Annotated in this window: 57 protein-coding genes and 1 other RNA gene (1 of these 58 cut by a window edge); 31 read left to right on the forward strand and 27 right to left on the reverse strand. The window is 66.2% G+C overall.

Going from position 1 to position 54,451, the window contains the following annotated elements; all coding sequences use genetic code 11:
• The 7 genes from KDH83_RS01590 to KDH83_RS01620 all read right to left on the reverse strand — a co-directional run.
• Positions 1 to 217: the start of a branched-chain amino acid ABC transporter permease gene (locus KDH83_RS01590; RefSeq protein WP_212312366.1), read on the reverse strand. The gene continues 686 nt to the left of window position 1, outside the view; 217 of the gene's 903 nt are visible here — the first part of the coding sequence; the start codon lies at positions 215 to 217; its stop codon lies beyond the left edge, outside the window.
• Between the two features lie 109 nt (positions 218 to 326).
• Entirely contained in the window at positions 327 to 1,532 is a 1,206-nt protein-coding gene (locus KDH83_RS01595) for an ABC transporter substrate-binding protein (RefSeq protein WP_212312367.1), read from the reverse strand.
• Between the two features lie 56 nt (positions 1,533 to 1,588).
• Positions 1,589 to 2,299: an ABC transporter ATP-binding protein gene (locus KDH83_RS01600; protein ID WP_212312368.1), complete on the reverse strand. Its 711-nt coding sequence runs from the start codon at positions 2,297 to 2,299 to the stop codon at positions 1,589 to 1,591.
• Positions 2,292 to 3,047: an ABC transporter ATP-binding protein gene (locus tag KDH83_RS01605; protein ID WP_212312426.1), complete on the reverse strand. Its 756-nt coding sequence runs from the start codon at positions 3,045 to 3,047 to the stop codon at positions 2,292 to 2,294. Before KDH83_RS01605 ends, KDH83_RS01600 begins: the two co-directional genes overlap by 8 nt.
• Positions 3,048 to 3,123: 76 nt before the next feature.
• Positions 3,124 to 4,035, reverse strand: coding sequence for a dihydrodipicolinate synthase family protein (locus KDH83_RS01610; RefSeq protein ID WP_212312369.1), 912 nt, complete (start codon positions 4,033 to 4,035; stop codon positions 3,124 to 3,126).
• Positions 4,036 to 4,247: 212 nt separating this feature from the next.
• On the reverse strand, positions 4,248 to 5,135 hold the full coding sequence (locus tag KDH83_RS01615) for an alpha/beta fold hydrolase (RefSeq protein WP_212312370.1): 888 nt from the start codon (positions 5,133 to 5,135) through the stop codon (positions 4,248 to 4,250).
• Between the two features lie 115 nt (positions 5,136 to 5,250).
• On the reverse strand, positions 5,251 to 6,138 hold the full coding sequence (locus KDH83_RS01620; RefSeq protein ID WP_212312371.1) for a LysR family transcriptional regulator: 888 nt from the start codon (positions 6,136 to 6,138) through the stop codon (positions 5,251 to 5,253).
• A 93-nt stretch (positions 6,139 to 6,231) separates the two neighbouring features.
• Between KDH83_RS01620 and KDH83_RS01625 the strand changes: the two genes are divergently transcribed.
• Positions 6,232 to 6,636 carry a CidA/LrgA family protein gene (locus tag KDH83_RS01625; RefSeq protein WP_212312372.1) on the forward strand — a complete coding sequence of 135 codons (405 nt, stop codon included), beginning with the start codon at positions 6,232 to 6,234 and terminating at the stop codon, positions 6,634 to 6,636.
• Entirely contained in the window at positions 6,626 to 7,321 is a 696-nt protein-coding gene (locus KDH83_RS01630) for an LrgB family protein (protein WP_212312373.1), read from the forward strand. Before KDH83_RS01625 ends, KDH83_RS01630 begins: the two co-directional genes overlap by 11 nt.
• Before the next feature lie 6 nt (positions 7,322 to 7,327).
• Here the strand turns inward: KDH83_RS01630 and KDH83_RS01635 are convergent, their stop codons facing one another.
• Positions 7,328 to 7,972 (reverse strand): LysE family translocator, encoded by a 645-nt coding sequence (locus KDH83_RS01635; protein WP_212312374.1) that lies wholly within the window; start codon positions 7,970 to 7,972, stop codon positions 7,328 to 7,330.
• A 175-nt stretch (positions 7,973 to 8,147) separates the two neighbouring features.
• Between KDH83_RS01635 and KDH83_RS01640 the strand changes: the two genes are divergently transcribed.
• The 4 genes from KDH83_RS01640 (at position 8,148) to fusA (ending at position 12,925) form a co-directional block, all read left to right on the forward strand.
• Entirely contained in the window at positions 8,148 to 9,626 is a 1,479-nt protein-coding gene (locus tag KDH83_RS01640; protein ID WP_249204754.1) for a PLP-dependent aminotransferase family protein, read from the forward strand.
• Between the two features lie 10 nt (positions 9,627 to 9,636).
• Positions 9,637 to 9,981, forward strand: coding sequence for a TIGR01244 family sulfur transferase (locus KDH83_RS01645; RefSeq protein ID WP_212312375.1), 345 nt, complete (start codon positions 9,637 to 9,639; stop codon positions 9,979 to 9,981).
• 90 nt (positions 9,982 to 10,071) lie between these two features.
• A complete protein-coding gene (locus KDH83_RS01650) occupies positions 10,072 to 10,536 on the forward strand; it encodes a universal stress protein (RefSeq protein ID WP_103272441.1) in 465 nt (154 codons plus the stop codon).
• Positions 10,537 to 10,813: 277 nt separating this feature from the next.
• Positions 10,814 to 12,925, forward strand: a complete 2,112-nt coding sequence (gene fusA / locus KDH83_RS01655; protein WP_212312376.1) for an elongation factor G — start codon at positions 10,814 to 10,816, stop codon at positions 12,923 to 12,925.
• A 16-nt stretch (positions 12,926 to 12,941) separates the two neighbouring features.
• Here the strand turns inward: fusA and KDH83_RS01660 are convergent, their stop codons facing one another.
• Positions 12,942 to 13,841: a DMT family transporter gene (locus KDH83_RS01660; RefSeq protein WP_212312378.1), complete on the reverse strand. Its 900-nt coding sequence runs from the start codon at positions 13,839 to 13,841 to the stop codon at positions 12,942 to 12,944.
• Positions 13,842 to 14,141: 300 nt separating this feature from the next.
• On the opposite strand from KDH83_RS01660, the gene KDH83_RS01665 reads away from it, so the two are divergent.
• Positions 14,142 to 14,612: an Lrp/AsnC family transcriptional regulator gene (locus KDH83_RS01665; protein ID WP_212312380.1), complete on the forward strand. Its 471-nt coding sequence runs from the start codon at positions 14,142 to 14,144 to the stop codon at positions 14,610 to 14,612.
• A gap of 39 nt (positions 14,613 to 14,651) precedes the next feature.
• Here KDH83_RS01665 and KDH83_RS01670 read toward each other — a convergent pair whose 3' ends face one another.
• Positions 14,652 to 15,467: an alpha/beta hydrolase gene (locus KDH83_RS01670; RefSeq protein WP_212312382.1), complete on the reverse strand. Its 816-nt coding sequence runs from the start codon at positions 15,465 to 15,467 to the stop codon at positions 14,652 to 14,654.
• Positions 15,468 to 15,632: 165 nt separating this feature from the next.
• Here KDH83_RS01670 and KDH83_RS01675 point away from each other — a divergent pair, with 165 nt between their 5' ends.
• The gene (locus KDH83_RS01675; RefSeq protein ID WP_212312384.1) at positions 15,633 to 16,130 is read left to right on the forward strand and encodes a YbaK/EbsC family protein; all 498 of its coding nucleotides are present in this window, start codon (positions 15,633 to 15,635) and stop codon (positions 16,128 to 16,130) included.
• Positions 16,131 to 16,158: 28 nt separating this feature from the next.
• On the opposite strand, the gene KDH83_RS01680 is transcribed toward KDH83_RS01675, so the two are convergent.
• The 10 genes from KDH83_RS01680 to KDH83_RS01725 all read right to left on the reverse strand — a co-directional run bounded on the left by KDH83_RS01680 (position 16,159) and on the right by KDH83_RS01725 (position 25,134).
• Positions 16,159 to 16,968, reverse strand: a complete 810-nt coding sequence (locus KDH83_RS01680) for an ABC transporter ATP-binding protein (RefSeq protein ID WP_249204755.1) — start codon at positions 16,966 to 16,968, stop codon at positions 16,159 to 16,161.
• Complete coding sequence (locus KDH83_RS01685) at positions 16,965 to 18,008, reverse strand: iron ABC transporter permease (protein WP_212312386.1); 1,044 nt, start codon at positions 18,006 to 18,008, stop codon at positions 16,965 to 16,967. The genes KDH83_RS01680 and KDH83_RS01685 overlap by 4 nt, the downstream gene beginning before the upstream one ends.
• Positions 18,008 to 18,697, reverse strand: a complete 690-nt coding sequence (ybgF, locus tag KDH83_RS01690; RefSeq protein WP_212312388.1) for a tol-pal system protein YbgF — start codon at positions 18,695 to 18,697, stop codon at positions 18,008 to 18,010. Before ybgF ends, KDH83_RS01685 begins: the two co-directional genes overlap by 1 nt.
• An 85-nt stretch (positions 18,698 to 18,782) precedes the next feature.
• Positions 18,783 to 19,280 carry a peptidoglycan-associated lipoprotein Pal gene (pal, locus tag KDH83_RS01695; RefSeq protein ID WP_212312389.1) on the reverse strand — a complete coding sequence of 166 codons (498 nt, stop codon included), beginning with the start codon at positions 19,278 to 19,280 and terminating at the stop codon, positions 18,783 to 18,785.
• Between the two features lie 31 nt (positions 19,281 to 19,311).
• Positions 19,312 to 20,631: a Tol-Pal system beta propeller repeat protein TolB gene (gene tolB, locus KDH83_RS01700; RefSeq protein WP_212312390.1), complete on the reverse strand. Its 1,320-nt coding sequence runs from the start codon at positions 20,629 to 20,631 to the stop codon at positions 19,312 to 19,314.
• Between the two features lie 20 nt (positions 20,632 to 20,651).
• Positions 20,652 to 21,740, reverse strand: a complete 1,089-nt coding sequence (gene tolA, locus KDH83_RS01705) for a cell envelope integrity protein TolA (protein WP_212312391.1) — start codon at positions 21,738 to 21,740, stop codon at positions 20,652 to 20,654.
• Between the two features lie 39 nt (positions 21,741 to 21,779).
• Positions 21,780 to 22,238, reverse strand: coding sequence for an ExbD/TolR family protein (locus tag KDH83_RS01710; RefSeq protein WP_006388741.1), 459 nt, complete (start codon positions 22,236 to 22,238; stop codon positions 21,780 to 21,782).
• A complete protein-coding gene (gene tolQ / locus KDH83_RS01715; RefSeq protein ID WP_103272452.1) occupies positions 22,238 to 22,921 on the reverse strand; it encodes a protein TolQ in 684 nt (227 codons plus the stop codon). The genes KDH83_RS01710 and tolQ overlap by 1 nt, the downstream gene beginning before the upstream one ends.
• 2 nt (positions 22,922 to 22,923) lie before the next feature.
• Positions 22,924 to 23,346, reverse strand: a complete 423-nt coding sequence (gene ybgC / locus KDH83_RS01720) for a tol-pal system-associated acyl-CoA thioesterase (RefSeq protein WP_103272453.1) — start codon at positions 23,344 to 23,346, stop codon at positions 22,924 to 22,926.
• Positions 23,347 to 23,403: 57 nt separating this feature from the next.
• Positions 23,404 to 25,134, reverse strand: a complete 1,731-nt coding sequence (locus tag KDH83_RS01725) for a proline--tRNA ligase (RefSeq protein ID WP_212312392.1) — start codon at positions 25,132 to 25,134, stop codon at positions 23,404 to 23,406.
• Between the two features lie 65 nt (positions 25,135 to 25,199).
• Here KDH83_RS01725 and KDH83_RS01730 point away from each other — a divergent pair, with 65 nt between their 5' ends.
• The 14 genes from KDH83_RS01730 to KDH83_RS01795 all read left to right on the forward strand — a co-directional run bounded on the left by KDH83_RS01730 (position 25,200) and on the right by KDH83_RS01795 (position 38,887).
• Positions 25,200 to 25,772: an RNA pyrophosphohydrolase gene (locus KDH83_RS01730; RefSeq protein ID WP_103272455.1), complete on the forward strand. Its 573-nt coding sequence runs from the start codon at positions 25,200 to 25,202 to the stop codon at positions 25,770 to 25,772.
• Positions 25,753 to 26,442, forward strand: coding sequence for a response regulator (locus KDH83_RS01735; protein WP_103272456.1), 690 nt, complete (start codon positions 25,753 to 25,755; stop codon positions 26,440 to 26,442). The genes KDH83_RS01730 and KDH83_RS01735 overlap by 20 nt, the downstream gene beginning before the upstream one ends.
• Positions 26,443 to 26,614: 172 nt before the next feature.
• Entirely contained in the window at positions 26,615 to 27,679 is a 1,065-nt protein-coding gene (locus KDH83_RS01740) for an extracellular solute-binding protein (protein ID WP_212312393.1), read from the forward strand.
• A 74-nt stretch (positions 27,680 to 27,753) separates the two neighbouring features.
• Complete coding sequence (locus tag KDH83_RS01745) at positions 27,754 to 28,887, forward strand: ABC transporter ATP-binding protein (RefSeq protein ID WP_249204756.1); 1,134 nt, start codon at positions 27,754 to 27,756, stop codon at positions 28,885 to 28,887.
• Positions 28,884 to 29,762 (forward strand): ABC transporter permease, encoded by an 879-nt coding sequence (locus KDH83_RS01750; RefSeq protein WP_212312395.1) that lies wholly within the window; start codon positions 28,884 to 28,886, stop codon positions 29,760 to 29,762. Before KDH83_RS01745 ends, KDH83_RS01750 begins: the two co-directional genes overlap by 4 nt.
• 14 nt (positions 29,763 to 29,776) lie before the next feature.
• Positions 29,777 to 30,568, forward strand: a complete 792-nt coding sequence (locus KDH83_RS01755; protein ID WP_212312397.1) for an ABC transporter permease — start codon at positions 29,777 to 29,779, stop codon at positions 30,566 to 30,568.
• Positions 30,569 to 30,609: 41 nt separating this feature from the next.
• Entirely contained in the window at positions 30,610 to 31,344 is a 735-nt protein-coding gene (locus tag KDH83_RS01760; RefSeq protein ID WP_212312399.1) for an aldolase/citrate lyase family protein, read from the forward strand.
• Positions 31,345 to 31,376: 32 nt separating this feature from the next.
• A complete protein-coding gene (locus tag KDH83_RS01765; protein WP_212312401.1) occupies positions 31,377 to 32,198 on the forward strand; it encodes a carbon-nitrogen hydrolase family protein in 822 nt (273 codons plus the stop codon).
• Positions 32,199 to 32,208: 10 nt separating this feature from the next.
• Positions 32,209 to 32,883 carry an RraA family protein gene (locus KDH83_RS01770; RefSeq protein WP_249204757.1) on the forward strand — a complete coding sequence of 225 codons (675 nt, stop codon included), beginning with the start codon at positions 32,209 to 32,211 and terminating at the stop codon, positions 32,881 to 32,883.
• Between the two features lie 125 nt (positions 32,884 to 33,008).
• Complete coding sequence (locus KDH83_RS01775) at positions 33,009 to 33,956, forward strand: LysR family transcriptional regulator (RefSeq protein WP_212312403.1); 948 nt, start codon at positions 33,009 to 33,011, stop codon at positions 33,954 to 33,956.
• Between the two features lie 166 nt (positions 33,957 to 34,122).
• Positions 34,123 to 35,628, forward strand: coding sequence for a sensor histidine kinase (locus tag KDH83_RS01780; protein ID WP_212312433.1), 1,506 nt, complete (start codon positions 34,123 to 34,125; stop codon positions 35,626 to 35,628).
• 200 nt (positions 35,629 to 35,828) lie between these two features.
• Positions 35,829 to 36,308 (forward strand): tripartite tricarboxylate transporter TctB family protein, encoded by a 480-nt coding sequence (locus KDH83_RS01785; RefSeq protein ID WP_212312405.1) that lies wholly within the window; start codon positions 35,829 to 35,831, stop codon positions 36,306 to 36,308.
• Positions 36,309 to 36,314: 6 nt separating this feature from the next.
• Positions 36,315 to 37,838: a tripartite tricarboxylate transporter permease gene (locus tag KDH83_RS01790; RefSeq protein ID WP_212312407.1), complete on the forward strand. Its 1,524-nt coding sequence runs from the start codon at positions 36,315 to 36,317 to the stop codon at positions 37,836 to 37,838.
• Positions 37,839 to 37,957: 119 nt separating this feature from the next.
• On the forward strand, positions 37,958 to 38,887 hold the full coding sequence (locus KDH83_RS01795) for a glyoxylate/hydroxypyruvate reductase A (protein ID WP_212312409.1): 930 nt from the start codon (positions 37,958 to 37,960) through the stop codon (positions 38,885 to 38,887).
• A 123-nt stretch (positions 38,888 to 39,010) separates the two neighbouring features.
• On the opposite strand, the gene KDH83_RS01800 is transcribed toward KDH83_RS01795, so the two are convergent.
• Positions 39,011 to 39,952 (reverse strand): LysR family transcriptional regulator, encoded by a 942-nt coding sequence (locus tag KDH83_RS01800; RefSeq protein ID WP_103272467.1) that lies wholly within the window; start codon positions 39,950 to 39,952, stop codon positions 39,011 to 39,013.
• 204 nt (positions 39,953 to 40,156) lie between these two features.
• Here KDH83_RS01800 and KDH83_RS01805 point away from each other — a divergent pair, with 204 nt between their 5' ends.
• Positions 40,157 to 40,789 (forward strand): NAD(P)H-dependent oxidoreductase, encoded by a 633-nt coding sequence (locus KDH83_RS01805; RefSeq protein WP_212312411.1) that lies wholly within the window; start codon positions 40,157 to 40,159, stop codon positions 40,787 to 40,789.
• 112 nt (positions 40,790 to 40,901) lie between these two features.
• Here the strand turns inward: KDH83_RS01805 and KDH83_RS01810 are convergent, their stop codons facing one another.
• The 4 genes from KDH83_RS01810 to KDH83_RS01825 form a co-directional block, all read right to left on the reverse strand.
• Positions 40,902 to 41,807: an NAD(P)-dependent oxidoreductase gene (locus KDH83_RS01810; RefSeq protein ID WP_212312412.1), complete on the reverse strand. Its 906-nt coding sequence runs from the start codon at positions 41,805 to 41,807 to the stop codon at positions 40,902 to 40,904.
• Positions 41,808 to 41,859: 52 nt separating this feature from the next.
• Positions 41,860 to 43,464: a gamma-glutamyltransferase family protein gene (locus KDH83_RS01815; RefSeq protein ID WP_212312413.1), complete on the reverse strand. Its 1,605-nt coding sequence runs from the start codon at positions 43,462 to 43,464 to the stop codon at positions 41,860 to 41,862.
• Between the two features lie 181 nt (positions 43,465 to 43,645).
• Entirely contained in the window at positions 43,646 to 45,151 is a 1,506-nt protein-coding gene (locus tag KDH83_RS01820) for a tripartite tricarboxylate transporter permease (RefSeq protein WP_212312414.1), read from the reverse strand.
• Positions 45,152 to 45,164: 13 nt separating this feature from the next.
• Entirely contained in the window at positions 45,165 to 45,629 is a 465-nt protein-coding gene (locus KDH83_RS01825) for a tripartite tricarboxylate transporter TctB family protein (RefSeq protein WP_103272472.1), read from the reverse strand.
• A 497-nt stretch (positions 45,630 to 46,126) separates the two neighbouring features.
• Here KDH83_RS01825 and KDH83_RS01830 point away from each other — a divergent pair, with 497 nt between their 5' ends.
• The 4 genes from KDH83_RS01830 (at position 46,127) to KDH83_RS01845 (ending at position 47,947) form a co-directional block, all read left to right on the forward strand.
• The gene (locus KDH83_RS01830) at positions 46,127 to 46,573 is read left to right on the forward strand and encodes a hypothetical protein (RefSeq protein WP_212312415.1); all 447 of its coding nucleotides are present in this window, start codon (positions 46,127 to 46,129) and stop codon (positions 46,571 to 46,573) included.
• Positions 46,573 to 46,884: a cell division protein ZapA gene (locus KDH83_RS01835; RefSeq protein ID WP_103272474.1), complete on the forward strand. Its 312-nt coding sequence runs from the start codon at positions 46,573 to 46,575 to the stop codon at positions 46,882 to 46,884. The genes KDH83_RS01830 and KDH83_RS01835 overlap by 1 nt, the downstream gene beginning before the upstream one ends.
• Positions 46,885 to 46,924: 40 nt before the next feature.
• Positions 46,925 to 47,109, forward strand: a non-coding RNA gene (ssrS, locus tag KDH83_RS01840) — 6S RNA.
• A 73-nt stretch (positions 47,110 to 47,182) separates the two neighbouring features.
• Positions 47,183 to 47,947 carry an SIMPL domain-containing protein gene (locus tag KDH83_RS01845; protein ID WP_212312416.1) on the forward strand — a complete coding sequence of 255 codons (765 nt, stop codon included), beginning with the start codon at positions 47,183 to 47,185 and terminating at the stop codon, positions 47,945 to 47,947.
• Here KDH83_RS01845 and lgt read toward each other — a convergent pair.
• Positions 47,922 to 48,710, reverse strand: a complete 789-nt coding sequence (gene lgt / locus KDH83_RS01850) for a prolipoprotein diacylglyceryl transferase (protein ID WP_103272476.1) — start codon at positions 48,708 to 48,710, stop codon at positions 47,922 to 47,924. The genes KDH83_RS01845 and lgt overlap by 26 nt on opposite strands.
• 126 nt (positions 48,711 to 48,836) lie before the next feature.
• Between lgt and ilvD the strand changes: the two genes are divergently transcribed.
• The 3 genes from ilvD (at position 48,837) to msrA (ending at position 51,477) form a co-directional block, all read left to right on the forward strand.
• Positions 48,837 to 50,522: a dihydroxy-acid dehydratase gene (ilvD, locus tag KDH83_RS01855; protein WP_212312417.1), complete on the forward strand. Its 1,686-nt coding sequence runs from the start codon at positions 48,837 to 48,839 to the stop codon at positions 50,520 to 50,522.
• A complete protein-coding gene (locus KDH83_RS01860) occupies positions 50,506 to 50,844 on the forward strand; it encodes a c-type cytochrome (protein ID WP_212312419.1) in 339 nt (112 codons plus the stop codon). Before ilvD ends, KDH83_RS01860 begins: the two co-directional genes overlap by 17 nt.
• A gap of 78 nt (positions 50,845 to 50,922) precedes the next feature.
• Positions 50,923 to 51,477, forward strand: coding sequence for a peptide-methionine (S)-S-oxide reductase MsrA (msrA, locus tag KDH83_RS01865; RefSeq protein WP_212312421.1), 555 nt, complete (start codon positions 50,923 to 50,925; stop codon positions 51,475 to 51,477).
• A 113-nt stretch (positions 51,478 to 51,590) separates the two neighbouring features.
• Here msrA and hppD read toward each other — a convergent pair whose 3' ends face one another.
• Positions 51,591 to 52,703, reverse strand: a complete 1,113-nt coding sequence (gene hppD / locus KDH83_RS01870; RefSeq protein ID WP_212312423.1) for a 4-hydroxyphenylpyruvate dioxygenase — start codon at positions 52,701 to 52,703, stop codon at positions 51,591 to 51,593.
• A gap of 156 nt (positions 52,704 to 52,859) precedes the next feature.
• Here hppD and KDH83_RS01875 point away from each other — a divergent pair, with 156 nt between their 5' ends.
• Complete coding sequence (locus KDH83_RS01875) at positions 52,860 to 53,336, forward strand: Lrp/AsnC family transcriptional regulator (protein WP_103272480.1); 477 nt, start codon at positions 52,860 to 52,862, stop codon at positions 53,334 to 53,336.
• The last annotated feature ends 1,115 nt before the right edge of the window (positions 53,337 to 54,451 follow it).

A 54,451-nucleotide genomic window follows, 5' to 3' on the forward strand; every position in this document is an offset into this window, starting at 1 on the left:
TGACCTGCATGTCGGGCCCGAGCAACTGCGGCAGCTGGGTGAAGCCGATCCAGGCCAGGAAGGCGGCCATCATGAACTGGGCGCCGTGCGTGAAATTGACGATATTGAGCAGGCCGAAGATGATGGCCAGCCCCATGCTGAGGATGGCGTAGAAGCAGCCATTGATCAGCCCCACCAGCAGTTGGGCGAGCAGGGCGGGAAGCGAAATGTCGAACATGGTAGGCGGCAGGTGGGCGCGCGATGCGTCGGTTTCCGGAAGGACGCCCCGCGCGACGGGCGCGGGGCGGAACGGCGGGCGCGGGCCGGGCGGCGGCGCGCCGGCGTCGCTACGACTTGTTCAGCGGGCAGGCGGCCTGGGGCTTGGGGAACACCTCTTCGCCCTTGAGCACCGCCTTGACGTTGTAGTAGTCCCACGGCGCCTTGGATTCCTTGGGCGTCTTGACCTGGAGCAGCAGCATGTCGTGCACCAGGGCGCCGTCGGCGCGCAGCTTGCCATTGCGGATCACGGCGTCGTTGATGGTCATCTCGCGCAGCTTGGCCATGACGGCGGGCGCGCTGTCGGTGCCGGCCGCCTCGACCGCCTTCAGGTACGACAGCGTGGCCGAGTACACGCCGGCCTGCGAGGCCGTGGGCATCTTCTTGGCCTTCTCATAGAACTTCTTGGCCCAGGCGCGCGAAGCGTCGTCGTAGTCCCAGTAGAAGGCCTCGGTCAGGTACATGCCTTGCGCCTTGGCCAGCCCCATGCTGTGCACGTCGGAGATATAGGTCAGCAGCGGCGCGACGATCTGTTTCTTGTTGATGCCGAATTCGTTGGCCTGCTTGACCGCGTTGACCGTGTCGTTGCCGGCGTTGGCCAGCGCGATCACGTCGGCCTTGGACGCCTGGGCCTTGAGCAGGAAGGACGAGAAGTCGTTGCCGGGGAAGGGGTGGCGCGACACGCCCACGACCTTGCCGCCGTTTTCCTGGATGACCTCGGTGGCGTCCTTTTCCAGCGAGTGGCCGAAGGTGTAGTCGGCGGTGATGAAGTACCAGCTCTGCTTGCCTTCCTTCACCAGCGCGCGCGCCGTGCCGGCCGCCAGCGCGTAGGTGTTGGTGGTCCATTGAGCGTTCAGCGGCGAGCACTTCTCGCCCAGGATGGCGGTGGACAGTCCCGCCGAAGGCATGGTGACCCGGTTCTTCTGCCGTGCGATCTCCATCACCGCCAGCGCGGTGGACGCGGTGGGGAAGTCGGTGATCATGTCGACCTTGCCCTGGTCGAACCATTCCCGGGCCAGGTTGGCGGCCACGTCGGGCTTGTTCTGGTGGTCCGCCGCCACGACCTCGATCGGCTTGCCCAGCACCTTGTTGCCCATTTCCTCGGCCGCCATGCGGGCGGCGATCACGGAGCCGTTGCCCGCCAGATCGGAATACACGCCGGACAGGTCGGTCAGCACGCCGATCTTGACCAGGTCGTCGCTGATGGCGCTCTGGGCATGGGCGGCGCCCGCCAGGCCCAGGGTGAGCAAGGCTGCTGCGATTCGATTCAGTTTCATCTGACTACGCTCCGTATAGGAATTGGGGACTGCGGTCGGAAGGAAAGCGGGGAACATCAAATGCCGAGCAGGGCGTTGAGCCGGTCCTGCGAGTGCTGCACTTCGGCGCGCTCGATCACCGCGGCCACCTGGCCGTGTTCGATCACGTAGTGGCGATCGGCCAGGTGCTGGGCGAAGCGGAAGTTCTGTTCGACCAGCACGGTGGTGTAGCCGCGCTCTTTCAGTTGCCGGATCACGCGGCCCAGCGATTGCACGATGACGGGCGCCAGGCCTTCGGTGATTTCGTCGAGCAGCAGCAGGCGGGCGCCGGTGCGCAGGATGCGAGCCATGGCCAGCATCTGCTGCTCGCCGCCGGACAGGCGCGTGCCCTGGCTCTGGGCGCGCTCCTTCAGGTTCGGGAACATCTGGTAGATGTCCTGCACCGACATGCCGTCCGGCCCCACCGTGGGCAGCAGCATGAGGTTTTCCTCGGCGCTGAGCGAGGCATAGATGCCGCGCTCCTCGGGGCAGTAGCCGATGCCGCGCCGGGCGATCTTGTGCGGCGGCAGGCCCACGGTTTCCTGGCCCTGCACCTTGATCGAGCCGCTGCGCCGGCCCACCAGTCCCAGGATGGACTTCAGGGTCGAACTGCGCCCGGCGCCGTTGCGGCCGAGCAGCGTCACGCATTCGCCGGGTTTCACATCGAGGTCGATGCCGTGCAGGATGTGCGATTCGCCGTACCAGGCGTGCAGGTCGCGGATTTCCAGCATGCTGGCCGCCTCATTCATCTTCGGCTCCCATGTAGGCGACGCGCACCGCCGGGTCGGCCGAGACTTGTGCGTAGGAACCTTCGGCCAGGATCTCGCCCCGTTGCAGCACGGTGATGGTGTCGCAGATGTCCGCCACCACTTTCATGTTGTGCTCCACCATCAGGATGCTGCGGCCGGTCGACACCTGCTTGATCAGGTGCTTGACGCGGTCCACGTCCTCGTGGCCCATGCCCTGGGTCGGCTCGTCCAGCAACAGCAGCTCGGGTTCCAGCGCCAGCGTGGTGGCGATTTCCAGCGTGCGCTTGCGGCCATAGGGCAGGTCGCCGGCCGCCACGTCCAGGTGCGTGCGCAGGCCCACCTGATTCAGCAGTTCCTCGACGCGGGCGTGCAGCCGGTCCAGCGTGCTTTCCGAGCGCCAGAAGCAATAGTCCACGCCCAGTTTCCGTTGCAACGCCACGCGCACGTTCTCGCGCACGGACAGTTGCGGGAACACTGCGGAAATCTGGAACGAGCGCACGATGCCGCGGCGGGCGGTCTGGGCGGGGCGCTCCTGCGTGATGTCGATGCCGTCGTACAGGATCTCGCCGCGCGTGGGGACGTGGAACTTGGTGAGCAGGTTGAAGACCGTGGTCTTGCCGGCACCGTTGGGTCCGATCAGCGCGTGGATGGCGCCGCGCCGCACCGAGAGATTGACGTCGTTGACGGCCACGAACCCGCGGAATTCCTTGGTCAGGCCCCGGGTCTGAAGGATGATGTCGCTTTGCATGGTGTCCAGGATGCGGGCGGGACGGCCGCCGCGACGCGCTGGCGCGTCGTCACGGCGGATCAAGGGACGGCGGGGTCTACTTGGATTGGTACTGCGCGGGCCGCTTGGCCAGCGCCGCCTGGATGATGGCGGCGCAGCGCTCGCGTTCCGCGCCCACCAGGGGCAGCCGGGGGCGGCGCACGTGGTCGTTGCCCACGCCGGCCAGCGTTTCGGCCAGCTTGATGTTCTGCACCAGCTTGGTGGAGACGTCCAGGTGCAGCAGCGGCGTGAACCATTGGTACAGCGCCAGCGCTTCCTGCCATTTGCCGGCCTTCATCAGTTCATACAGGGACACGGTCTCGCGCGGGAATGCCGTGACCAGGCCGGCCAGCAGGCCGTCGGCGCCCAGGGCCAGCGCCTCGAATGACAGATCGTCCACGCCGATGAAGAGCTGGTAGCGGTTGCCCAGCGCATTGCGCAGATCGGTGATGCGGCGGATGTCGTCGCTGCTTTCCTTGATGGCCACCAGCCATTCGCAATCGGCCAGTTCGGCCATGTGCTCGGGCTTGAGGTCCACGCGGTAGGCCACGGGGTTGTTGTAGATCATGCAGGGCTTGCGCGCCGCTTCAGCCATGGTGCGGATGCTCTGCATGGCCTCGCGCGCATCGGCCACGTAGATGAGCGAAGGCATCAGCATGAAACCGTCCACGCCCAGCGCCACCGCTTCCTTGATGAAGCGCAGCGCTTCGCGGGTGCTGGTCTCGGATACATTGGCCAGCACCGGGATCCGGCCCGCGCTGGCTTCGAGCGCGCAGCGCGTCACCGCCAGCTTTTCCTCCAGCGTCAGGGTGCTGGCCTCTCCCAGGGAACCGCAGGTCACCAGCCCATGCACGCCGTTGTCGATCAGGAAGCCGAAGTGCTTGCGCATCGCGTCGAAGTCGAGCGTTTCGTCGGCGTGGAATTTACTCGTTACGGCAGGAAACACGCCCTGCCAGCGCACGTTGCCCAACTTGATTCTCCTCGGAATGCCGGTGCCTCAATGGCGAGGTTTCGGACTGGAGGCAAGTCTAATATTCGACAAATATATTTAGTAGATATTTTTATTGAGGAGTTTCCCGAGGCGGGCTTACCCGAGGCGGGCTAACCCGAGGCGGGCTTACCCGAGGCGGGTTTTCCCGGAACGTGCGTGGAAGGAAAAGTGGCCAGCCGCGCGGGCGGCGGCTAGCCCTGCTTGCGGCCGTAGGCCCGCGAGGCGTCGCGCATGAAGGCGCCCACCGCCGTTTCGTACTGCGCGCCGCTGCGGAACGCGCCCGAATGCGAAGCGCCTTCGATCTTCACCAGCCGCTTCAGGCCGGGCGTGACGTTGTGGGCCGCCTCGTACAGTTGATCGCTCATGGTGTGTGGCACCACGCGGTCGGCGGTGCCATGCATGAACAGCATGGGCGTGCGCATCAGCGCCACCTTCTCGATTGAATCGAAGGGCTGCGTGATCAGCAGGCTGGCGCCGGGCAGCTTGCCCCATTTCATCGTCGCCAGCATCGCGCCGATGCTGGTGAAGCTGGATTCGACGATCAGGCCGGCGAACGGCGGCTGGTTGGGCCGGGACGCCAGGTCGATGGCGATGGCGCCGCCCAGGCTGTGCCCGTAGATGAAACGGCGCGACGGGTCGGGCTGGCGCCGGGCCAGCTCCCGCAAGCCGGCGACGGCGTCCTGTTGCGCGGTGGTCTCGGATGGCAGGCGCGGCGTGGACGCGCCGAAACCGCGATAGTCGATCGCCAGCACCGAATAGCCCATGCGGGTCCAGCCCTCGATGCGGAAGGCGGCGCCGTTCAGGCTCCAGCGCGCGCCGTGCAGGTAGAGCACCGTAGGTGCGTCGGCGCGCGGACTTTGCCAGTACCAGGCGCGCACGCGTTCGCCGCTGCCGACATCCAGGTCGAAGACCTCGGTGCCGGCGGCAGGTTCGCGCCACCAGGTCTGGGGCTGGGGTTCGGGCGCGAAGATCCTTTGCCGTTGCCAGGCGTCGAGCTGTGTGCAGCCGACGACGCTGGCGGTGGCGAGCACGGCGACGCCGATCAGGCGGCGGAAGGCGGGGCGGGACAAGGCGGGCATGTTTGGTATGACGGTTGGGCGCCAAGGGTGGTTCCCCAGGGCGCCGGAAGGGCGGCTAGAGCATACCCCGGGCGCGCACGGGCTCGGCGCGCGCCTGGTGTCCAAATGTACTTGCCTACTGCGTGATTGGACGCGGATCGCGCGTCAGCGCCAGCCAGGCCTGCGCCGCGTGCGACAGATAGCCGCCGCGGCGCCAGACCTGCACCATTTCCCAATCGGTGCCGGGATCGCGCAACGGCACGCGGCTGACGCCGGCGTGGGTTTCCTCGTCGGCCTTGATGCGCGGCAGGAAGGCCACGCCCAGGCCGGCGGCGACCAGGGCGACGATGAAGTCGGTCTGCCCGCTGCGCGCCGCGACGGTGGGCGTGAAGCCTGCCCGCTGGCAGGCATCCTGGATGATGCGGTTCAACGCGAAACCCGTCTCGAACAGGATGAAGGGCGTGTCGCGCAGCTCGACGAGGCCGACCGCGGCCGCGCGGGCGCGCGGATGATCGGCCGGCATCAGCGCGATCAGCGGTTCGCGCGCCACCGGCTGCCAATCGAAGTTGTCGGGCACCGGACGCAGCGTGGCGGCCAGTTCGATCTCGCCCGCCATCACCATCTCTTCCAGCCGCCGGCTGCCGTGTTCCACCAGGCTGATTTCGATGCGCGGATAGCGGCTGCGAAAGCGCGCGAACAAGGGCGCGAACAGCGAGCTGCTGCCCAGCCGGGGCAGGCCCAGGCGCAGCACGCCGCGCTGCAGGCCGCGCAGCGCATCCAGCTCGGCGCGCAGATCGTCGCGTTCCGCCAACATCGACAAGGCGCGTCGATAGACGATTTCGCCGGCCTCGGTCAGCCGGGGCGGGTAGACCTGGCGGTCCAGCAATGGCATGCCAAGCTCGTCTTCCAGCTGCTTGATCGCCTTGCTGACCGTGGGTTGCGTGGCGTGGATGGTCTTGGCGGCCTGGGAAAAGCCGCCCTGGCGGACAACCTCGACCAGGGCGCGCAAGGGGCGCAATTCCATGGGTATTCCTAAATAGAATTCTATGCATTCATCGAATTCATTTTATCTATGTGTCCGGCGGGCGTAAAACGAAAGGGCCGTAGGAATCCTCATATGTTCTTGTCCCGTCGTCTTCTATACGCGCGCATCGCCCTGCGCCGCAGCCGCCTGCTGCAAATCGGGCTTTTGATCCTGTTTTCCCTGCTTGGCCAGGTGCTGGCCGGCTGGTCCGGCCTGCCGCTGCCCGGCGGCGTCATCGGCCTGGGCCTGGTGCTGGCCTTGCTGGCTTCGCGCTTGCTGCGCGCCAGCAACCTGCAGCGCGGCGCCAGCCTGCTGCTGGGCGAGATGCTGCTGTTCTTCGTGCCGGCGGTGATGTCGCTGCTGGATCACCGCGAATTCATCGGCATGCTGGGCCTGAAGCTGTTGCTGGTGATCGTGCTGGGCACCGCCCTGGTCATGGCGGGCACGGCGATCACCATCGAGCTGTGCCATCGCTGGATGAACCGCCATGCGTCCTGAATTCCATCTGGTGTTCTGGCCGGCGGCCACGGTGCTGGCTTATGTTTGCGCGCGGTTGTCGTACCGGCGCCATGCGCGCTGGTGGACGTCGGCGCTGGTGCTGGCGCCGGCGCTGCTGCTGGCACTGGCCTTGGCGCTGCACACGGGATATCGGGAATACATGGCGGGATCGCATTGGCTCACCGCCATGCTCGGTCCGGTGATCGTGGCCTTCGCCCTGCCGCTGTACCAGCAGCGCGCGCTGATCCGCCGTTACTGGCCGGTGCTGACCGCCGGGGTGGCCGTGGGCAGCATCATCGCCGGCGTCAGCGCCTGGCTGCTGGGCGGCATGCTGGATTTGCCGGCGGATCTGCGGCTGAGCCTGCTGCCGCGCTCGGTCGCCACGCCGTTCGCGATGACGGTGTCATCGCATGTGGGCGGCGTGCCGGATCTGACCGCCGTGTTCGTGATCGTGACCGGCGTGGCCGGCGCGGCGATCGGGCAGCTGGTGCGCGGCTGGCTGCCGCTGCGTTCCGCGCTGGCGCGCGGCGCGTTGTTCGGCATGGGCGCGCACGGCGCGGGAACCGCGAAGGCCCGCGAGCTGGCGGCCGAGGAGGGCGCGGTCGCGGGCCTGGTGATGGTGATGGCGGGCCTGTTCAACGTGCTGGTCACGCCGGCCGTGGTGGCCGGCCTGCTGGCCCACTGACGGGTTTCAGCGCAGCAGGTCCAGCGCGATTGGATACAGCGAGGCCACCAGCAGCAGCGCCATGCCGACGTTGAAGGCGCGGATCGCGGCGGGCTTGTGCAAGACGCGGCGCAGCGCGGTGCCGAAGGTGACCCAGACGCCGACGCTGGGCAGGTTGACCAGCCCGCAGACCACGGTGGCGATGACCAGATTGGCGAAGAAGCTGGCCTGCGGCGTGTAGGTCGCGATGATGCCCACCGCCATGACCCAGGCCTTGGGATTGACCCACTGGAACGCGGCGGCCTGCAGGAAGGTCATGGGCCTGGCGCGGCTGACGCCGTCCTTCATCTCGCCGGCATTGGCGATCTTCCAGGCCAGGTACAGCAGATAGGCCGCGCCGGCGTACTTCAGCACGGTGTACAGCGAAGGAACCTGCTGGAACACCGAGCCCAGGCCGATGCCGACCAGGAACACCATCAGCGTGAAGCCGATGCTCACGCCGAGCAGGTGCGGAATGGTGCGGCGGAAGCCGAAATTCAGCCCGGACGTGGCCAGCATCACGTTGTTGGGTCCGGGCGTGATCGAGCTGACCAGCGCGAACAGGGCCAACGGGCCGAGCAGCGACAGGGAGGTGAGGGGCACGTCGGCCCAGCTGGCGGGGATCAAACTCATGTTGCGGTCCTTATGGGTGCCCGGCATTCGCTTACGGAAATGTCTGCGCGATGGGGCGAGCCGCCGGACGCGCACTTGCGGGTCGGCGGCATTGCTGTCACTCTACGCATAGTCATCGGTACAGTACCGGTACACTTTGGCAACTCACTTTATCAACTGGCCTGGTGGTAATCCCATGACAGTCGCTCCCGCCACGTCTTCAACCCTGCCCTGGCAGCCCGTGCGCCAGGCCGATGCCACGTTGGTGGCGCAGTTGGCCGAGGGCTTGGCCCGCCGTATCGACGAACAGGGCCTGCGCCCCGGCACCCGCCTGCCATCCATCCGCAAGATGGCCGAGCAATCCGGCGTCAGCCGCTTCACCGTGGTGGAAGCATACGACCGGTTGGTCGCTCGCGGGCTGGTGCAGTCGCGGCGCGGGGCGGGCTTTTTCGTGCGCGCCCGCAGCGGCCCCCTGGCCGCCGCCGCGCCCGCGCCTGCCAATACCCTGGCCGCGCCGGCCAGGGTGGACGTGGCCTGGCTGCTGCGCAGCATGTTCCGCGAGACGTCCGCCCACGGCATGCCGGGCGGCGCCGGCCTGCTGCCGCCGGACTGGCTGGATCCCGAAATGGTGGCGGGCGCCGTGCGCGCGGTGGGCAGGTCGGTGCGCGGCCAGCTCGTGTCCTACGGCCACCCGCAGGGCTTCCTGCCGCTGCGCCAGCAGATCGCCGCATCGCTGCAGAGCGAGGGCGTGCCCGCCCATCCCGAACGCAATCTGCTGACCACCAACGGCGTCACGCACGCGCTGGACCTGATCGCGCGGCACCTGGTCAAGCCCGGCGATACCGTGCTGGTCGAGGATCCCGCGTGGTTCCTGATTTTCGGCCGGCTGGCGGCGTTTGGCGCCCGGTTGATCGGCGTGCCGCGCGGACCGGACGGTCCGGACACGGCGCTGCTGGAACAGCTGGCCGCCGAGCACAAGCCCAAGCTCTTCATCATCAACAGCGCGGTCCACAATCCCACGGGCCATACGCTGTCGGCCGGCATCGCCTACGACATCCTGCGCATCGCGGAACGTCACGATTTCCTGGTGGTCGAGGACGATACCTACGGCGATCTGCATCCGGGCGGCGCCATGAAGCTGGCCGTGCTGGACCGGCTGCGGCGCGTGATCCTGGTGAGCGGCTATTCCAAGATGCTGGCCGCCAGCCTGCGGGTGGGCTACGTGGCGGCGCACCCCGACATCCTGCAGAAGCTGGCGGACCTGAAGATGCTGGCCGGGTTGACCTCGCCGGAGCTGGGCGAGCGGGTCATCCACCGCGTGCTGATGGAAGGCCAATACCGCCGCCACGCCGAGCGCGTCCGCGCCCGGGTCGACGAGGCCCGCCGGCGCTGCGTGCAAGGGCTGACGGCGCTGGGTCTGACCGTGCCGCGCGAACCGCATGCCGGCATGTTCGTGTGGGCCGACTGCGGACGCGACAGCGAGGTGCTGGCGCGCGAGGCGGCCGACCAGGGCCTGCTGCTGGCGCCGGGCACGCTGTTCTCGCCGTCGCAGGCGCCGTCCGCCATGGTGCGTTTTTCCGTCACGATGGTGGACCACAATGACATCTGGGCCAAGCTGGAAAAACTCTTCACGCCCGGCCTCTCCTGCAATAATAATGGGCAGCACTCCACCTGAAGGAACCGCCATGTCCGCACCGATCAAGCCCCTTACCGAGAACTTCGCCGTCGCGCCGCAGCTGGGCCCCGACGACATGGCCGACGTGGCCGCCGCCGGCTACAAGAGCGTCATCATCAACCGTCCGGATTTCGAGGGCGGTCCCGACCAGCCCACGGCCGCGGACGTGTCCAAGGCCGCTCTGGCCGCGGGCCTGCAGATCGAATACCAGCCGGTCGTCGGCAGCGCCATGACGATCGCCGACGTGCAGCGTTTCGCCGAGCTGCTGCATACCTTGCCCGGCCCGGTGCTGGCCTACTGCCGCACGGGCACCCGGTGCACCAATCTTTACGCCGCCGCCCAGCAGCTGGCTTGATCGGCGTCAAGGGCGCCAGGTTCGCTTGATGCGAACCTGGCGGGTTTTTCCGGTAGCATGGAGACTGTCCTCAAACCAGGAGCAGGCAAGATGTTCAAGAAGATCCTGATTCCCACCGACGGTTCGCCGCTGTCCGCGCAGGCCGCCAACGCGGGTATTTCGTTCGCGCGCTCCGTGGGCGCCGAAGTCGTTGCCCTGTACGTGACCCAGCCCTTCGCGGCCACCATCGGCTTTGACGGCATGGCGGCTGCCTATGCCATCACCGACGAAGACTACGAGAAGGCCTCGGCCGAGCAGGCCGACAAGTACCTGAAGCAGATCACCGATCGCGCCGACACCGCCGGCGTGAAGTCCGAGTCGCGCGCCGTGTCCAACTTCAACGTGGCCGATGGCATCGTCCAGGCCGCCGCCGACCAGGGCTGCGACCTGATCTTCATCGGTAGCCACGGCCGCAGCGGCCTGTCGCGCCTGCTGCTGGGCAGCGTCACCGCCAAGGTGCTGTCGCTGGCCAGCACCGCCGTGCTGGTGTATCGCGTCAAGGAAGACAAGAAGTAAGCGCGCGGGCGGCTTCAGCCGTCCGTCAGTGCGCCGCCCGTGCGGGCATCAAGCCCCTCCCACCGGAGGGGCTTTTGCTTGGCCGCGCGTTTCGTCCGCCCCGTGCAGCGTTCCTGTTGCTTTCCCTCTTGCAGCCTGACGCGCCGCGCGTAATATTGGCGATGCAAGTGCGGGCGCGCCGTACGCAACGCATCTGGCCGCGGCTACGCGCCCGCCGCGGCAACGCCCGGTCGGGCTTGCCGTCTTCGCCCATCTGCACACAGCAAGGGAAGAGGCCATGACTCGCAAGACGCGCATCGAGCTTTACCGCAATATCGGCATCAGCGCCCATATCGACGCGGGCAAGACGACCACCACCGAGCGCATCCTCTTCTACACCGGCATCACCCACAAGATCGGCGAGGTGCACGACGGCGCCGCCGTGATGGACTGGATGGAGCAGGAACAGGAGCGCGGCATCACGATCACGTCGGCCGCCACCACCGCGTTCTGGAAGGGCATGGCCGGCAACTATCCCGAGCACCGCATCAACATCATCGACACGCCGGGACACGTGGACTTCACCATCGAGGTCGAGCGCTCCATGCGCGTGCTGGACGGCGCCGTCATGGTGTACGACTCCGTCGGCGGCGTGCAGCCGCAGTCCGAGACGGTCTGGCGCCAGGCCAACAAGTACAAGGTGCCGCGGCTGGCCTTCGTCAACAAGATGGACCGCGTGGGCGCGGATTTCCTGCGCGTGCAGCGCCAGATCGTCGAGCGCCTGAAAGGCGACGCCGTGCCGATCCAGCTGCCCGTGGGCGCCGAGGATCACTTCGAGGGCGTGATCGACCTGGTCAAGATGAAGGCCATCATCTGGGATGATGCCAGCCAGGGCGTGCGCTTCGAGTACCGCGACATTCCGGCGAACATGCAGGCCGAGGCCGAGTCCTGGCGCGAGAAGATGGTCGAGAAGGCGGCCGAGGCCAACGAGACGCTGCTGGAGAAGTACCTGTCCGGCGAGGCCTTGACCGAAGAGGAAATCAAGCAGGGCCTGCGCGCCCGCACCGTGGCCAACGAGATCGTGCCCATGCTGTGCGGCAGCGCCTTCAAGAACAAGGGCGTGCAGGCCATGCTGGACGCGGTGATCGACTACCTGCCGTCGCCGGTGGACGTGCCGGCGATCATGGGCCACGACGAGCGCGACCGCGAGATCGAGCGCCATCCGACCGACAAGGAACCGTTCTCGGCCCTGGCCTTCAAGATCATGACCGACCCGTTCGTCGGCCAGCTGGTGTTCTTCCGCGCGTATTCCGGCGTGGTGAAGTCGGGCGACTCCGTCTACATCCCCGGCAAGGAAAGGAAGGAGAGGCTGGGCCGCATCCTGCAGATGCACGCCAACGAGCGGCGCGAGATCACCGAGGTCTATGCCGGCGACATCGCGGCGGCGGTAGGCGTGAAGGACGTCACCACCGGCGATACGCTCAGCGACCCGGCGCACGTCATCATCCTGGAACGCATGGTGTTCCCCGAGCCCGTGATCTCGCAGGCGGTGGAGCCCAAGACCAAGGCCGACCAGGAAAAGATGGGCATCGCGCTGGGCCGGCTGGCGCAGGAGGATCCGTCGTTCCGCGTGCGCACCGACGAAGAGTCGGGGCAGACGATCATCTCCGGCATGGGCGAGCTGCACCTGGAGATCCTGGTGGACCGGATGAAGCGCGAGTTCGGCGTGGAGGCGACCGTGGGCAAGCCGCAGGTGGCCTACCGCGAGACCATCCGCAAGACCTGCGACGAGGTCGAGGGCAAGTTCGTCAAGCAGTCGGGCGGCCGTGGCCAGTATGGCCATGTGGTGTTGAAGCTGGAGCCGCAGGAACCGGGCAAAGGCTACGAGTTCGTCGACGCGATCAAGGGCGGCGTGGTGCCGCGAGAGTTCATCCCCGCGGTGGACAAGGGCATCCGCGAATCGCTCAACGCCGGCGTGCTGGCAGGTTATCCGGTGGTGGATGTGAAGGCGACGCTGTTCTTTGGCTCGTACCACGACGTGGACTCGAACGAAAACGCCTTCCGCATGGCCGCGTCCATGGCGTTCAAGGAAGGCATGCGGCGCGCCGATCCGGTGCTGCTGGAGCCGATGATGCAGGTCGAGGTGGAAACGCCAGAGGATTTCACCGGCAACGTCATGGGCGACCTGTCCTCGCGCCGGGGCATGGTGCAGGGCATGGAAGACATCGCGGGCGGCGGCGGCAAGCTGGTGCGGGCCGAGGTGCCGCTGGCCGAGATGTTCGGCTACTCCACGTCCCTGCGTTCGCTGACGCAGGGACGGGCCACCTACACCATGGAGTTCAAGCACTACGCCGAGGCGCCGCGCCAGGTGATGCAGGAAGTCATCGCGGCCAAGGGCGGCGGCCGCTGATCGCGTCGCGGGCGGATCAGGCCGGGGCGGCGGCGGCTGCCGTCCGGCCGCGCCCGCGCAGCGATGCCAGGCGCACGCCCAGCAGGATCATCACGAAGCCGTAGGCGTGGAACAGCTGCGGCGCTTCGTCCAGCAGCGGCCAGGCCAGCAGCGCCGCGTAGACCGGCACCAGGAACATCGACAGCCCCGCCGTGGCCGGGCCGGCCTGGCTGATCAGCCGGCCGTACACGTAGTACGCGCCCAGGCTGGGCACGACGGCCAGGAACAGCAGCGTGGCGGCCAGGCGCGGATCGCTCCAGGCCGGCGCGGCGCCGGTCAGCGTTTCAACGGCGGCGAAGGGCGCCAGTGCCAGCGCGCCGGCGGCCATCATCACGGCCAGCTTGGCGCTGGCAGGCACCGCGGGCTGGGGCAGGCGCTTTTGCAGCACCGTGTAGAAGGCCCAGCCGGTGGCGGCCAGCAGCACCCACAGATCGCCCTGGCCGAAGGCCAGCCGCGCCAGCACATCGGCGTCGCCGCGCGATAGCACCGTCAGCACGCCGCCCAGCGCCAGCAACAGGCCGGCCACGCGCGTGGCCGGCAGGGGCTTGCGCCAGATCAGCGCTTCCAGCAGCGATACCAGGATGGGGCTGCACGAGAAGATCAGCGCGATGTTCGTGGCGCTGGTGTTCTGGGCGCCGATGTATTGCGGCGCCACCGCCACGCCCATGCCCAGCACCGCCAGGGGCAGCAGCGAGGGCAGGCCGCGGCGCAGCGCCTGGCGATGCCGGTACAGCGCGGGCGCGGCGATCGGCAGCAGGATCAGCAGCGCGATCAGCCAGCGGCCGAAGGCCAGGAAAACGGGGGGAAGGGCGGCGTCGTGGGCCCATCGGGCCGCCACCATGTTGGAGGCGAAAAGCGCGGGGGCGCTGAAAAGCATGGCCGTGCCGGCAAGGCCCAGGCCGGGGCGTGCTGCGGGTGCTGCGGTGTGAGGCATGATGTCCGGCCGCGCGGGTCGGCGCGCGGCTTGCTGCGATGAATCGCCGGTGTCCGGGCGGGGTTGTGCCGCCGCTCGGGCGCCGGATCGGACGGGCGGGGTAGTGCCCGTCTTGATGGAGAGTCTATCGGCAGATTCGCAAAATAGGTTTCCGTATTCACGCCTGATCTAGCGGATAAGGAAAATTAATATCCTCTAGAATTTGGTTTTGAAGAGATATTCTCCAAAGCAGGAGCGCCCCGCGTGTCCACGCCACCCAAAATCGATGAAACCGACCGCAAGATCCTGCGCGCGCTGCGCGCCGACGGCCGGCTGACCAACCTGAAACTGGCCGAGCAGGTCGGGCTGTCGCCCACGCCCTGCTGGAATCGCGTCAGGGCGCTGGAAGAGGCGGGCGTGATCGAGGGCTATGCGGCGCTGCTGAACCAGAAGGCGCTGGGCCTGCCGGATACCGTCATGATCGAGGTGACGCTGGAACATCACGACGATGACACGCTGGCGCGCTTTGGCGAAGAGATCACCCGCCTGCCGGAGGTGGTCGAGGCTTTCCTGGTCACGGGCGAATACGACTATCTGATCAAGGTCGCGGTCGCGGGCACCGAGGGCTACGAGGAATTCCTGCGCAAGCGCCTGTACAAGCTCAAGGGCGTGCGGCACAGCCGTTCCACGTTCGTGTTGCGGCGGCTCAAGCACACGCCGTCGGTCGAGCCGTGACGCGTGCGTCGCGCGCGCCCGGCGCGGAGCCGGGACGGTTCAGCCCAGTCCGTTCAGGAACTCGTCGATCGCGCCGTTGAAGGCCCGCGGATTACCCAGGTTCATGCCATGTGAAGAACCGGCGATATCGATGCGCCGAGCCTGCGGCAGCCAGCGCGACAGCGCATCCAGCACGGCGGGATAGGGCTGCGGGCTGAGGGCGCCGCCGATCAGCAGGGCGGGCAAGGCCAGGCTGCCGATCTGTGCGGCGGTCAGGACGGGCGGCTTTTCGTCGACCTGTCCGAACAGGGTGCCGACGTTGTCGCGCACCATTTCCTTGAACCAGGGCACCATGCGCTGCCAGGTGTTGGGGCCGGTCACCGTGTCCACGAACAGCGCCAGGCCGGTGTCCACGTCGCCTTGCCGGATCAGCGCGAGCGCTTCCTGGCGGAAGCTGCCGCGCAGATCGTCTTCGCCGGGCAGCGGCAGGCCGGGATCGGCCAGCGTCAGGCTGCGCAGGGCGTCGGGCCGCCGCAGCGCGACTTCCAGCGCGACGCGGCCGCCGCGCGAATGGCCGACGAGATCGGCGCGTCCGCCGGCCACCTGGTCGATGAACTCAAGCACGTCCTCGGCATGCTGCGCGACCGAGAAGCCGCCGCCTTCGCCGTTCCAGGCTTCCGGCCAGTACCGGCGCAGGCAGACAGCCAGCACCCGGCGGTTGCGGCCCAGCGGGCCCATCTGCGATTTCCAGTAGCGGCTGTCCGACAGCGAACCATGCACCAGCACTAGCGGGTCGCCGCTGCCATATTCGGTGTAGGACATGGCATAGCCGCCGATGATGGCGGTCTGCTGGGGCAGGACGGGTTCGGAACGCATTGGTGCAGGGTTGGGAGGGCCAGGGTCGCATTCTAGCCCGATGCGCCGCGCCCTTTGAGGCGCCGAGGCCGGAACGGCTGCTCCGTGAACTGCTGATATGCTAATTGCGGATCGCCCGCCGTCCGGCGGGTTTTTGCGAACACTCATTTGATCGGAGCTGTCCCGATGTCCCCGGAGTCCCTTGCCGCCTTGCCCGAATCCGCCCAACGTGTCGCCCGCCTCCTGCTGGAGCTGGGCCACGACAAGCCCGTGGTGGTCCTGCCGCAGACCGGCAAGACCTCGGCGGAAGCGGCGGCGGGCCTGGGCTGCGAGGTGGCGCAGATCGCCAAGTCGATCATCTTCCGCCGCGCCGCCGACAACGCGCCCGTGCTGGTGATCGCCAGCGGCACCAACCGGGTGGACGAGGCCAAGGTGTCGGCGCAGGTGGGCGCACTGGCCAAGGCCGACGCCAAGTTCGTGCGGGACATGACGGGCTACGCCATCGGCGGCGTCTGCCCGATCGGCCACGCGGTCAAGCCGGTGATGCTGCTGGATCAGGACCTGTTCCAGTACGACAGCCTGTGGGCCGCCGCCGGGCATCCGCACGCGGTGTTCAACCTGACGCCGCGACAACTGGCCGACATGACCGGCGCGCCGGTCGCGGACGTGGCGCAGCGCGCCTGACCCCGCTGGCCGCCGCGCGGCCGGGCTGTCAGTGCGGATGCGCCAACAGCCCGTCGATCAGCACCTGGCGCAGGCCCCGGCTGCAGCTTTCCACGCGTCCCTGCACCCCATAGACGGCGGCCAGCGCCTGCGGCGTGATCACATCCGCGGGCGCGCCGGCGCCCGCCAGCCGGCCTTGGTGGATCAGTACTGCCTGATCGGCATGCTGCAGGGCCGCGTTCAGGTCGTGCAGCACGATGACGCTGATCAGCCCGTGCTGCCGCGTCTCCTGCCGCAGCAATTGCATGACGTGGAACTGGTAATTCAGGTCCAGCGCCGACAGCGGCTCGTCCAGCAGCAGCACGCGCGGACGGCGGATCAAGGCCTGGGCCAGGCCCACCAGCTGCTTCTGCCCGCCCGAGAGCGCGTCCAGATAGTGCAGGGACAGGGGGGCGATGCCCAGGCGCTCCAGCAGCGCCTCGATCTCGGCGGGACTGGCCGAGGGCGCCAGTCCGTCGCCCGCGCGGGAGGCCACCAGCACAGATTCGAACACCCGCAGATGGACTTCGGCGGGCAGGCCCTGCGGCAGGTAGACGACATGGCGCGCGCGCTCGGCCGGATTGGCAGCCGTGAGGTCGCGGCCGTCCAGGCGGGCCGTTCCGGTGCGCGCGCGAACCAGGCCCGCCAGCGTCTTGAGCAGCGTGGACTTGCCGCTGCCGTTCGGTCCCAGCAGCGCGGTGAGTTGGCCCGCGGCCAGCGCGGGCAGGCTCAGCCCGTGCAGCACGTCCTGGCGGCCATAGCCGGCCTTCAGCCCGTCCACCTCGAGCATGGCGGGCGCGTGGGCGCAAGCCGTGTTCATGGCAGGCGGCGGCGCATGACCACCCACACGAAGAAGGGGGTGCCGGCCCGCGGGGGGACGGTGCCGGCCGGGGTGGTCCCGCCGGGCATCCGGGTCTTGGGCGCCCGCGAGGCGGGGGCCAGGGGGGGGGCGCCCCTCCGGGGGCCGCCGGGGACGGCATAGGGGAGGGTCCCGCCGCGCCAGCGCGGGGCGGGATGGGGCGCCACCAGGCCGATGAAGCCGATGGTGCCGACGAAAGCCACGGACAGCGCCGACAGCAGGCTGACGCGCGCCAGCGCTGCCACCCGCACGCGCCGCACGTCCACGCCGAAGCTGGCGGCGCGCTCTTCGCCCAGCCGCAGCGCGGTCAGTTTCCAGGATTGGCGCAAGGCCAGCGGCAGGGCCAGCGCCACGGCCATGGCCAGCGCGCCGGCCGACGCCCAGCTGGAGCGCGACAGGCTGCCCATGGTCCAGAACACGAGGTTCTGCAGCGCCTCGGCGCTGGCGACGAATTGCACCAGCGACACCAGCGCGTTGAAGCTGAACACCATGGCGATGCCGAACAGCACCACGCCCTGGGTGTTCATGCCCGCCCAGCGCGCCGCGGCGTCCAGCGCCAGCGCCGCCAGCGCGGCGAACAGGAAGGCGTTGCCGGCGATCAGCCAGCCCGCGGGCACGCCGGGCAGGCCCAGGTTGAGCACGATGGCCAGCGAGGCGCCGAAGGCGGCCGCCGAAGACACGCCCAGCGTGAACGGGCTGGCCAGCGGGTTGTTGAGGATGGTCTGCATCTCGGCGCCGGCCAGGCCCAGCGCGGCGCCAACCAGCGCGGCCATCAAGGCCTGGGGCAGGCGGATGTCCCAGACGATGACGCGGGTGCTGGGATCGGCTGCGGCGGGCGCGCTCAGCGCGCGCCACAGTTCGCTCCAGGACAGGGCGGAAGGCCCCGTCGTGAAGTCAGCCAGCAGCGCAATGAAAATCGCCGCCAGCAGCAGGGCGATGAGCCCTGCCCGGCGGCGCAGGATGTGCCGATAGGCGGTGACCGCGGACGCGGCTGCCGCCATTACTGCAGCAGTTGGAGACGGCTCTTGGCCGTGCCGGCGGCGGGCGCGCTGGGATAGTCGCGGACGATGCGCTGCAGCGTCGTCTTGGCGCCGGCGCGGTTGTTCAGTTCGATCTGGCTGCCGGCGATGACGAGCAGGGCATCGGGGGCGCGCGCGTTGTCGGGGGCCTTCTGGACCATGCTGGTGAGCTGCTCGATCGCGCCCTTGAAGTCCTTCAGCGCGTAGCGGCTGCTGCCCAGGTAGAACTGGGCGCTCGGAGCGAGCTGGCTGGCCGGATAGAGCGCGGTGAAGGCGGCGAAGGATTCCGAGGCTTCCTTGTACTGGCCCTTGCGGAACAGGTCGATCGCGCCGTCATAGGCGGCCTGTTCCTGCGGATCGCCGGCATTCGCGCCAGGCGGGTTGGCGCTGCCGGCCGCGCCGCCGCCCTTGGCGCCGGGCTGCTGGCGGGATACGAGTTCGAGTTGGTCGCGCAATTGGGCGACTTCCTGCTGCAAGGCCTGGATCTGGTCGGCCAGTTGCAGCCGGGCGCGCTGGTTCTGTTCGTTCTGCTGTTGCACCTGCTGGCGCAAGTCTAGGATGGCCCGGCGGGCCTCGTCGTCGGCGAAAGCCTGGACGGGAGCGGCCAGGGCGGCCAGCGCCAGACCGGCGGAGGCAATCAGGGGACGCAGGGACAGAACGTTATCGCGCATGAAAATTCCCGGGTGAAAAAAGAAACGCCGGGACGGCCGGCTGACCGTCCCGACGCGTCGTGGGGCAATCGACTATACGAAAAGCTTAGCGCTGATAAACGATATCGGCGCGGCGGTTTTCCGCGAAGTCGGCTTCCGACGTGCCACTCGACTTCGGCTTTTCCTTGCCGAAGCTGATGGTTTCGATCTGGTTGTCGCTGACGCCCAGCAGGGTCATCATGCGACGAACCGCGTCAGCGCGGCGCTGACCCAGGGCCAGGTTGTATTCGGCGCCGCCGCGCTCGTCGGTGTTGCCTTCGATCTTGATGCGTTGCTGCTGGTGCGAGGCCAGGTAACGGGCATGGGTTTCCACCAGGCTGCGGTACTGGTCCGACACCGAGTAGCTGTCGAAGTCAAAGTATACCGAGCGCTGTTGCGCCAGGATGCTTTGGGGGTTGAAGGGATCAAGGATCTGGCCAGAGGCCTGTCCTTGGCCAGCGCCTCCGCCCTGACCCGCTTTATCGTCGAGAGGGACGGAGCTGCAAGCTGCCAGGGTGGCGGCCAGAGCGGCGATGGTTAGGCTTTTGGCAATGCGCGACTTCATGATAGTTCCTTTGCAAAGAGAGTCACACGTGTTATCGGGTAAATGGGCCCCAAGTCGGTTCACGTATTTCCCCATTCAGTACCGAAAGCGTCTGCCGTACGCGGCCATCGCTCGACACACCCGCAAGCACGCTACGGCCGTTCTGCACGGCGGCGTAGAGGACTTGCATGCCATTCGGCGCGAAGCTCGGAGACTGATCGTCACGACCATCAGTCAGCAAGGATTCGGAGCCTGAGGACAGGTTCAACGAGGCGATTCGAAACGCGCCGTCGCGTCTTGCAACGTACAGCAACGTCGATCCATCGGGGGAAATTCGGGGTGAGATGTTGTAACCACCATTAAACGTGAGGCGGCGAGCATCGCCACCGTCCAGGCCGGTCTGATAGATTTGCGGCCCGCCGCTGCGGTCACTGGTAAAGATAATGGAACGGCCGTCTGGCGTAAAGCTCGGCTCGGTGTCAATCCCGGGAGAACGCGTAACTCGGCGCATATTCGAGCCGCCGGCCGCGCTGACGATGTAAATTTGCGACAACCCGTCGCGCGTCAGCGCCACGGCCAGCTGGGTGCCGTCGGGCGACCAGCCCGGGGCGCTGTTGTTGCCCTTGAAGTTGGCCACGGGCACGCGGGCGCTGGTGGCCAGGGTGTGCACGTACACGACCGGCTTGCCGGATTCGAAGCTCACATAGGCCAGCTTCGAACCATCGGGCGACCAGGAGGGCGAGATGATCGGCTCGCGCGAACGCAGCGCGACCTGGGGATTCTGGCCGTCGGCGTCGGCGACCTGCAGTTCGTAGGTCGGGCCTTGCTTGAGCACGTAGGCGATGCGGGTGGAGAACACGCCGCGAACGCCGGTGATCTTTTCGTAGATGCGGTCGGCGATCTGGTGGGCGACGCGGCGCAGTTCCTGCTCGGTGCCCGAGAACGCCACGCCGTCCAGCTGACCCTTCTTGACCGTGTCGGCCAGGCGGTAGCGCACGTCGTAGCGGCCGTCGGCGCCGCGCACGATGCTGCCATAGGCCAGGAAGTCGGCGCCCTTCGAGCGCCAGTCGTCATGCGAGATGGCCGAATCGACGTTCAGGGCGGCGCCGGCGGCGCTGATCAGGCGGAACTGACCCGTGCGGGTCAGGTCGGCGCGGATCACCTCGGCCAGGGCGCGGCCGTGGGCATCGTCCACGGCGAAATCGGCGATGGCCACCGGGTATTGGGTGGCGCCAGTGCCGGAAATGTCGACGCGCAGTTGCGCGTGGGCAGGCCGGACGGCCAGCAGGCTGGCGAACGCCAGCAGCAGCGCCAGTCCGTACGTTCGCCAGAACGCAAGGAGGGGGGCGCTTCGGCTATGGGCGGGAGTCATGATCAGCAATCTCCTGTCTATTAGTACATGCTGTACTCACCGTAGATACTCGGTTCGTAGCGGCCATTCGAAGGTTTCGGGAAGGGGTTGCAGCGGCGGATGCCGGCTTCGATCGCGCGGTCGAACGCCGGGATGCCCGAAGAGCGGGTAATCGTAACTGCGGTGACCTTGCCGTCAGAAGTATTCAACTTTACTTGGTATTCCGCCGTGGGGTTGTCAGCGCCACTGCGGGGAGGCGTCGGATAAGCGACGCCCGGCTGCACGCAGGCACGGACCTTGGCGCCATAGCCCGCGTCGCGGCCACCGGATCCGCCGGTCTGGTTGCGGTCGGCGGTGCCGCCCGGAATGCCGGCCGCGCCGAGCGCGTCGTTGCGGAAAGCGTCCTTGAGGGCCTTGTCGGCGGCAGCCTTCTTGGCGGCCTCTTCCTTGGCCTTCTTCTCGGCGGCGGCCTTTTCGGCAGCGACCTTTTCAGCCGCGGCCTTGTCGGCGGCCGCCTTCTCGGCAGCAGCCTTGTCGGCGGCGGCCTTCTTGGCGGCGTCTTCCTTGGCCTTCTTCTCGGCGGCGACCTTCTCGGCCGCGGCCTTTTCCGCGGCGGCCTTCTCGGCGGCAGCCTTGTCGGCGGCCTGGCGTTCCTGCTCCAGGCGCTTCTTTTCCTTCAGCTCGGCCTGCTTGCGCTCTTCCTCGAGGCGCGCCTTTTCCTTGGCGGCCTCGGCGGCTTCGCGCGCCTTTTCCTCTTCCTCGCGCTTCTTCTTGGCTTGCTGCAGCGCGATCTCGGGGTCGACTTCCGACTTGGGCGGCTGGACCTTGGGCTCGGGCGGAGGCGGGGGAGGATCCGGCTGCTTCTGCGGCTCGGGTTCCGGTTGCGGCTTGGGCTGCGGCTGAGGTTTGGGCGGCTCGGGCGTGGGCGGCGGCGAACCGGGCGAATTGCCGTTCGCCCAGAGCTGCACTTCCACCGGGCCGGGCGTTTCCGTGCGCCAGTTCAGGTTGAAGATCAACACGGCCAGCAGCAGCGCGTGCACCAACAAGGCCAGAAGCAGGGCTTTCCGGTTGTCATTGTTGGGCGGCGTGGCCGGGGGGCCGCTGCGGTGTCGAATGATGGGTGGCGTCATGGGCGTTGCGTGCCGGCGAGCCGGCGGGAGAGCGTCGCGTTAGCGTTTCTTCGCGGGAGCGGGCTGGTTGCCGCCGGCGGACTGGTCCACCAGCAGGCCCAGGCGGGTGATGCCGTTGGTGCGCAGCTCGTCCATGACCTTCACGACCGTCTCGTAGGGCACCTTGCCGTCGGCGGCGATGACCACCGGGGTTTCCGCGGTGATGCGCGAACGCACCTGCGCCACCAGCTCGGGGCGGGCGATGTCCTGCATCGTCGCACCAGGCTCGCGCATGCGCAGCGCGATCTTGCCGTCTTCGGAGATCTGCACTTCCAGCGGCTTGACCGGCACGTCGGAGGCGGCGCCGACCGACGGCAGCTGGATCAGGCCCGGCGTGATCAGGGGCGCGGTCACCATGAAGATGACCAGCAGCACCAGCATCACGTCGATGTAGGGCACCACGTTGATGTCGGCCTTCATGCGGCGGCCGGACCTGCCGCGCGAGCTTACCGAGGGCATTAGCGCACCTGCCGTTGCAGAATGTTCAGGAACTCGTCGACGAAGCTGTCGAAGCGGATCGACAGACGGTCGATGTCATTGGTGAAGCGGTTATAGGCGACCACGGCCGGGATGGCCGCGAACAGGCCGATGGCGGTGGCGATCAGCGCTTCGGCGATGCCGGGCGCGACCGAGGCCAGCGTGGCCTGCTGCATGTTCGACAGGCCGATGAAGGCGTGCATGATGCCCCAGACCGTGCCGAGCAGGCCGATGTACGGCGACACCGAGCCAGCCGAGGCCAGGAAGTTCAGGTGCGATTCCAGCGAGTCCATTTCGCGCTGGTAGGCGGCGCGCATGGCGCGGCGCGGGCCGTCCAGCAGGGCGGTGGCGTCGCCGCCGGAACCGCCGCCGCGGCGAGCCTTCAGGAATTCGGTCATGCCGGCGTCGAAAATGCGGGCCAGGGCGCCTTGTTCGTCGCGGCGCGAGGCCACGGCCTGCTGCAGCATGGACAGGTCGCCGCCGGACCAGAAGTCATCCTCGAAGCGGCGAGTCTGGGAGTCGGCGCGCTTGATGGCCAGGCGCTTGGCGAAGATGTAGGTCCAGGACATGATCGAGATGCCCAGGAGCATCAGCATGATCAGCTGGACCGGCACGCTGGCGTGCGAAATCAGCGAAAGCAACGACATGTCGTTGGTGGCTTGCATGGTTATTCCTGAATTGATCCCAGTTTGGCGCGTAGGTCGGCCGGCAGTTCCGCCGGCCGCATTTGAACGGCGTCGACACAGCAGACTTGGATGTTGCCTTCGGCAAGCAGTTCCCCGTCGCGTTCCGCGCGCTGCGCGAAGTGTATCGAAGCTCGGCCCAGTCGTGTGACTCGGCTGCGTATGGTAAGCAAGTCATCCAGCCGGGCCGGCTTGCGGTAGGCCATGTCCAGCGCCTTGACGACGAACAGCCGCTGCTCTGACACGGCCAGGCCGGACTGGTTGATTCCCAGATCGCGCAGCCACTCGGTGCGAGCGCGTTCGAGGAATTTCAAGTAGTTGGCGTAGAAAACCACTCCTCCAGCGTCCGTGTCTTCGTAGTAGACGCGGACCTGGAAGAGGGATTCTGGGGACTTCGGATCGGTCACGATGCTGATATGGGCGTTGCGTATTCGGGACGCGAAAAGTCCGTAGTAACTATAGGGTTAGAGCGTGTCCAGCTTTGCCAGCACTTGCTCAAGCGCGGACTGTACCGGAATCTTGACCGCTTCGGTTTCCCGACGGGCCTGCAATTCCACCACACCGTCGTTCAGGCCGCGTTCTCCAACTGTTACGCGCAGCGGCGCACCGATCAGTTCCCACTCGGCGAACATGACGCCGGGACGGGCGTCGCGGTCGTCCAGGATGACGTCCACGCCGCGCGCCAGCAGCGATTCGTAGAGCTTCTGGGCGGTGTCACGCACCGTTTCACTTTTACCCCAGCCAACCGGGCAGATCACCACTTCGAAGGGGGCGATGGCGCGCGGCCAGATGATGCCGCGGGCGTCGTGGTTCTGCTCGATGGCGGCGCCCACGATGCGGGTCACGCCGATGCCGTAGCAGCCCATTTCCAGCGTGGCGGGCTTGCCGGTCTCGTCCAGGAACGTGGCCTTGAGGGCCTCGGAGTACTTCTTGCCCAGATAGAAGACGTGTCCGACTTCGATGCCGCGCATGATGGAAAGCGTGCCCTTGCCGTCCGGCGAGGGGTCGCCGGCGACCACGTTGCGCAGGTCGGCGACCTGCTCGGGCTCGGGCAGGTCGCGGCCCCAGTTCACGCCCTGGATATGGAAGTCTTCCTTGTTGGCGCCGCAGACGAAATCCGCCATGTGGGCGACCGTGCGGTCGGCCACGACGCGGACCGGCTTGGCGGTGCCGACCGGGCCCAGATAGCCGGGCTTGCAGCCGAAATGCTCGACGATCTCGCTTTCGGTGGCGAAGCGGAAGCCCGCCAGGCCGGGCAGCTTGCCGGCCTTGATCTCGTTCAGCTCGTGATCGCCGCGCAGCATCAGCAGCCAGATCTGGACCTGGCCCTTGTCGCCTTCGGTGGCCAGGACGATGGATTTGACGGTCTGTTCCAGCGGGATGCCGAGCAGCTTGGCCACGTCCTCGCACTTGGCCGCGCCGGGGGTGGCCACTTCTGCCATGGGCTGGCGGGCCTCGCCGCGCACCGGGTACAGGTTGGGCGCCTCGGCCAGCTCGATGTTGGCCGCGTATTCGGAGTCGCTGTTGTAGACCAGCAGGTCCTCGCCGGTTTCGGCGATGACCTGGAATTCATGGCTGCGGGTGCCGCCGATGGAGCCGGTATCGGCCGCCACGGCGCGGAACTCCAGGCCCAGACGGCTGAAGATGCGCATGTAGGCGGCGTACATCGTGTCGTAGCTGCGCTGGGCGCCGGCTTCGTCGCGGTCGAAGGAGTAGGCGTCCTTCATGGTGAATTCGCGGCCGCGCATCAGGCCGAAGCGGGGACGGCGCTCGTCCCGGAACTTGGTCTGGATGTGATAGAAGTTCACCGGCAGCTGGCGGTAGCTGTGGATCTCGTTGCGCGCGATGTCGGTGATGACTTCCTCGGACGTGGGCTGCAGCACGAAATCGCGCTGGTGGCGGTCCTTGATGCGCAGCAGTTCGGCGCCGTACTGCTCCCAGCGGCCCGATTCCTGCCAGAGTTCGGCTGGCTGGACCACCGGCATCAGCAGCTCCAGGGCGCCGGCGGCGTTCATCTCGTCACGGACGATGGCCTCGATCTTGCGGATGACCTTCAGCCCCAGGGGCATGTAGGTGTAGATGCCTCCGGCCAGCTTGCGGATCATGCCGGCCCGCGTCATCAGCTGATGGCTGGCGACTTCGGCTTCGGAGGGGGCTTCTTTGAGGGTATTGAGGTGGTAGGTAGATGCGCGCATGGTTAAAGGTGGCTGCAGATACGTATAATCGACTGTAATTGTATTGAATTCGGTGGGGGTGGCCCATGCTTGATCGCGAAGGCTACCGCCCCAATGTCGGCATCATTCTCGTCAATGGCAGGAACGAGGTCTTTTGGGGCAAGCGGATCAGGGAACATGCTTGGCAGTTCCCTCAGGGTGGCATCAAGTACGGCGAAAGCCCGGTGCAGGCCATGTATCGCGAGCTCCATGAAGAGGTGGGCTTGAAGCCCGAGCATGTCCGTATTTTGGGGCGTACACGAGATTGGTTACGTTATAACGTGCCAGATCATTTCGTCCGGCGTGAGTGGCGGGGCCACTATAAAGGACAAAAGCAGATTTGGTTTCTGCTGCGCCTGATCGGACGCGACAGCGACGTATGCCTGCGCGCGACGCAGCATCCCGAATTCGACGCCTGGCGCTGGAGCCAGTATTGGGTGCCGCTGGACGCCGTCATCGAGTTCAAGCGCGATGTCTATACCCAGGCGTTGAACGAGCTATCTGCCATACTCTTCCGGCGTCATCACGAAACCCGCTACCTGCGCCAGCGCGTGCATGGCCAGCGGGCTGCTGAGAACTTGCCCGAAGGAACGGACGGTCATGCGCATATTGTTGGTTGAAGACGAACGGGACATGGCGTCCTGGCTGATGCGCGCGCTCGCCCAGAGCGGCTTCGTGCCCGACCACGCAGCGGACGCCCGCAGCGCCGAAGCCTTCATGGCCGGCAACGAGTACGACGCCATCGTCATGGATTTGCGCCTGCCGGACAAGCACGGCCTGGTGGTGCTGCGCGAAATGCGCAACCGCGACGACCGCACGCCGGTGCTGCTGCTGACCGCCCAGGGCGCGCTGCAGGACCGCGTCCGCGGCCTGAACCTGGGCGCCGACGACTTCCTGACCAAGCCCTTCGCCCTGGAAGAGCTGGAAGCCCGCCTGACCGCCCTGGTGCGGCGCAGCCGCGGCCGCCAGCATCCCCGGCTGCAATGCGGTTCGCTGTCCTACGACAGCGAAAGCCGCGCCTTCACGCTGGACGGCTCCCTGCTGTTCCTGACCCCGCGCGAGCACGCCGCCCTGGCAGCGCTGCTGACCCGCAGCGGCTATCCGGTGGACAAGTCGCAGCTGTTCGGCAAGGTCTTCACCCACGACAGCGAAGCGAACCCGGATGCCATCGAGGTGGTGCTGCACCGGCTGCGCAAGAAACTGGCGGGCAGCGACGTGCGCATCGTCACGGTGCGCGGGCTGGGCTACATGCTGGAAAGCGTGGCCGCCGCGCCCGCCGAGGGCAACTGAGCGGCGGGCCGGGACGGCCCGCGCCCCGCTTGCCAGCCGGATGACCTGCGCGTCCGGCGCCTAAAGTTTTTTCAAACAGGCGTACAGAATTCCCCGTTGGACCGGCCCGAAGGGCCTGTCCTATCTTTGTCTCCAAGCGAGGTCCTGACGGACCCGAACAAGGGGGGAGACAATGACACGCTCATCGCGCGCGGCCGCCGCCGCATTTTGCCTGTCCGCCGCCAGCGTGGCGTGGGCGACCGCGCAAGCCGCCAATATCACCGTCATGGGATACCGGGGCGCGTTCGAACAGAACTACGTCAAGGCGGTGATCGAGCCGTTCATGCAGGCGCACCCGGACATCTCGGTCGTCTACGCCGGTGTCCAGAACGCCGCCGCCGCGCTGGGCAATCTGCGCGCGCAAAAGCGTTCACCGCAGGCCAACGTCGTCATCGTCGACCTGTCGGTGGCCAAGATCGCCAGGGACGAGGGGCTGCTGGCCGAGCTGGATCTCGCCCGGATTCCCGCCTATGCCGATCTGGCCGACCTGGGCAAGGACCTGGGCGCCGCCGCGATTCCGCTGACCTACGACACCCTGACGCTCATCTACGACCGCGACGCCTTCACCGAAGCGCCCCGCAGCTGGGAGGCCTTCTGGGATCCGCAGCAGAAGGGCCGGGTGACGATTCCCGCGCAGGGCGGTGGCGACATCCAGGCCATACTCCTGACCATCATCGCCAACCGCATGGCGGGTGAGCGCGACTACAAGAAAACGATCCAGCCAGGCGTGGACAAGCTGGTCAAGCTGGCGCCTGCGGTCCAGACCTGGGAGCCCAAGCCCGACGCCTATACGTTGGTGGCCAATGGCACGTCCACCTTGTCGATTGGCTACAACGCCCGTTCCCAGTACTACTACGACCAGACGGACGGCCGTCTCCGGTCCGTCAGCCCGGTAGAGGGTTCGGCCTCGCAGATCAACGTGATCGGCGCCATCGCCCACGCGCCCGAACCGGCCGCCACGCTCGCCTTCATCCAATACGCCCTGAGTCCCGAGGCGCAGGCGAACTTCGCCCGGACCATGTTCTATGCGCCCACCAATACACGGGCCGAGGTCGACGAGGCGACCCGCGCCCGCATTCCGATGATGGATCCGGACCAGCGCGCCAAGCTCATTCCGGTGGACTGGATGAGCATCGGCGACATGCGGGAAAGCATGCTGCGGCCGTGGCGGCGCCAGATCATTCCCGCCAGCCGCTGAATGATCCGTTCGCGGACACACCGGTCCGCGCACCTTCTTCCCGTTTCTTCCTGACAGGGCGAGCAAACATGCAAATGGCGGACATGGACGCGCGGACGACGCGCGAGGCGGCCGGCACGGACGCCGGCGAACCAGCCTATCTTCAGCTTGAAGGCGTGACCAAGCGCTATGCCGGCCACCAGGCCGCGGTCGATGCGCTGCATCTGGCCTTGCCGCGCGGCAAGTTGCTGGGCCTGCTGGGCCCGTCCGGCTGTGGCAAGACCACGACCCTGCGCATGATCGCGGGCCTGCTGTCCGTGACGTCCGGTCATATCCGGGTGGGCGGCGACGATATCTCGCTCAAGCCGCCGCACCAGCGCGACATCGGCCTGGTGTTCCAGAACTACGCGCTGTTCCCGCATATGTCGGTGGCGCAGAACGTCGCCTTCGGCCTGGAAATGCGCGGCATGGGCAAGTCGGACATCCAGGCGCGCGTGGACGAGGCGCTGGAGATGGTGCGCCTGCCCGGATACGGCCCGCGCAGACCCAGGGAAATGTCCGGCGGGCAGCAGCAACGGGTGGCGCTGGCCCGCGCGCTGGTCATCCGGCCGCGCATCCTGCTGCTGGACGAGCCCCTGTCCAACCTTGACGCCAAGCTGCGCGACGAGATGCGGCTCGAGATCCGCGACATCCAGCAGCGGCTCGGCATCACCACGGTGTTCGTGACGCACGATCAGGTCGAGGCCTTGACCATGTGCGATGTGGTGGGCGTGATGGCGGGTGGCCGGCTGGCGCAGCTGGGCACGCCCCAGGATATCTACGAGCGGCCCGCCACGTTGTTCGTCGCCGATTTCGTCGGCCGCACCAACGTGCTGGACGGGGTGATCGAAGCGGAGGGCGCGGTGCGCCTGGGAGACGGCGTGTATCGCTGCGACACACGAGGCCTGCGGCGCGGCAGGGCCAAGATTGTCATCCGGCCGCACCGTGTCCACGTCACCAGCGACAGGGACCGGTCGCTGGTTAGCGTGGCAACCAACAGCGCTCATGGCAGCGTGCGGCATGTGACCTATATCGGGGATGTCGTGCAGTACGGCATCGATATCGGCGTTGCCGAGCTGAAGGCGGAAGTCCATACCGCCAGCGGCGGTCACAAGGTGGCCGTGGGCGACAAGGTGCTGTGCGAGTGGACGCCGCAGGACATGATCGTTTTCGAAGGCGAGACACGATGAGCGCGCTTGCCGATACGCTCGCGCGCCGCGCCGGGCAGCCCCGCTTCGCCGTCGTCGCGTTGGCCTTGCTGGCGCCGATGGCCGTCGTCAACCTGGCCGTCTTCCTGTTGCCCGTATTCCGGCTGGGCCAGATTTCCTTCATGGAAAGCCGCGCCGGGGTGCTGACGGGGGAATATTCCCTGGCCAGCTATGCCAGCTTCCTGACCGACCGCTTCAGCCTGGAGCTGCTGGGCAATTCCCTGTTCCTGTCGCTGCTGGTGACCTTCCTCACGCTGTGTTGCGCGTATCCGATCGCGCTGTTCCTGCACAGGCTGTCTCCCGCCCGGCGCAATCTGTTGTTCGTGATCACGGTGTCGCCGCTGCTGGTCAGCGCGGTCGTCCGCACGTATGGCTGGATGGTCATCCTGGGCGATCAGGGCCTGGTCAACAGCCTTCTGTTGTCGGCCGGGCTGATTGCAGCGCCAGTGCGGCTGGTGAACGGCTGGATCGGCGTGACCGTCGGCCTGGTCGAGGTGTTGATTCCCTATATGGCGCTGTCGCTCATTTCCGGTTTCGGCCGGCTCGACGCGCACCTGGAAGAGGCCGCCGCGTCGCTGGGCGCCAATGCCTGGCGGCGCTTCTTCCGGGTGGTGTTTCCGCTGACCATGCCGGGCGTCGCGTTGGGCTGCCTGTTGTGCTTCGTGCTGTCGATGTCCTCGTTCATCACGCCCAAGCTGCTGGGCGGCGGCCGGGTGTTCCTGCTGGCCACCGAGATCTATGACCTGGCGGTCATCCAGCTGGAATGGCCCAGGGCGGCCGCCACGTCGGTCATCGTGCTGCTGCTGTTCGGCATCGCCCTGGCGTGCTACGCGCGCATCGCGCGCCGCGCCGACTGAGAAGGAGAGCGTCCATGATTGGAAAAATCACCGTCCCCTTCCGGATCCTGGTCCTGTGCCTGTATCTGTTCCTGCTCGGGCCGATGCTGATCGTCGTGCCGCTGTCGTTCAGCAATGACAGCTACCTCGTCTTTCCGCCGCAAAGCTGGGGTGTGCGCTGGTATGTCGCCATGTTCAGCCATGACAGGCTGCTGCAGGCGTTTCGGGTCAGCCTGGCCATCGCCGCCGCGGTGACGGTGCTGTCGCTGGCCGTGGGGGTGCCGGCGGCCTATGCCCTGCGTCGCTGGCGCTTTCCGGGGCGCGACGCGCTGCTGAGCCTGTTCACCGCGCCGTTGCTGCTGCCGTCCATCGTGCTGGGGCTGGCCATCCTGCTGGTGTTCGCCAACGCCGGGTTGCTGGGCACCTATGCCGGGCTGGTCGCCGCCCACCTTGTCGTCACCACGCCCTATGTCATGCGCATCATGACCACGGCGTTCGCCACGCTGCCGCCATCGGTGGAAGAGGCTGCGGCCATGCTGGGCGCGCCGCCGCTGACGGTGTTCCGTCGCGTCACCTTGCCGCTGCTGGCGCCGGGTTTCGTCGCCAGCGCCGCGCTGTCGTTCCTGATCTCCTTCGACGAAGTCGTGATTTCGCTCTTCATCACCGGGCCGCGCTTGAAGACGCTGCCCGTCGAGATTTTTGACTACGTGGAGAGCCGGACGGATCCGATGACCGCCGCCGTCTCGGTCATGTTGATCGTCGCCACGCTGTGCGTCGTGTTCCTCATCGAGCGCACGCTGGGCCTGTCCCGCACGCTTGGCAAATGAATGCCTTTCTTCATCCGCCCTTTCAATGGAGCAGCAGCCAAATGGAAAACATCGCTTTGTGGATGTCGCAGCCGCATCACGGCTATCTTGAAATCGCCCGGACGCTGGGCGTGAAGTCGCTGGTCCTGGAGTTGGAGCACGGCACCTTCGACCTGTCGACGCTGGACCAGTTCCTGGCGTACACCAAGGCGCTGGGCATGCCGGTTCTCACCAAGATCCTCGCGCCGAACGCCGAGTCCATCCAGCAGGCGCTCGACTTCGGTTCCGACGGCGTGATCGTGCCGCATCTGCTGGGCGTGGAGCACGCCCGCGCCGTGACGCGCGCCGCCAAGTACCCCTTGCTGGGCGTGCGCTCCTACACCAGCGGCAGGGTGTTCGGCTATGCGCGGCCGGCCAGCGATGCGTTCGACCGGGAAAACGCCCGCAGCAAGTGCTACGCCATGATCGAAACGGCGGAAAGCCTGGTCGATGTCGAACGGATCATCGCGCTGGATACGGTGGACGGGCTGTTTCCCGGCCCGTCCGACCTGGCGTTGGCGCGTGGGCGCGGCGCCTATGCATTCAACGACGCGGACCGGGCCGACCTGCGGCGCATCGCCAAGGCCGCGCGCGACGCGGGAAAGCCCTGGGTCATGCCCGCCTGGACCGCGGCCGAACGCCAGTTCGCGCGGGAGGAGGGCGCGTCCCTGCTGGTGATCGCGACACAGACGATGACCGTGCGCGCGGGCATCGCCAGCTTCATCGACGCCGTCAGGCGGGAAGGCGTCGCCGCTTGAGCCACCCCCACCGATCAGACAGGAGAACCGCAATGAAAGTCAGCCTGGTGCAAACCAATCCGCAACCCGACCGCGCACGCAACCTGGACGAGACGCGCGCCCTGATGGAAGAGGCGTACCGCGCGGAAGGTCCGGATCTCATCGTATTGCCGGAATACTTCGAGGCCTACGGCCTCAGCGTCGCCGAAAAGCTGGCCATGGCCGAGCCGGTTGGCGGCGCAGCCTACCGGATGGCCAGCGATTTCGCCCGCGAGCACCGCGTGTTCGTCCATGCCGGCACCATCATGGAAAAGGTCGAGAACGAGGCGCGTATCTGGAACACGTCCTTCGTGTTCGATCGATCGGGGCGCGAAGTCGCCGCGTATCGCAAGATCCACATGTTCGACATCGTCGCGCCGGACGGTTCGGTCTACCGGGAGTCCGACTCCGTCAAGCCGGGCGGGGAGATCGTGACCTATGACATCGACGGCCTGAAGGTCGGCTGCGCCATCTGCTACGACATCCGCTTCGCGGAACTCTTCCTGCGCCTGGCGAAAGCGGGCTGCGACCTCATCGTGCTGCCGGCCGCGTTCACTTTGCAGACCGGCAAGGACCACTGGGAGGTGTTGGCCAAGGCGCGCGCCATCGAGACGCAGGCCTATTTCATTGCCTGCGGCCAGACCGGCGCGGTGACGGTCGACGGCGAGCGGCGCGCCTGCTACGGGCATTCGCTGGTGTGCGACCCCTGGGGCCACACCATCGCGCGCGTGTCGGACGGCGTGGGCCTGGTCAGCACCCGGATCGACCGGGGCCAGATCGCCCGTGTGCGCGGCTTGATCCCGATGGCGCAACACCGCCGCCTCGCTTGCGGCTAAGGAGACCGGCATGTACACCATACGCGATATGCCCGAGCCGGTGGCGGCCGAGGTGCTGGCCCTGCTGGCCGGCGTGGAGACCGCCACGGTCGGGCACTGGCGCTTGCAGGGCTTCATGCACCGCGCGATCCAGCCGCTGCTGCCCGGCGGCCGACGCGTCGTCGGCACGGCGGTGACGCTGGCCATTGCCGGCCCGGATTCGACGCTGCTGCATCATGCGGCCGGGCTGTTGCGGCCCGGCGATATCCTGGTGGTCGATCGCCTGGGTGACGACAAGTATGCGTGCTGGGGCGGCGGCGTCACCGTGGCGGTCAAGGCGGCGGGCGCCGTTGCCGGCATCGTCGATGGCCCTTGCACCGATCTGGCCGAGATCATCGCGTCTGATTTTCCGATCTGGGCGCGCGGCCTGGCTCCCATTACCACCCGCATCTACGACCTGGGCGGCGGCATGAACGTGCCGGTGAGTTGCGGCGGCGCCGTGGTCATGCCCGGTGACGCGATCCTGGCCGACGAAAGCGGCGTGCTGGTGATTCCGCGTGATGAAGCGCTGGCCGTGGCCGAGCAGGCACTGACGATGCAGGAGCGGGGCAGGGAGCGCGAAGCCTCGGTGCGCGATGGCCGCGCGCTGCTGGGAGTGCTTTCGGGCGCCAGCGTCAAGGTGCGGGCCAATCTCACGAAGCGCTGAAGCCCGGATGCGCGCCGGAGGCGGGTATTTGTCCTCTTGCCCGCGGATCGGATTGCCTATAAAAGACCCTGGTGTTTTTATGAGGACGGCCATGATCCTATCGCCTCGCGGGATGCCGGAATCGCATGAATATCCGCTTTCTCGAAACGATGATCTGGCTGTCCGAGCTGAAGAACTTCCGCGCCACGGCCGAACGCATGAACATGACGCCGGCGGCGATCTCCAATCGCATCGCCGTCATGGAGCAGGAGCTGGGCATCCGGCTCTTCGAGCGCGATGTGCGCGAAGTCCGCCTCACCCATGAGGGCATGCTGTTCGTCGAGGGCGCGCGCGATATCGTCGCGCGCTACGGCGGCCTGTTGACGGCGGTCCGGCCGGCGGCCACGGTCGAGGACACGGTACGGATCGGCCTGGTGCCGAGCATGGCGTTCACCTTGCTGGCGGGCATCATGGAACTGCTGCGCAGCAAGTTCCCGCATATCCGCGTGGCCCTCACCACGGACACGTCCGGTCCGCTGGCCGAGCGCCTGGAGCGGCGCGAGCTGGACCTGGTGCTGGGCCTGCCGGGGCCGAGGCGCGAGCTATACCGCGTGCTGGACCTGTGTACGTTCGGCATGTTCTGGATCGCGCATGGCGCCATGGAGGTCAGTGAACAGACGCTGGGCAAGGACGATCTGCTGAGCCATCCCATCATTTCCTACGAGATCGGGATGTACAACCATGGCCGCCTGGTGGAATACCTGTCCGAAAGCGGGTTCGAGCGTTCGCTGGTCCACTACTCCAATTCCCTGGCCACCACCGTCTGCATGATCACGGCGGGGATCGGCATCGCGGTGTTGCCCCCCATCGTTCTCCAGAACGAACTGCGCAACGGCACGCTGCGCGTGCTGAACGTCAAGCCGGCCTTTCCGCCCACCAGCTATTGCGCCTACTACCTGGAAAGCCCGTCCTCGCGCCTGGCGCCGCTGATCGCGTCCATTGCCTACGAGGTCGCGACCCAGTTCTGTTCGCTCTATGACGACGCGCTGGTCTGTCAGCAGGAAAGCGCCGTGGATCTCGGGCCGCTGGCCTGAAAGATCTCCGTGGCGGATTCGCGCCGGCGAAGGGCGCCAGTGCCATAATTGCGCTTTCCGCCAGAAGGCGGGCTTCCGTTCCAACAGCAGGCCGGTGGTGAGAGAACCCATATCCGATTCCGACGCATCCGACGCCGCGGGCGCGCGCCCATCCCGACCGCCACGGATCGGCATCCGGGCGCTGCTCATCATCCTGCTGCTGCCGGGCGTGATCGCGCTGCTGGTCATCGACAGCCTGTACGACTACCGCACGCTGGCGGCGATCACCAACGAGGCCTACGACAGCGCCCTGGTGGAGCCCGCCCGGGTGCTGGAAAGCAGCCTGGAGTTCACGCCCGAGGGCAATCTGCAGGTGGCGACGCCGCTCTACGCTCAGGTCATGCTGGAATCCCGCGCCGGCCTGCGCAAGTACTTCCGCATCGAGGAAATCAATCCGCCGTTGCCCGACGGCGCGCCGGTTCCCACGGAGCAGGGCAAGACCTTGCTGGGCATGCCCGAGATGCCGCGTCCGCCCGAATGGCCGCGTTCGAACGGCCTGCCCATTTTCTACGACAGTGTGTACCGCAACGATCCCGTGCGTGTGGTGGCCGTGGTGCGCGACCTGTACTACCAGGGCATGCACCGGCAGGTGCTGGTGATGGTGGCGGAAAGCACGGGCAAGCGCATCGAGGCCGAGAGCAACGCGCAGCGCCAGGAAATCCTGCGCGACGCGCGCATGCTGGCGCTGGTGGCGCTGCTGGTCTGGTGGGGAGTGTCCTGGGCGCTCAAGCCGCTGCGCCGGCTGCGCGCCGACATCCGCGGCCGCCGTCCGGATGACCTGACGCCGCTGGACGCGGCGCGCGTGCCGAGCGAAGTGGCGCCGCTGGTCGATGCCGTCAATCACCACATCGCGCGCTATCGGCGGGTGCTGGACGAGCAGTCGCAGTTCCTGGCCGACGCCTCGCACCAGCTGCGCACGCCGCTGGCGATCATGCTGACGCAGGCGCAATACGCACTGCGCGAGCGGGATCCGGCACGCGCGCAGGAAGGCCTGCGGGCCATCGTCGGCCAGCTGGGGCGCACGCGCCGGCTGACCGAGCAGCTGCTGTCGCTGGCGCACGCCAACCAGGCCGAATCCCTGCCGCGCCAACTGCTGGACATGAACGACGTATCGCGCGAAGTGGTGCTGAAGTATCTGCCGCTGGCGCACGAAAAGCAGCAGGACCTGGGCTGGAGCTGCGCCGACGCCGAGGACGGCGTGGATGCGTCGTTGCCCGTGTCCGGCAGCGAGGCCGAGTTGCACGAGGCCTTGTCCAACCTGGTTCACAACGCGATCCACTACGCGCCTGCCGGCGCGCGCATCACGGTCTCGGTCGGCCGGACCAACGGCCGCGTCGAAGTCGCCGTGTCCGACAATGGGCCGGGCCTGGATCCGGAGCTGCGCGCGCGCGCCTTCGCGCGTTTCGAGCGTGTCGGCACGGACCGGCCGGAGGCCGCCTCGTCGGGTTCGGGCCTGGGCCTGGCGATCGCGCGGGCCTATGCGCGCCGTAACGACGGCGACATCGAGCTGCGTGACGGAGAGCCCAACGACCAGGGCGGCGTCGGCCTGGCGTCGGTGCTGTGGCTGCCGTTGGCGCCGACGGTGTCGCCATACCCCCGCGCCGTCGAGATCGAACTCAAGGGCGATCAGTAACCCCCCCTGTTTTTCCTCCGGCTTTCAAAGGGCTGGCGTCCGTGCTCAGGGATTACCCCTGGATTCAGGGGCGCGACAGCGGATGGAAAGCGGATTCGCAGCTTGCTTGCGTAACCTGACTTCCAGCCTGCAGCAATGGGCTGGGCGCCGCGCATTTCGGACGGCGTCTCAAGGACCGGCACGGGTCCTGCTTGAGGAGGATGGAAGTGCAGAAAACAATCAACAGAAAAGACTATTACGGGGGCGCCCTGATGGTCTTGATCGGGCTGGGGGCGATCTACGGCGGCAGCGACTACCACATCGGCACCCTGAGCCACATGGGGCCGGGGTTCTTTCCCGCCGCGTTGGGCGGCCTGCTCGCACTGACAGGCGTGCTGATCGCCATTTCCGCGCGTTCCAGCACGCCGTCCGAGCCTGTGCCGGGCGAAGCCCACAGCCATAGCCTGCCCGACCTGCGCGGCAGCGTCTGCATCCTGCTGGGCACCTTGGCGTTTCTGGGCCTGGGCCACTACGGCGGCCTGCTGCCGGCGACCTTCGCCATCGTCTTCATTTCCGCACTGGGCGACCGCAACAACACGATCAAGCAGGCCCTGGTGCTTGCCTTGGGCATGTCGGTGATCGCGGTCGTGGTCTTCTGGTGGGCGCTGCAATTGCAGCTGCCGCTCTTTCGCTGGGGTTGACGCGCCATGATCTCGCAATCCTTGATGGACCTCTGGTACGGCTTCGGCGTCGCCTTCCAGTTACACAACCTGATGTGGTCGTTCTTCGGCGTGCTGGTGGGCAACCTCATCGGCGTGCTGCCTGGCATGGGCGCGCTGTCGGCGATCTCGATCCTGCTGCCGCTCACCTATGTGATGCAGCCGGTGCCGGCCATCCTGATGCTGGCCGGCATCTTCTACGGTTCGCAGTACGGCGGCGCCATCGGCGCGATCCTGCTGAACCTGCCTTCGCACCCGCCGCACGCGGTCACCTGCCTGGATGGCTATCCGCTGACCAAGCAGGGCAAGGGCGGCACCGCGCTGGGCATCACCATGATCTGCTCGTTCTTCGCGGCATCGGTGGGCATCATCGTCATGATCTTCGCCTCGCCGCTGCTGGTGGAGGTGGCGTTCAAGTTCGGACCGACGGAGATTTTCTCCATCATGCTGCTGGGCCTGCTGGCCGGCGCCACCATGTCTCGGGGTTCGCCGTTGAAGGGCGTGGCGATGACGCTGTTCGGCCTGATGTGCGGCGTGGTCGGCACCGACGTGAACACCGGCACCATCCGCTTCTCGTTCGGCCTGCTGGACCTGTCCGACGGCCTGGAGCTGGTGGCGATCTCGATGGGCCTGTTCGGCGTGGCCGACTTCCTGATGAGCGTGAACCGCATGACGATCATCGGCAGCGGCGCCAAGCTGCGCCTGCGCGACATGCGGCCCAGCAAGCAGGAACTCAAGACCGCGTTCATGCCGATGGTGCGCGGCACGCTGGTGGGCACGCTGTTCGGCGCCATGCCGGGCACCGGCCCCACCATCACCACCTTCGTGGCCTACGCGCTGGAGCGCAAGATCTCCAAGACGCCGGAGAAATTCGGCACCGGCATGATCGCGGGCGTGGCCTCGCCCGAGGCGTCCTCGCACTCCAAGACGCAGGTGGACTTCATCCCCACCATGAGCCTGGGCATACCCGGCGACGCGGTGATGGCGCTGATCCTGGGCGCGCTGCTGATCCAGGGCATCCAGCCCGGTCCGCAGCTCATCACCGAGCATCCGGACATCTTCTGGGGCCTGATCGCCAGCTTCTGGGTCGGCAACGTACTGCTGATGGTGCTGAACGTGCCGTTGATCGGCGTCTGGGTGAAACTGCTGCAGGTGCCTTACCGCTACCTGTTTCCGTCGGCCCTGTTCTTTATCGCGGTCGGCGTATTCAGTACCCAGAACAGCCTGTTCCAGATCTGGGAAGTGCTGGCGTTCGGGGTGATCGGCGCCGTGCTGATGACACTGGAGTTTTCGGTGGCGCCCATTCTGCTGGGCTTCGTGCTCGGCCCGATGGTGGAAGAGAACTTCCGGCGCGCGCTGCTGCTGTCGCGCGGCGATCTGATGGTGTTCGTCCAGCGGCCCATCAGCGCCTGGTTCATCGGCGCCAGCGCCTTGCTGATCCTGCTGCAGGTCTGGGCCTTCCTGCGTCGTGGCAAGTCCAAGGACAAGCCCGAAGTCGCGCCAGCGGCCTGAAGCGGTTCGAGGCGGCAGGGAAGACGGCCCGGCGGAGTATTCCGCCGGGCCGTTTGATTTGTGCGGCACCTTGCCGCATGCTTGCACCTTGCCCATTGCTCAGCGCTGGACGATCCTTCATGCACATTCTCTTCGCTTGTCCGCTACACGATCCCGACGCCTGGGTGCCGCGCCTGCAGGCGGCCATGCCCGGTTGCCGCATTTCCGTATGGGACCCGGAAGGTCCGCCTTCCGGCGCCGAGGCCGCCCTGGTCTGGCGTCCGCCGGCCGAGTTGTTCGCGCATGAGCCGGGCATCAGGACGCTGTTCAACCTGGGCGCGGGCGTGGACGCGCTGCTCAAGATGAAAGAGATTCCGCCGCAAGTCCGCATCGTGCGGCTGGAAGACGCCGGCATGTCGGTGCAGATGGCCGAGTACGCGTTGTATGCGTTGCTGCGCGTGTCGCGCGATTTCCAGGCCTTCGACGAAGCCCAGGCGCGTCAGCATTGGGACACGCGCGAAGGCACGCGCCCGGCGGATTGGCCGGTGGGCGTGCTGGGATTGGGCCAGGTGGGCGCGCGCGTGGCGCAGACCTTGGCCGGGTTCGGCTATCCGGTGGCTGGCTGGTCGCGCACGCCGCGGGATCTGCCCGGCGTGCAATCCTATGCCGGCGAGCAGGCGCTGTCGGCGTTCCTGGCCCGCACCCGCTTCCTGGTGAACGTGCTGCCGCTGACGCCGGATACCGTGGGTATTCTCAACCGCGATACCTTGTCGCAACTGTTGCCGGACGCGCACCTGGTCAACGTCGGCCGCGGCGACCACCTGGTCGAGGAAGACCTGGTCGAGATGCTGGAAGAGGGCGAGATCGCCGGCGCCACGCTGGACGTGTTCCGCACCGAACCCTTGCCGAAGGACCATCCTTTCTGGCGCGATCCCCGTGTCCATGTGACGCCGCACATCGCCGCGCGCACGCTGCGCGACGAGAGCATCGCCCAGATCGCGGCCAAGGTCGCGCAGCTGATGCGCGGCGAGCCGATCAGCGGCGTGGTGGAACGCAATCGCGGGTATTGATAGCCCACCCCCGAAGCGCCTTTGGCGCTTCCCCCTCAAGGGGGTATACCTGCGGACCGGCTGAGCCGGATCCGCGGTATCCCGATGTGGCGGTGCCCGCGTCATGCGACAGGCTCGGTTTCTCTACGCTGCCGCCACCGCCGGCGACGGGGCGCGTTCCAGCCGTTGGTAGGTGGCGGGGATGCGTTGCGACAGGAAGTCCAGCAGCGTGCGCACGGCGGGCATCATTCCGCGCCGCGACGGGTAGATGCAGTGCACGATGCCTTCGGGCGACTGCCATTGCGGCAGCACGGGCACCAGCTGGCCGCGGCGCAGTTCCTCTTGCGTGGCGATGGACGGCAGCAGCGCAATGCCGCGCCCGCGCACCGCGGCCTCGACCAGCACGATGAAGTCGTTGCAGGACAGCTGCGGCTTCAGCTCGATATGGACCTCTTCGCCCTTGTCGTTGCGCAGCGGCCAGCGCACCTCGTGCTGCGGGTCGCTGAAGCTCAGCGTGGTGTGGGCGGCCAGGTCCTGGGGCGTATCCGGCGCGCCGTGGCGTTGCAGGTAGCCGGGGCTGGCGACCAGCGTGCCGCGCGCGGTGCCCAGGTGGCGCACGACCAGTTCGGCGTCCGTGTCGAGCTTGGTGCGGACCCGCAACGCCAGGTCCACGCCTTCGCTGATCAGGTCGACGCGCCGGTTGGACACCAGCAGTTGCACCGAGATCGCGGGCCAGGCATCGAGGAATTCGGGCAGCAGCGGCGCCAGGATGTCCTGGGCGATGGACACTGGGCAACTCACCACCACCGGCCCGGCGGGCTCGGATTGCAGCTGACGCATGGCGTCGTCGGCGGCGCGTGCCGACGCGGCCATTTCTTTGCAGTAGTGCAGATAACGCTCACCCGCCGCCGTCAGGCGCAGCCGCCGCGTGGTCCGCTGCAGCAGGCGCACGCCCAGGCTTTCCTCCAGATGTGAAATGCGCCGCGACAGGCGCGACTTGGGAATGTCCAGCGCCCTGGCCGCGGCGCTGAAACCGCCTTGCTCGACGACTTGGGAAAAGTAGTACAGGTCATTGAGATCTTGCATGATTGTTCTAAGTTTGGAACGAACAGTTCATGTTAACCGGGTTTATGTTGCTAATGATGCCCGCTACAGTGACGCCATGTGTTCGGGATCTGCCACCGCCCGCCGGGCGGCGAGCCAGACCGGCCCGGGCCCTGCGTCGCAGGGCCTGCGCTTGCAGACCCTGGCGACCCGCGGCATGGCGGGGCAATTACGGAGATATTTGCAATGAAAACCCTGGTGATTCTTTCCTCGATTCTCGGCGACCGTTCCAAGAGCCGGCAACTGGCCGACCACATGGTTGCGCGCATCAAGCAGACGGATCCGAGTGCATCCATCACGTTGCGCGACATCGGCGCCGAACCCATCCCTTACTTCGACGGCGCCACCGCCGGCGCGCTGTTCACGCCCGCCGACGCCCGCAGCCTGGAGCAGCGGCGCATCGTCGAACTGAGCGACAAGCTGGTGGCGGAACTGATGGCCGCCGACCGCATCGTGTTCGCCGTGCCTGTGTACAACTTCAATCTGCCGGCGCAATTCAAGAGCTACCTGGACTACCTGGCCCGCGCCGGCGTCACGTTCCGTTATACGCCGGAAGGCGTGCCCGAAGGGCTGGTCAAGGGTAAGCAGGTGTTTGTGCTGAGTGCCCGGGGCGGCAAGGCCGAAGGCACGCCGTCGGACACGATGACGCCCTATCTGCGCCAGATGCTGGCTTTCATGGGGATGACGGATGTTACGTTTATCGCGGCCGAAGGCTTGGCGATGGGCGAGCTGGCCGCGATGGAAGGTCTGGCCCTGGCCAAGCAGCGCATCGACGAGTCGGTGCCGGGTGCGGTCCAGCCGGCCTTGCAGGCGGCTTGAGCGATGTCCGTCATGTCGCGTGCTACCGCGTCCACGGGGCGTTCTTCCTGACGCGATCGGCAATGAAAAAAGCGGGCCGCAGGCCCGCTTTCGCATGGACGCAGGCGCGGCGTCAGTCGCGCAGGCGCTTGACCAGGCTGGACGTATCCCAGCGGCCGCCGCCCATTTTCTGCACGTCGCCGTAGAACTGGTCCACCAGCGCGGTCAGGGGCAGCCGGGCGCCGTTGTTGCGCGCTTCCGCCAGCACCAGGCCCAGGTCCTTACGCATCCAGTCCACCGCGAAGCCGAAGTCGAATTTGTCGTCGACCATGGTGCCGCCACGGTTTTCCATCTGCCAGCTTTGCGCGGCGCCCTTGCTGATGACGTCCAGCACCAGCTTCATGTCGAGGTCGGCCGCCTGGCCGAAGGCCACGGCCTCCGACAGGCCCTGCACGATGCCTGCGATGCAGATCTGGTTGACCATCTTGGCAAGCTGGCCGGCGCCGGGGGCTCCCACCAGCGTGACGGCGCGACCGAAGGCCTGGGCCACCGGCTTGATGGCGTCGAAGACGGCTTGTTCGCCGCCGCACATGATGGTCAGCGCGCCATTCACGGCGCCGGCCTGGCCGCCGGAAACCGGCGCGTCGATGAAGTTCAGTCCCAGTTCCTTGGCTTGCACGTACAGTTCGCGAGCCACGTCCGCCGAGGCAGTGGTGTGGTCGACGAAGACCGCGCCCGGCGCCATGCCGGCGAACGCGCCGTCCGGGCCCAGCACCACGCTGCGCAGGTCGTCGTCGTTGCCGACGCAGGCGAACACGATCTGCGCACCGGCGACCGCTTCGCGCGGCGTGGCGGCATGGCGGCCGCCGAATTCTGAGGCCCAGGCCTGCGCCTTGGCGGGCGTGCGGTTATAGACGGTGACGTGGTGGCCGGCGCGCGCCAGATGGCCGGCCATGGGCAGGCCCATGACGCCCAGGCCGAGGAATGCGACTTTCTGAGCCACGACCGCGTCGTAGCTCTTGGTACCGATCGATGCCATGCAGGGAACTCCGGTTGTTTTCAACCGCAACGTTACCGCAATAGCGGGGCAATCAAAAGCCGGCGGCAAGCCCGTCGCGCCGGCTGTCGCTGGCGCTGACATAACCGTCCACGGCGGGGTCGCCCAGACGCCAGATGAACTGGCCGGAACCGAAGTCCATGTAGGGGTCGTCCAGCCCTTCCAGGACATGGCCGCGCGCGCGCAGTCCTTCGGCCATGCTCGCGCCCAGGGCGGGCTCGACGTCCACGGTCAGGCCGCTGTTCCATTTCCAGCGAGGCGCGTCGCAGGCCGCCTGCGGCTGCTGGCCGTAGTCCAGCATGCGCACCAGGGTCTGCAACTGTCCCTGGGGCTGCATGTTGCCGCCCATGACGCCGAAACTCATCACCGGCGCGCCGTCGCGCATCAGAAAGCCCGGGATGATGGTGTGGAAGGGCCGCTTGCCGCCGGCCACCACATTGGGATGCTCGGGATCCAGGCCGAAGCAGTAGCCGCGGTTCTGCAGGCTGACGCCGGTGCCCGGCACCACCACGCCGGAGCCGAAGCCCATGTAATTGGACTGGATGAAGCTCACCATCATGCCGCTGCGGTCGGCGGCGGTGAGGTAGACCGTGCCGCCCTGGGGCGAATGGCCGGAGCCGTAGGCCTGGGCGATATTCGGATCGATGAGCCGCGCCCGCGAGGCCAGGTAGTCGGCCTGCAGCATCTGTTCAGGCGGTATCTGCATGTGCCGCGCGTCGGCCACGTGGGCGTAGACGTCGGCGAAGGCCAGCTTCATGGCCTCGATCATCAGGTGCTGCGTTTCCGGATGGTCGACGGGACGCGAGGCCAGGTCGAAATGCTGCAGGATGCCAAGCGCGATCAGCGCCGCGATGCCTTGCCCGTTCGGAGGAATCTGGTGCAGCGTGTGGCCGCGATAGGCCTGGCTGATGGGCGTAACCCATTCGGGCGCGTAGTTGCGCAGGTCAGTCAGGGTCAGCGCGGCTTCGTGCGCCTGCGCGTGGGCCACGAGCTTGTGGGCGGTCTCGCCTTCGTAGAAGTCCCGGCCCGCGCTGGCGGCGATGCGGCGCAGGGTCGCTGCCGCGCCCTGCAGCACGAAGTGCTCGCCGACCTGCGGCGCGCGGCCGCGCGGCATGAAATGCGCGGCAAAGCCGGGCTGGGGCTGCAGGATGTCGGCCTGCGCGGCCCATTTGCGTTGCACGACGGGCGTTACCGCATAGCCGCGCTCGGCATATTCGATGGCGGGCGCCAGCACGTCGGCGAAGGACAGCTTGCCCAGCTTGCCATGCAGGGCAGCCCAGCCGGCCACACAGCCTGGAACGGTCACGCTGTCCCAGCCCCGCATCGGAATCGCGCCCTGGTGCTTGCGGCGGAAGTAGTCCAGGTTCCACGCGCCCGGCGCCGGGCCGGAGGCATTCAGGCCATGCAGCCGGGAGCCGTCCCAGACGATGGCGAAGCAATCCGACCCCAGCCCGTTGCTGACGGGTTCGACGATGGCAAGCGTCGCGGCCGCGGCGATGGCGGCGTCCACCGCATTGCCGCCGCTGGCCAGAACACGCAATCCGGCCTGGGCGGCCAGGGGTTGCGAGGTGGCGACGACATTGCGGGCGAACACTGGAATCCGCGTGGTGGGATAGGGGTTGTTCCAGTCGAAATTCATGTCGAACGATCGCGTGGGGTAAACCCGTAGCTTAACGTAGAAGAAAACGGTTCTACCACAGTTTGTAGTTTGTTGTAGTTATTGGTTTCTTTTAAAGGGTCAAATTTCGACGAAAAAAAAACCCCGGACGGGCCGGGGGCTCTTGCGCGCAAGGACTGCTGCGAGGCGGCAGCGTCCTGCGTCAGTCTTCTTCGACGAACGTCTGTTCGCGCTTCTTGCGGATCGCGGGCAGGGCGACCAGGATCACCAGGAAGACCGCGATCGCCAGCAGCGAGGCCGACAGGGGGCGCGTGATGAAGGTGGTGAAGTCGCCGCGCGACAGCAGCAGGGCGCGGCGGAAGTTCTCTTCCATCATCGGGCCCAGCACCAGGCCGAGCAGCAGCGGCGCGCCTTCGCACTTCAACTTCGACCAGACGTAGCCCACGATGCCGAACATGGCGGTGGTGAACACGTCGAACGGGTTGTAGTTGAGCGAGTACACGCCGATCGTGCAGAACACCAGGATGGCGGGGAACAGGATGCGGTAGGGCACCTTCAGCAGCTTGACCCACAGGCCGATCAGCGGCAGGTTCAGCACCACCAGCATCAGGTTGCCAATCCACATGGAGGCAATCAGGCCCCAGAACAGCTGCGGGTGGCTGGTCATGACCTGCGGACCCGGCTGGATGTTGTGGATCGTCATCGCGCCGACCATCAGCGCCATCACGGCGTTGCCTGGGATGCCCAGCGTCAGCAGCGGGATGAAGGAGGTCTGCGCGGCGGCGTTGTTGGCCGATTCCGGGCCAGCCAGGCCGGCCGGGTGGCCCTTGCCGAAGCGTTCCGGATTGCGCGAGATCTTCTTTTCCAGCGTGTACGACGCGAACGACGACAGCACGGCGCCACCGCCCGGCAGGATGCCCAGCGCCGAGCCCAGGGCCGTGCCGCGGAGCACCGCGGGATACGATTCCTTGAACTCCTGCTTGTTGGGGTACAGCGAACCGATCTTGTCGGTGATGTCGACGCGGTTTTCCTTCTGCTCGAGGTTGGTCATGATTTCGGCGAAGCCGAACACGCCCATGGCCACGATGGCGAAGTCGATGCCGTCCTGCAGTTCCGGCACGCCGAAGTCGAAGCGGGCCACGCCCGAGTTGACGTCGGTGCCGACCATGCCCAGCAACAGGCCCAGGATGATCATGGCGATGGCCTTGGGCAGCGAGCCCGAGGCCAGCACCACGGCGCCCACCAGGCCCAGGCACATCAGCGAGAAGTACTCGGCGGGGCCGAACTTGAAGGCGACCTCGGCCAGCGGGGGCGCGAAGGCAGCCAGCAGCAGCGTGGCCACGCAGCCGGCGAAGAACGAACCCAGGGCGGCGATCGCCAGGGCGGCGCCGGCACGGCCGTTGCGGGCCATCTGGTGCCCGTCCAGCACGGTCACCACCGCGGATGTTTCTCCAGGCAGGGCCACCAGGATGGCCGTGGTGGAGCCGCCGTACTGGGCGCCGTAGTAAATGCCGGCCAGCATGATCAGGCCGGCCACGGGCGGCAGCACGTAGGTGATCGGCAGCAGCATCGCGATGGTCGGGACCGGGCCGATGCCCGGCAGCACGCCGATCAGGGTGCCCAGGACGCAGCCCAGCAGCGCGTACAGCAGGTTCTCGGGCGTGAACGCGACCGAGAAACCCAGCATCAGGTTGTCAAACAATTCCATGGCCGTTAGCTCCTCAATTCATGCCCAGAAACGACGGCCACAGCGGGAAAATCAGCCCCAGCCCCTTGATGAACGCCAAGTAGGTGAAGACCACCAGGAAGATGCCATTGGCGACGGCGACCTTCAGGCTGAATTCATGGCTGGCCAGGCTGCTGATGAGGACCAGGATGAAGACGGAGATGTACACGCCCAGGAGCTTGAGCACCAGGCCGTACACGACGACGGAGCCCACCACCAGGAACACGATGCGCCAGTCGAATTTGTCGACATGCGTTTCCTCGGCTTTCTTGGACAGCGCGCCGAGCAACACCACTGCTCCCAACAACGCCAGCACGATGCCGAGCCAGAAAGGAAAATACCCTGGGCCCATACGGGCGGCAGTACCCATTTGGTAGCTGCTGGCCTGCCAGGCGAATCCCAGCCCAAGGATGATGAACATCACCCCCGACCAGAAATCCTGTCGATTGCGTAGCTGCATGATGTGGTTGGCTCCTGTTTACAGCATGTAGAAAAAAACTTGTGTTCTGTCGAGGTGCCGAAAGGCAAGTGACAGACACAAAAAAGGCACTCCGGCGTGCCATTAGTTATGTGTTGAAAGCTTGGGAGTGCCTTCTTGAAAGGGCGAATGGTAATTGACGCCCGGCACGATGCAAACCCTGTAAGCTAGGTGAAAGCCTGGGGTTTTCCCTAAAATTGGGGAACTCCTGATCCCGAGATGTAACGGGTCAGGAAGTTTGAGGGCGAAATGAAAGCTAAGTGAAAGTTTATAGAAAGAAATGCGAAAGGCGAGGGCCGATTTGACGGCGGCTTTCGCATCCCAGGGACTTTCGCGGCTGGCCGGGAATCGGTTAACGTGCCGGCCGCTCGCTTCATGCCCATGAATCGCTGCCCCCTGATTTCCTACTGAATATTGCTGGGTTTCTCACCTTGCGTGTAGTGGCCCGGATCACCTCTGGATGGTTTACGATAGCGCCCATGCTGCAAGACCTAGATCAACTCGCCGCCCGTATCGGGCAACTGGTGCAACGCACCCGGCACCTGCACTCCGAGCGCGACGCGCTGCGCCTGCGCTTGAACGACGCTGAAGCCGAGCAACGCGCGCTCAAGCAGCGCGCCGCCGAGCGCGATGCTGAAATCGTCGCCCTGCAGGCCAAGCTGCAGGACCACGACGGCGAGGTTTCCTCGATGCTGGCCGAGGCCCAGCGCGCGGAAACCGCCCTGCGCGAACAGCTGGCCCGCGAAACGTCCGAGCGTCAGTCGCTCGAGGCGCGCTACACCGCCCGCGAAGCGGAGCTGCAGGGCAACCTGCAAAACCGCGACACCGAATTGCAGCGCCTGCGCGTCGCGGCCGTGGCCGCGCGCGAGCGCATCGACGCCGTGCTGGCCCGCCTGCCGGGCGCGCCGGCTGGGGAGCAACACTGATGGAACGCGTAGACGTAACCATATTGGGGCGCGACTATTCCCTGGCGTGCTCGTCCGAGGAAAAGCCCACGCTGGTCGCGGCGGTTCGCCATGTCGACCAGCTCATGCTGCGCATCCAGGGCACGGGCAAGGTTTCCAGCAACGAACGCATCGCTGTCATGGCCGCGCTGCAGATCGCCGGCGAGCTGCTGGCCATGAAAGCGCCCGACGGTCCGCTGGGCGGTTTGGCGGTCGGCGACTTCAAGCGTAGAATCGAGGACATGAACGCGACGCTGGACGACGCCCTGTCGGGCCAAGAAAAGCTGCTCTGACGTTCTAGTACCGGCACTTGTTGCCGTCTGTTTTTTCAGTTTGTCCCTGCCGTGCTCGTGACCTGGCCATACATTCTCTGAACCTATGTCTTATGGCATATTGGTTGCGGGAGTGCGGAGCAGGTGTGATTGTCTCTCGTAGACGAACCCGAAGCTCCTCGGAACGCGACCACCTTGAACCTCAGGGTTCGAGATGCCGGCCTAGACGGCACAGGCGGGGCATCTATCCCAGCGGGCCTGCCATGAGCGCAGGTCCGCCTCGGGTGCCTCCCATCGTCCTCCCTCCTAGGACCAGTCCATGCTCAAAAACACCGTTACTACGCTGACCAGGCTCAGCGCGGCATGCGCCGCCGTGGCCGCCATTTCCGTGGCGCAGCCCGTCTTCGCTCAAACGCAGGCTCCGGCCGCGTCGCCGGCGCCCGCCGAGGCCGCCGTCAATCGCTCGCCCGAACTGAGCCTGCAAGCTACCGCGTCATCTGAAGTCAAGCAGGATACGGTGCGTATCGCGCTGGCTGCCGAGGTGGAGGGGGCGGACCAGCCGGCCACGGGCAAGAAGCTCAGCGCGCTGCTGGACGACGTGGTCAAGCGGGCGCGCGACACCAAGGGCGTCGAAGTGCGCACGGGCAATTACAACGTCTGGCCCAATACCGGCAGCAAGGGCAAGATCGCCGGCTGGCGTGGACAGGGCGAAGTGATCCTGGAGTCCAAGGATTTCGAGGCCGCCGCCGCGCTGGCGTCGAAGCTGTCGGACAAGACTGCGATCTCCAGCATCAGCTTTTCGCTGTCCCGCGCCGCGCGCGAGGCCGAGGAGCGCAAGCTGCTCAAGGAAGCGGCGCAAGCCTTCAAGGACCGGGCGCTGGCCGCCGCCAACGCCTTCGGTTTTTCCGGCTACCGCCTGAGCAAGCTTGAACTGGGCGGTTCCGGCGGCCCTGGCCCGATGCCGCGCATGATGGCGATGGCCAAGGACGCCGGGGGCGGCGGCGCCTATAGCGCGGACGTTCCCCTGGAATCCGGTGAGGTGACGGTCAGCGTCGCCGTCAACGGGACGATCGTTTTGCAGTAAGGCTGAACAGGATGGCGCCCAGCGCCACCATCGGCAGGGACAGCCACTGTCCCATGCTCAGTCCGCCCGCGAGCAGGCCCAGGAAGTTGTCCGGCTCGCGGGTGAATTCCACCAGGAAGCGGAACGTTCCGTAGCCGATCAGGAAGACCGCGCTCACCTGTCCCAGGGGCCGCGGCTTGCTGGAAAACCACCACATCAGTGCAAACAGCACGATGCCTTCCAGGCCCAGCTCATAGAGCTGGGACGGATGGCGCGCCAGGCCGTCGCCGCTTTGCGGGAACACCATGGCCCAGGGCACGTCGCTCGGCCGGCCCCACAGTTCGCCGTTGATGAAGTTTCCCAGGCGGCCGAATCCCAGGCCCAGCGGAATCATCGGGGCGATGAAATCGCTGATGGCGAAGAAGGGCAGGCCCTTCTTGCGGGCGAACAGGAACATCACCAGGATCACGCCGATCAGGCCGCCGTGGAAGGACATGCCGCCTTCCCACAGATACAGCACTTCCAGCGGGTGCGACAGGTAGTACGACGGCTTGTAGAACAGCACATATCCCAGCCGGCCGCCCAGCACCACGCCCAGCACGCTGTAGAAGATCACGTCTTCGAGATCGCGGGTGGTCAGCGTCGTGGTGTGGCCGCTCTGGATGCGGCGCCGACCCAGCAGGTAGACCAGGGCGAAGCCCACCAGATACATCAGGCCGTACCAGTGGATGGCGACGGGGCCGATCCGCAAGGCAACGGGATCGAATTCGGGATATTGCAGCATGTTCCGCCCGGCAGAATGAAGTTGAATGATAATAACCGGCGAGCCTGCAGCACGGCGTGCCCGCGCGGGTCCGCCCTTATCCGGCTTTGCCGCCGCGCGCCGTGGCGGTCGTCAGGAGACCAGACCATGCCGAACAACGAACGTTCCCGCCATATCACTCATGGCGTCGCGCGGGCGCCCAACCGGGCCATGTACTACGCGCTGGGCTACCAGGAAGCCGACTTCGACAATCCCATGATCGGGGTCGCCAACGGCCATTCCACCATCACGCCGTGCAACAGCGGGCTGCAAAGATTGGCCGACGCCGCCATCGACGCCATTCGTGGCGCGAAGGCGAATCCGCAGGTGTTCGGCACGCCGACCATCTCGGACGGCATGTCCATGGGCACCGAGGGCATGAAGTATTCGCTGGTGTCGCGCGAAGTCATCGCGGACTGTATCGAGACCGCCGCCCAGGGCCAGTGGATGGATGGCGTGGTCGTCATCGGCGGCTGCGACAAGAACATGCCCGGCGGCATGATCGCGCTGGCGCGCATGAACGTGCCCGGCATCTATGTCTATGGCGGCACCATCAAGCCGGGCCGCTACCAGGGCAAGGACCTGACCATCGTTTCCGTGTTCGAGGCCGTGGGCGAGTACACCATGGGCCGCATGGACGAGACCGATTTCAAGCAGATCGAGAAATGCGCCATTCCGGGCTCCGGTTCCTGTGGCGGCATGTACACGGCCAACACCATGAGCTCGGCCTTCGAGGCCATGGGCATGAGCCTGCCTTGCTCCAGCACCATGGCCAACGAGGACGAGGAAAAGGTCGTCTCGGCGGCGGAGTCGGCGCGCGTGCTGGTGGATGCCGTTAGGCGCGGGCTGCGGCCGCGCGACATCATCACCCGCGAGTCCATCGAGAACGCCGTGTCGGTCATCATGGCCACGGGCGGTTCCACCAACGCCGTGCTGCATTTCCTGGCCATTGCCCACGCGGCGGAAGTGCCATGGACCATCGATGACTTCGAGCGCATCCGCCAGCGCGTGCCGGTGCTGTGCGACCTGAAACCTTCCGGACGTTACGTCGCGACGGACCTGCACCGCGCCGGCGGCATTCCGCAGGTCATGAAGCTGCTGTTGAATGCGGGCCTGCTGCATGGCGATTGCATCACCATCACCGGCAAGACCATCGCCGAAACACTGGCGGATGTGCCCGACGCGCCGCGCGCCGACCAGGATGTCATCATGCCGCTGGACCGCGCGCTCTATCCGCAGGGCCATCTCGCCATCCTGAAGGGCAATCTGTCGCCGGAAGGCTGCGTGGCCAAGATCACCGGCCTGAAGAATCCGGTCATCACCGGGCCCGCGCGCGTGTTCGACTCCGAGGACGATGCCATGGAGGCCATCATGGCCCGCAGGATCCAGCATGGCGACGTGGTGGTGATCCGCTACGAAGGCCCCAAGGGCGGCCCGGGGATGCGCGAGATGTTGGCGCCAACGTCGGCGCTGGTCGGGCAGGGGCTGGGCGAAACCGTCGGCCTGATCACCGACGGCCGGTTTTCCGGCGGCACCTGGGGCATGGTGGTCGGGCACGTCGCGCCGGAGGCCTTCGTCGGCGGCCCGATCGCGCTGATCCACGAGGGCGATTCGGTTACCATCGATGCCCATCAGCTGCTGTTGCAGCTCAATGTCAGCGACGAGGAAATGGCGGCCCGTCGCCAGGCCTGGGTCCAGCCCAAGCCGCGTTATACACGCGGTGTGCTTGCCAAGTTCGGCAAGCTCGCCAGCACCGCGAGCCGTGGGGCAGTAACCGATGCATTTGAAGCGTAGTTTGACGGCCGCCGTGATCGGCGTGCTGGGCGCGGCCGCCGCGGCGCAGGCGCAGACCACCGGATTGGACCTGGCCAAGAGCAAGGCCTGTATGGCTTGCCACCAGGTCGAGGCCAAGCGCGTCGGTCCGCCCTTGAAGAGCGTGGCCGAGCGCTATGCCGGCCAGGGCGATGCCATGGTGGATTACCTGGCAGGCAAGATCCGAGGCGGCGGCCGCGGCGCCTGGGGAGCCGTGCCCATGCCGGCCCAGACGCAGGTCAGCGCCGACGACGCGCGCCAGCTGGCCGAATGGATCTTGTCGCTGGCGCCCGCCAAGCAGTAGTCTCTATTCATCTATCCGCCTGGTCGTTCAACGACCAGGCCGGGCGGTCTGCCCGTTTTTCCTATTGAAGGAGCCGTCATGGCAGAACAAGCATCTCCTGGCAAGGAAGTCGCCGTCCTCGGCGGCGGTTGCTTCTGGTGCGTCGAGGCGGTACTGACCGACCTGCGCGGTGTTGTCAGCGTGCTGCCGGGCTATAGCGGCGGCCACGTCGAACAGCCGTCCTATGAGCAGGTATGCCGCAAGGATACCGGCCATATCGAAGTGGCACGCGTCGAATTCGATCCGGCAGTGCTGTCTTATGGCGATCTGCTGCGCGTCTTCTTTGCCACGCATGATCCCACCACGCCGGGCCGTCAGGGCAACGATGTCGGTCCGCAATACGAGTCCGCGATTTTCTGGCAGAACGATACCCAGCGCGAACAGGCCCAGGCCATCATCGCCGAGGTCGACGCGCAGAAAATCTATGATGCGCCCATCGTGACCAAGCTGCTGGCGCCTGCGACGTTCTGGCCGGCCGAGGACTACCATCGCAACTATTTTGAACTGCATCCGGAACAGGGCTATTGCCAGTTCGTCATCGCGCCGAAGGTGGCGAAGTTCCGCAAGCAATTCCAGGATCGCCTGCAGCGCTGAGCCGATGGACCCGCCGGTTCCGCATCCGGCGAAAAAAAACCTCGCCGCTTGGCGAGGTTTCAAGGCCGGCGCTACCGCCCGAGCGGCGGCGCCGACAGGGGAAGAGCGGGTGCTTATTCCACCGTTTTCAGTACGCCGCGGCGCATCTGGTCCAGTTCGATCGATTCGAACAGGGCCTTGAAGTTGCCTTCGCCGAAGCCGTCGTTGCCCTTGCGCTGGATGATCTCGAAGAAGATCGGGCCGATCTGGTTCTCGGTGAAGATCTGCAGCAGCAGGCCGCCGCCGGGGGCGCCGTCGAGCAGGATGCGGTTCTTCTGCAGGCGTGACACGTCTTCGCCATGGTTCGGCAGGCGGCGGTCCAGCAGCTCGTAGTAGGTCTCGGGCGTATCCAGGAACACCACGCCGTTCTTGCGCAGCGCTTCGACCGTGCCGTAGATGTCGTCGGTCGCCATGGCGATATGCTGGATGCCTTCGCCGCGGTACATGTCCAGGTACTCCTGGATCTGGCCCTTCTCGTCCGTGCCTTCCTCATTGATCGGAATGCGGATATTGCCGCACGGCGAGGTCATGGCCTTGGACTTCACGCCCGTGACCTTGCCTTCGATGTCGAAATAGCGCACTTCACGGAAGTTGAACAGGCGCTCGTAGAACTCCGACCATTCGGCCATGCGGCCCTTGTGCACGTTGTGCGTCAGGTGATCGACCAGTGTCAGGCCGGCGCCACGATGGTTCAGGTCGGCCTGGGCGTTTTCTACGTCCAGCGGCACGAAGTCCACGTCATAGATGCTGATGTCGCCGATGCCGCCGTGGCCTTCCTTGCCGGCCCAACGGTCCACCAGGTAGATCAGCGAATCGCCGATGCCCTTGATGGCGGGAATGTTCAGCTCCATCGGGCCGCTGTGCGAGTCGAAGCCCCAGGCGCCCAGTTCCAGTGCGCGCTTGTAGGCCTTGGCGGCGTCCTGGACGCGGAATCCGATGGCACAGATCGACGGACCGTGCAGACGGGCGAAACGTTGCGCGAAAGAATCCGGTTCGGCATTGATCAGGAAGTTGACGCCGCCCTGGCGATACAGCGTCACGTCCTTGTGGCGGTGCTTGGCGATGGCCTTGAAGCCCAGCAGTTCAAACACCTTGCGCAGCGCGGCGGGGTCCGGCGCGGCATATTCAATGAACTCGAACCCGGCGGTGCCCATCGGGTTGTCCCAGGGTTGGAAAGCGCTGCTCATAAGTCTGCTCCCTTGCATCGTTTTGCGGACGACTTGTTCTTCAAGTCTAGGCTGGAGATTGTAGGTAGGAAAGGCAGGCAGACTATTGCAAACATGCTGCGAAAGGCAGTAGTCTCGGCAATTAAATTGCCGTACTTGGAAATTTAAGGGTTGAAAATGTCTGACAATGAACTGGATAGGACAGATATCAGGATTCTTGCCGAGTTGCAGCGCGATGGCAGGCTCAGCAACCAGGAGCTGGCAGACCGCGTTTCCCTGTCGCCCAGTCCGTGCCTGCGCCGGGTTCGGCGCCTGGAGGAGAAGGGTTTCATCAAGAAATACGTCGCGCTGATCGACGCGGGAAAAGTCGGATTGGGCCTGCTGGCCTATGTGAACATCCGGCTCAACAAGTACAGTGGCTCCAGCCACGCGCCCATGAGCGACTTCGCCCGCGACGTACAGCTTTGGCCCGAGGTGGTGGAGTGCTATGCCATGTCGGGGGACATGGACTATCTGCTGCGCATCCAGGTGGCTGACCTGGCGCATTTCTCCCGGTTCGCCATGGATACGCTGATGCGGCATCCTGCCGTGGTGGACATGCGCTCCTTCTTCGCGCTACAGCAGATCAAGGAGACAACGGAACTGCGCTTGTAGGTCGGGGAAGAGCCATTGGGGGACGGTTGGCTTCTTCAGGGAATGCGTCCCGAGCCGGTGCGCGCGGCCGGCCGGCTGGGTCATGTGCCTTGGAATGCGCTTCCTTCTATATATAGAGAGGCGCCATTCTAGAGAGGCGCTATTCACTATCCACCTATATATATAGGTAGGTACAGAGGGGACTCTGGGCGACCCAAAATAGGTAGTAGCAGCCTGTGATGCCGTTGGGCGGGGCGTTCGCGACAGATCCGCTGGCCAAATCAGGGATCGTCCCCCATATTTTTCACGTTTCTGCAAAAAAGGTGTCATAGCGGCGACACAGATTCAAATTCCGTGCTATAGTCTCGCTCCTTCGCAGTTCAAGCAGTTTTGTGAGCCGCGAAGCCAAGCAGGACGCAACGGGTTGCTGGTTTTTCCAGCGATCTGCCGCAGCGGCAAACGAGGTTCTTCGGAACGTTGAGCGCCAAGCGGTTATTGCAAGGTTCGGTGCAAATCAGGCAGAAGCCAGTTGCATAGACCGCAAATGGTGTGTTATAGTCTTGGGCTTGGCTGGTGATGTTGATTCAGGGTTAACCCGGATGGGTGGTCTGAACAAGATGACAAGCCAACCGGGGTGTAGCCAACCTTCGATGCGATGCAAATTGAATCGAAGCTGCGGATGGGAAGTTTGAGCGAAAGCGCAGGCGACCGGGAAGCAGGGTTGCAAGATGGGATGCAAATTAGGCAAAAGCCGGTTGCATGATCTGCAAAAGTTGTGTTATAGTTTCGGGCTTGGCGGTTGCCGAAAAATTAGGGAATACCCTGATGTTTCGATAGCTGCTAAGAGGAGGATCCGAAAGGGTTTTCCGGCGAGACCTGAAGAGGTCGCCGACAAGAAGGTGAAGCGAAATTAAGCGCGACGCTGACTTGACAAGCGATAAAAACTTCTTCATAATCTCGTTTCTCTGCTGCTGAAACAGCAGCGACGCGAAAGCGGGTTGGAAGACTGATTCTTCGAGGTTCGCTGAAGTTAACGGCAGTTGAGACGAAGTAGTATAGAATTTAGCAGTACCGCTCTTTAACAATTAAACAACCGATAAGTGTGGGCGCTTGATGCGAGTGCACAGTGATCGGGC

The sequence above is a fragment of the Achromobacter sp. Marseille-Q0513 genome, from assembly GCF_018195695.1.
Taxonomy (GTDB): domain Bacteria; phylum Pseudomonadota; class Gammaproteobacteria; order Burkholderiales; family Burkholderiaceae_B; genus Achromobacter.

Excerpts from the sequence above, each read along its gene's own strand:
- KDH83_RS01595 (WP_212312367.1), bottom strand. The coding sequence starts at position 1,532 with ATGAAACTGAATCGAATCGCAGCAGCCTTGCTCACCCTGGGCCTGGCG.
- KDH83_RS01600 (WP_212312368.1), bottom strand. The coding sequence starts at position 2,299 with ATGAATGAGGCGGCCAGCATGCTGGAAATCCGCGACCTGCACGCCTGG.
- KDH83_RS01605 (WP_212312426.1), bottom strand. The coding sequence starts at position 3,047 with ATGCAAAGCGACATCATCCTTCAGACCCGGGGCCTGACCAAGGAATTC.
- KDH83_RS01615 (WP_212312370.1), bottom strand. The coding sequence starts at position 5,135 with ATGCCCGCCTTGTCCCGCCCCGCCTTCCGCCGCCTGATCGGCGTCGCC.
- KDH83_RS01620 (WP_212312371.1), bottom strand. The coding sequence starts at position 6,138 with ATGGAATTGCGCCCCTTGCGCGCCCTGGTCGAGGTTGTCCGCCAGGGC.
- KDH83_RS01625 (WP_212312372.1), top strand. The coding sequence starts at position 6,232 with ATGTTCTTGTCCCGTCGTCTTCTATACGCGCGCATCGCCCTGCGCCGC.
- KDH83_RS01630 (WP_212312373.1), top strand. The coding sequence starts at position 6,626 with ATGCGTCCTGAATTCCATCTGGTGTTCTGGCCGGCGGCCACGGTGCTG.
- KDH83_RS01635 (WP_212312374.1), bottom strand. The coding sequence starts at position 7,972 with ATGAGTTTGATCCCCGCCAGCTGGGCCGACGTGCCCCTCACCTCCCTG.
- KDH83_RS01640 (WP_249204754.1), top strand. The coding sequence starts at position 8,148 with ATGACAGTCGCTCCCGCCACGTCTTCAACCCTGCCCTGGCAGCCCGTG.
- KDH83_RS01645 (WP_212312375.1), top strand. The coding sequence starts at position 9,637 with ATGTCCGCACCGATCAAGCCCCTTACCGAGAACTTCGCCGTCGCGCCG.
- KDH83_RS01650 (WP_103272441.1), top strand. The coding sequence starts at position 10,072 with ATGTTCAAGAAGATCCTGATTCCCACCGACGGTTCGCCGCTGTCCGCG.
- fusA (WP_212312376.1), top strand. The coding sequence starts at position 10,814 with ATGACTCGCAAGACGCGCATCGAGCTTTACCGCAATATCGGCATCAGC.
- KDH83_RS01660 (WP_212312378.1), bottom strand. The coding sequence starts at position 13,841 with ATGCTTTTCAGCGCCCCCGCGCTTTTCGCCTCCAACATGGTGGCGGCC.
- KDH83_RS01670 (WP_212312382.1), bottom strand. The coding sequence starts at position 15,467 with ATGCGTTCCGAACCCGTCCTGCCCCAGCAGACCGCCATCATCGGCGGC.
- KDH83_RS01675 (WP_212312384.1), top strand. The coding sequence starts at position 15,633 with ATGTCCCCGGAGTCCCTTGCCGCCTTGCCCGAATCCGCCCAACGTGTC.
- KDH83_RS01680 (WP_249204755.1), bottom strand. The coding sequence starts at position 16,968 with ATGAACACGGCTTGCGCCCACGCGCCCGCCATGCTCGAGGTGGACGGG.
- KDH83_RS01685 (WP_212312386.1), bottom strand. The coding sequence starts at position 18,008 with ATGGCGGCAGCCGCGTCCGCGGTCACCGCCTATCGGCACATCCTGCGC.
- ybgF (WP_212312388.1), bottom strand. The coding sequence starts at position 18,697 with ATGCGCGATAACGTTCTGTCCCTGCGTCCCCTGATTGCCTCCGCCGGT.
- pal (WP_212312389.1), bottom strand. The coding sequence starts at position 19,280 with ATGAAGTCGCGCATTGCCAAAAGCCTAACCATCGCCGCTCTGGCCGCC.
- tolB (WP_212312390.1), bottom strand. The coding sequence starts at position 20,631 with ATGACTCCCGCCCATAGCCGAAGCGCCCCCCTCCTTGCGTTCTGGCGA.
- tolA (WP_212312391.1), bottom strand. The coding sequence starts at position 21,740 with ATGACGCCACCCATCATTCGACACCGCAGCGGCCCCCCGGCCACGCCG.
- KDH83_RS01710 (WP_006388741.1), bottom strand. The coding sequence starts at position 22,238 with ATGCCCTCGGTAAGCTCGCGCGGCAGGTCCGGCCGCCGCATGAAGGCC.
- tolQ (WP_103272452.1), bottom strand. The coding sequence starts at position 22,921 with ATGCAAGCCACCAACGACATGTCGTTGCTTTCGCTGATTTCGCACGCC.
- KDH83_RS01725 (WP_212312392.1), bottom strand. The coding sequence starts at position 25,134 with ATGCGCGCATCTACCTACCACCTCAATACCCTCAAAGAAGCCCCCTCC.
- KDH83_RS01730 (WP_103272455.1), top strand. The coding sequence starts at position 25,200 with ATGCTTGATCGCGAAGGCTACCGCCCCAATGTCGGCATCATTCTCGTC.
- KDH83_RS01735 (WP_103272456.1), top strand. The coding sequence starts at position 25,753 with ATGCGCATATTGTTGGTTGAAGACGAACGGGACATGGCGTCCTGGCTG.
- KDH83_RS01740 (WP_212312393.1), top strand. The coding sequence starts at position 26,615 with ATGACACGCTCATCGCGCGCGGCCGCCGCCGCATTTTGCCTGTCCGCC.
- KDH83_RS01745 (WP_249204756.1), top strand. The coding sequence starts at position 27,754 with ATGGCGGACATGGACGCGCGGACGACGCGCGAGGCGGCCGGCACGGAC.
- KDH83_RS01750 (WP_212312395.1), top strand. The coding sequence starts at position 28,884 with ATGAGCGCGCTTGCCGATACGCTCGCGCGCCGCGCCGGGCAGCCCCGC.
- KDH83_RS01755 (WP_212312397.1), top strand. The coding sequence starts at position 29,777 with ATGATTGGAAAAATCACCGTCCCCTTCCGGATCCTGGTCCTGTGCCTG.
- KDH83_RS01760 (WP_212312399.1), top strand. The coding sequence starts at position 30,610 with ATGGAAAACATCGCTTTGTGGATGTCGCAGCCGCATCACGGCTATCTT.
- KDH83_RS01765 (WP_212312401.1), top strand. The coding sequence starts at position 31,377 with ATGAAAGTCAGCCTGGTGCAAACCAATCCGCAACCCGACCGCGCACGC.
- KDH83_RS01770 (WP_249204757.1), top strand. The coding sequence starts at position 32,209 with ATGTACACCATACGCGATATGCCCGAGCCGGTGGCGGCCGAGGTGCTG.
- KDH83_RS01775 (WP_212312403.1), top strand. The coding sequence starts at position 33,009 with ATGAATATCCGCTTTCTCGAAACGATGATCTGGCTGTCCGAGCTGAAG.
- KDH83_RS01785 (WP_212312405.1), top strand. The coding sequence starts at position 35,829 with ATGGAAGTGCAGAAAACAATCAACAGAAAAGACTATTACGGGGGCGCC.
- KDH83_RS01790 (WP_212312407.1), top strand. The coding sequence starts at position 36,315 with ATGATCTCGCAATCCTTGATGGACCTCTGGTACGGCTTCGGCGTCGCC.
- KDH83_RS01795 (WP_212312409.1), top strand. The coding sequence starts at position 37,958 with ATGCACATTCTCTTCGCTTGTCCGCTACACGATCCCGACGCCTGGGTG.
- KDH83_RS01800 (WP_103272467.1), bottom strand. The coding sequence starts at position 39,952 with ATGCAAGATCTCAATGACCTGTACTACTTTTCCCAAGTCGTCGAGCAA.
- KDH83_RS01805 (WP_212312411.1), top strand. The coding sequence starts at position 40,157 with ATGAAAACCCTGGTGATTCTTTCCTCGATTCTCGGCGACCGTTCCAAG.
- KDH83_RS01810 (WP_212312412.1), bottom strand. The coding sequence starts at position 41,807 with ATGGCATCGATCGGTACCAAGAGCTACGACGCGGTCGTGGCTCAGAAA.
- KDH83_RS01815 (WP_212312413.1), bottom strand. The coding sequence starts at position 43,464 with ATGAATTTCGACTGGAACAACCCCTATCCCACCACGCGGATTCCAGTG.
- KDH83_RS01820 (WP_212312414.1), bottom strand. The coding sequence starts at position 45,151 with ATGGAATTGTTTGACAACCTGATGCTGGGTTTCTCGGTCGCGTTCACG.
- KDH83_RS01825 (WP_103272472.1), bottom strand. The coding sequence starts at position 45,629 with ATGCAGCTACGCAATCGACAGGATTTCTGGTCGGGGGTGATGTTCATC.
- KDH83_RS01830 (WP_212312415.1), top strand. The coding sequence starts at position 46,127 with ATGCTGCAAGACCTAGATCAACTCGCCGCCCGTATCGGGCAACTGGTG.
- KDH83_RS01835 (WP_103272474.1), top strand. The coding sequence starts at position 46,573 with ATGGAACGCGTAGACGTAACCATATTGGGGCGCGACTATTCCCTGGCG.
- KDH83_RS01845 (WP_212312416.1), top strand. The coding sequence starts at position 47,183 with ATGCTCAAAAACACCGTTACTACGCTGACCAGGCTCAGCGCGGCATGC.
- lgt (WP_103272476.1), bottom strand. The coding sequence starts at position 48,710 with ATGCTGCAATATCCCGAATTCGATCCCGTTGCCTTGCGGATCGGCCCC.
- ilvD (WP_212312417.1), top strand. The coding sequence starts at position 48,837 with ATGCCGAACAACGAACGTTCCCGCCATATCACTCATGGCGTCGCGCGG.
- KDH83_RS01860 (WP_212312419.1), top strand. The coding sequence starts at position 50,506 with ATGCATTTGAAGCGTAGTTTGACGGCCGCCGTGATCGGCGTGCTGGGC.
- msrA (WP_212312421.1), top strand. The coding sequence starts at position 50,923 with ATGGCAGAACAAGCATCTCCTGGCAAGGAAGTCGCCGTCCTCGGCGGC.
- hppD (WP_212312423.1), bottom strand. The coding sequence starts at position 52,703 with ATGAGCAGCGCTTTCCAACCCTGGGACAACCCGATGGGCACCGCCGGG.
- KDH83_RS01875 (WP_103272480.1), top strand. The coding sequence starts at position 52,860 with ATGTCTGACAATGAACTGGATAGGACAGATATCAGGATTCTTGCCGAG.